Genomic DNA, 45,642 nt, shown 5'->3' with positions numbered 1-45,642 from the left:
TTTAAAGGAGAGGGTTTGGATTAGTTGGGTTGGTTAGGTTAATAATTAGTTTCTTTAGATTTATAGTTTAAAGAGTTATTTAGTTCTTTGGTTGGAGAGAGTAAAAAATCACAAGGAGGATTGGAGGATTTTAGGGTTTGCTTAAAAAGTATTAAGCGAAGGGATTATACAATCACTTGATTTTATGAGAGACAAACTTTGACATATTGTCTAAAATCTCTCCTCCCTTTCTAAAGCCTAACGCACAAGCCTCATAAGCATAAAAAACATTGGCTTGGTAAAAGCTATTATTATGAGTGTTTAAATCTACAAACTCTTGATAAATCTCTGGATAATTCCCATAATTTCCCTGCGTTGTTATTAAAGCATTCCCTGTGCCATCAAGGATACTCACGCTCTCCCCTTCCCTACCAAAAGCGTGTTTTTTAACCTGCTTTTTATTTATTAGAGGCTCAAAAGAAGTTTCTAACAAAAGCGGATGATTAGGAAATAAATCCCATAATATTTTTAACATTCTTTTGCTTTGAAACATCAAGGTATAGGCAGGGTTCAAAAAGATAGTATTTTTATTGCGTATCATTGAAGTTATTAAAGCTGCCATTTCTGGCTCATCAGTAGCAATACTCTCCCAAGGGATAAGCTTAAACCAAAACTCAAAATTCTCCCCTGCATAACTTAAACCTGAATTCTCATCCAAATGCGCCTCGTGTGCATAGCAAAAACTGCTTTTAAATCCTGCTTCTTTGGCGATAACTTCAAGCAATCTAACCGTATTTTCTTCTTCTTCACTCCCTTGTATGCTAGAAAAAAGTATCTTCCAACCCTCATAAACTTCATCAAAACTAGAAATATCATCACCTAAAGTAATCATTCGCTTAAAATTATTGCCTAAAGCCTCGTAAAGATTGTTAAACTGCAAAGATTCCTCAAATCCATTTTTCTTCAAAAGTGCCCATTGGATAATCGCACTCTCATACACCATTGTGGGAGTATCTGCATTAAATTCAAGTAGTTTAATAGGCTTCCCATCAATTCCACCTGCTAAATCAAAACGACCATACAAATGCCAATGCACTTCTTCTTCCCAACTCATCTCAATAGCTTCTGTTAGATTAAAGGGAATCCCAAGCTCAAAAAACAAGCGATTATCAATGACATATTGTCCCGCTTCAATATACATATCATAGAGTTCATTAGCTGCATCATAATAGCTTTGCGCTTCTTGTTCTGTAACCTCTATAATCTCATCGCTAATATAAGCGGTATTATCAGAATCCATATGCCAACTAAGCCCAAGATCTTGTAAATCTTGCTGGTTTAAAGGATTAACTTTTAAGATTTCCATAACTACCCTCCAAAACTACTTGAACCCGCTGAAGTGCCACCTGAAACATTATTCCTGTTTTGTCCTGTTGCGTTATTGGGAGAATAAAACCCGCTTCTTCCGGCATTTGTCCCTGATCTTGCCCCTGTCGTAGCTCCTTTATTAAACGAACTTTGCGAACGTTCATAAGCCTGTGGGGATTTATAAGAACCCCTTTGTTGGGATTGGAAGTTTTGATTATTAAAAAGTTTGCTACCTATCCAGCTACCCAAAATAGCTCCCGCAGCACTTGCTAAAATCGTCTCTCCTAAGGATAATCCACCACCTGTTGGATTAGTAAGCTCTGAAGTGCCAGAATCTATCTTTTTGGATTCTTCAGCAATGAGAGTATCAACTTCTTGTTGCGTTAATATCCTTTCATTTCCGTTAGCTTCTTTTAAAATGATCCTAGTCGTGCTACTTGGATATTCCTCCAATATCTTATAGCTTCCATCACCTTGCTGTTCTATCATTACGGTTGCACCATTTTTAACCGCATCCTCTACTTTTCCTCCAACATTTCCCCTCCCAACATTCTCATCAAGATTATTGCAACCCACCATAACAAGCACAGCAGCCAATCCTAAGCCACTTTTGCTAAAAATACCAACAACTTCTGGATCTGATATTTTTCTTAAATACTTTTTCATTACTATCTCCTAAAGAAAGCCAAACTAGTAAATTATTAAGGTTACAATTATACTCTCCTAACCTTTAAACTCTATCAAACCTTGCAAAATTTTGACCTGTAATAAATTTATTAATTTTTATTTAAGTTAAACTTACATATACTCCAAGCTATGGTTTTATTAACCAAACAAAACGCATTCATGCTATTAAGGAAATAAAATGAAATTTGTAAATCTTAGTTTAGCGACTTGTGTTGCACTCTCTGCTTTATCAAGTGTGAGTTTAGCTCAACCTTTAGAGGAAGCTATAAAAGGTATTGATGTTAGCGGTATGCTACGTTATCGTTACACAGATGATAGATATAAAGATGAGATTTATACTAGCAATGACAGGGGTAATGGAGGACAAAGAGGTAGTGCCAAACACGGATGGAAAGCAGAAGCACTCTTTAAAACTCCTGTTATGAATAATATCTCTATGAATCTTGGATTTTACTATAACACATCTAATAATGTAAATCACGGGAAAGGACTTGTTGATAACAATAATCAAACTACCAACTCGTTTGTAGGAACTGGTTTAGGTGCAGGCAGTGATGGACAATTTGGTGTTCGTGAATTTACTGCAGTCATTACTCCAGATACAACTTCCACAACATTCAAATTAGGTAAAATGCCTATATTAACTCCACTTAACGATTCAGATGACAGAGGAACAGGTGTATTTGCTACAAACTCTGATCTTAGTAACTGGAGTTTCGTAGCAGGAGCTTTTGATTCTTGGAGTTTAGATGATGGTGTGCCTAGTGGAAGTAATTCTATTGCTAAACCTCTCTATACACTTGCTGCTTTAAGCAACTACGAAACAAGCATTGGAAACTTTGGTACTCAATTATGGCTTTACTATGCTCAAGATATTGCAGATTTCATCGGGTTTGGTGAATTAACTTGGGATTATGCTATGTTCTCTTTGGCAGGGCAATATGCTTATAGCAAACTTGATAGCACAGGACCTCTTAACACTCCGACAACTACATTAGATACTATGTGGGGTTATAAACCTAAAGAAGCTAATGACCTTTATACACTTAGTGCAGGCTTAGACTTTAGTGAGTTCAATATTCCTGTTGCTCTTAATGTTGGATACTGGGGTAACACTCAAGATAGTTATGCGGTTTCTTTAGATAATGAGGGAGCTTTCAATAAAGCTGGAAATCTTTGGTTTGAAAATGCTGCCACAGGAGTAAATATCTCTATGTTTAATGTGGGTGGAAAAAATATGCCTAAAGGATATGAGAAAAACAAGCTTAGTGCATTTTATGCGAACATTAACTATGATGTTTTAGAAAACTTCAATGTTGGTATTGATTATGTCCAAGGAGCAAACAAACTTACAAGAGGATTAGGGGATAGTAAAGTATCTGGAAATGTCGATTTCTATGAAATTAGTCCAAATCTTACTTACCAATACTCTAAATCACTTCAATTCTCTTCTTATTATTCTTTCCTTACAACAAAGGCAGATAAGGTTGTAGTGCCTTTCATAACAGGAACTGGCGGATCGTTTAACGAATCTACACAAACAAATAAAGAAAAATTCAACGAATTTAGGGTTGAAGTTAAATATCTCTTCTAATCTCAAGCTAGAGTAATCTCTAGCTTTCTACACAAATTTAAAAAATATTTGTATTTTTCTCCATTCTTCACAAAAAGAAAAGCTAAAATTTATTTTTATTTTGCTACCTTTAGAAGCACTAAAAGTAATTAATATTAAGGAGAAAGTATGCGAACACAATGGGTTGAATCCCGTAAAAATGATAAAATAAAAACACAACTTCATTATGCTAAAAAAGGTATTATCACTCCAGAAATGGAATATGTAGCAAATATCGAACATTTAACCGCTAATATGGTTTTAAAAGAAATCGCCAAAGGAAGATTAATACTACCCTCTAATGTCAATCACACGAATTTAGAGCCTATGGGGATTGGAATCGCAACAAGAACTAAAATTAACTCTAATATTGGAAGCTCTGCACTTGCTAGTTCTATTGAAGAAGAGGTTGAAAAAACACTTGCTTCCATTAAATATGGTGCAGATACCATTATGGATTTAAGTACAGGGGGAGATTTAGATAGTATTCGTCAAGCTGTTATTCAAAACTCTAGTGTGCCTATTGGTACTGTCCCTATTTATCAGATTTTACACGATGTTAAAAACGATATTAATGCCCTAACCATTGATAAGATGCTAGAAGTTATGGAAAGACAAGCCAAACAGGGCGTGAGCTATTTTACTATCCATTGCGGATTTTTGCTAGAGCATATGCCTCGCCTTGCAAAGAGAAAAATGGGCATTGTAAGCCGAGGTGGAAGCCTTATGGCTGCTTGGATGATGCACTATCATAAACAAAATCCTTTCTATGAAGCCTTTGATGATATTTTAGAAATTTGTCAAAAATATGATGTTTCTTTAAGTCTTGGGGATTCTTTGCGTCCGGGTTGTTTGGCGGATTCTAGTGATGAGGCACAATTAGGAGAGCTTAAAGTCTTAGGAGAACTTACCCTAAGAGCTTGGGAAAAAGATGTGCAAGTAATGATTGAAGGTCCCGGACATGTGCCTATGAATGAAATAGAGAGAAATGTAGAGTTACAAAAAGAATTATGCCACGAAGCACCTTTTTATGTTTTAGGTCCTCTTGTAACAGATATTGCCGCAGGTTATGATCATATTGCCTCTGCTATTGGAGCTTCTATTGCCGCTTGGAAAGGAGTTGCTATGTTATGTTATGTAACGCCAAAAGAACATTTGGGATTACCTAATGTCAAAGATGTGCGAGAAGGGATTATCGCTTATAAAATCGCCGCACACGCTGCTGATATAGCTAGAGGTAGGATTCACGCTAGGGTTAAAGATGATGCTATGAGTAATGCAAGATATAGCTTTGATTGGAATAAACAATTTGAACTAGCCCTTGATCCAGAGAGAGCCAAAGAATATCACGATGAAAGCTTACCTCAAGAAGTTTTCAAAGAGGCAAAATTTTGCTCAATGTGCGGACCCAAATTTTGTAGCTATAAGATTTCACAAGATATTATCGAACAAGAAAAACAAGAAGTTTAATAAAATAAGGAAAAAAAATGAATCAAGAACAATTACTTAATTTACTTAAAGAAATTATTTATCCTAATTTTGACAAGAATATTGTTACCTTTGGGTTTGTCAAAGAAATGTTGATACAAGACAATGCTGTTTCTATCCGCTTAGAGATTCCCTCTGCTTCTGCAGATGTGGCTAATACATTGCGGGAAAACATTACGCAAAAGCTTAAAGATAGTGGCATTACAAAACTCAATTTAGATATTAAACAACCCTCCCCGCAAAACAACAATAAACCTCAAGGCACAAAGAATCTAGCACCACAAATTAAAAACTTTGTTATGGTTAGCAGTGGAAAAGGAGGGGTTGGCAAATCTACTACAAGCGTGAATCTAGCGATTGCCCTAGCCCAACAAGGCAAAAAAGTTGCGCTTTTAGACGCCGATATTTATGGTCCTAATGTGCCTAGAATGTTAGGGTTACAAAAAGATAAGCCTGAAGTTCATCCCGCTATGAAAAAACTAATCCCGCTTCAAGCCTATGGTGTGGAGATGATGTCTATGGGAGTGCTTTATGATGAGGGACAAAGCCTTATTTGGAGAGGACCTATGATTATTAGAGCGATTGAACAAATGCTTACAGATGTATTATGGGATAATTTAGATGTAATGATTATAGATATGCCTCCTGGCACAGGGGATGCACAGCTTACATTAGCACAAAGCGTTCCTGTAACTGCAGGAATAGCCGTTTCTACACCACAAAAAGTTGCTTTAGATGATGGTGCAAGGGCTTTGGATATGTTTTCTAAGCTCAAAATCCCTGTGGCTGGAATCATTGAAAATATGAGTGGATTTATCTGTCCTGATAGTGGTAAAGAATATGATATTTTTGGTAAAGGCACAACAAAGGAAGTTGCTAAAAGCTATGGAACAAAAACACTGGCACAAATCCCTATTGAACCTAGTGTGAGAGAAGGAGGAGATGATGGAAAGCCTATCGTTTATTTTCACCCAAATTCTAAATCCTCTCAAGAATACCTTAGGGCTGCTAAGGAATTATGGGATTTTATAGAAGAAGTTAATCAAAAGAAATTAGCCGATAATAGCTCTATTCAACCTGTGGATAATGGCAAATCCGCCTGTTCTTCTTAAATACTTACAAAGGATTCTTACCCCCTTTGTAAAACAAAATAACCCATATCAATTTTTGATTATTTATGTTAAAAAATTTTGCAATTTCTCTCTTTTTATAATTACAAGCTTATTGATGAAGTTTAATTTTAAGGCTAATAGCTATCCGTGCCAATTTTTCTTTATTAATTGATAAGAACCTCTTTTTGCTCTTGCAAACACAATAAGCTCATAGCGGTATTGGTTAGCCAATCTTTTAGCCTTTGATAGTTTGCGCGGGGAGAAAGCATAAAGCATTTGGTATTCTTCGGGGGAATAAAACCAATTTGATTGTTGGAGTAAAAATTTAAAACCTATTTTATTTATCTTAGCCAATCTTGATAATTCGATAAAGATTCCATCAGAAATATCCATTCCCGCCCTTGCAATAGCATTTAATGCTAAGATCATTTTAGGGTATAACAAAGGCATTGCAAAACGACTATCTTTAGGATAAGTGCCAAATAATAAAGCTCTTTTTAAATACGAAATGTTTTTTCCAAAAGCTTGTTTTTTGGAGGACTTTAACACACTTTTGGGGCTAAGATAGGCTAAATAATCCTTAGGCTTAATACCATAACGATACAACACCTTTTTGCGCTTTTGCCCTAAGAGTGTCAAAGAAAAGTGCAATTTTTCTCCTATAATCGTATCGCCTCCAATAATCTTAATGCCATATTTAAGAGCCATTGCAGAAAAGATTCTAGCAATATCTTTAGTGCTTTTCATATCTTTTGGGATACAAAGGGTTAGTAGCAAATATTTTGGGATTGCATTCATTGCATAAATATCCGAGAGATTTACTAAAAAGCATTTTTCAATAAGAATCTCTAAACTGCCCCACTCTCTTTTAAAATGGATTCCCTCAAAAAACGCATCCGTAGCAATAACAAAATCCCCTAAAACAACACCATCGTCGCCAATCCCATAAGTAGCACTTTCTTTTTTTAGGGTTTGAATAAATTGCTTTTCTCTATCTTGCATTAATCAATTTTCATACTCATATCTATCCATTTTGCTTGATGAATAATTGCCCCACACGAAATAGCATCAACACCACTTGAAGCGTATTCTTTAAGATTGTTTAAAGTAATGCCTCCACTAGCTTCTAAAAACACATAAGGAGCTAACTCATTACGCATTTTTACGATTTCTTTTATCATTGGTATCTCCATATTATCACACATTAAAATATCTATTCCTGCCTCTAAAGCTTCTCTTGCTTGTAGAGGATTTTCACATTCTACTTCAATCTTAGCTGTTATAGGGATTTTACAACGAACATCAGCAATAAACTTTTTTAAAGAAAGGATTCTTGATAAATGCGTATCTTTTAACATCAAGCAATCATCTAAACCCAAACGATGATTAATAGCCCCACCATTACGAGTAGAGTATTTTTCGAAATCTCTTAGCAAAGGACGCGTTTTTCGCGTATCAAGCAAAATACATTTCGATCCTTCTATTGCTTTTGCATACATATTCGTTAAAGTAGCAATGCCACTAGAATGCTCTAATAGGTTTAAAATCGTTCGTTCAGCACTTAAAATATCATTGATATTTCCGATAAATCTCACAAGCTTTTGCCCTATCTTAAACCCTCCTCCATCCTCTAAGCTGAATTCACTTTTAATATCTAATAATTCACATAATCTCTCTACATATATTTTGCCAGAGAATATCCCCTCTTCTTTGGCTACAATGTAACTTTCTACCACAGATTTATTGGCAATTCTCATATACAAATCACCCCTGCCAATATCCTCCCTTAAAATCTGTTTTAAAAAATCATCTAATAAAATCTTCTGCATTTTTCCCCCTATGAAAGCTCAAGCATCTTATCTAAAGCCCTCTTAGCTTTCATAGCAGTATCCTTAGGTAATAAGATTTCATTATAAGATTCTCCTTTATCGATATATTCTAAAGCCCTTAAAATATCTTCTAAGGTTGTTTCATTCATCGTAGGACACTCAGGCTTTGTAGAAGAGAGGACGAAAGTGTTTTGTATCCCATTGTAAGGTTTTCTTAGACGATTAACAAGATTAAACTCTGTCCCTACTACTACCTTTTGGGTTTCTTTTAAACCCCTCACATAAGCAATAATCTGGCTAGTAGAACCTACAAAATCCGCCTTTGCTACAACATTTGGTTTGCATTCTGGATGCACAGCTACTAAAATATCGGGATATTTTTCACGATAAAAATCAATATCTTCTGGAGTAAAAAGCTGATGCACGGAACAAAAACCATTATAGCAAATCACATCAGCCCCCTGCACTACTTCTTGAGAATCCTCTCCTAAAACCGCACTTTTAAGTCCATTTTGGATAGCTAAATTCTCCCCCAAACATCTATCGGGTAAAAAAAAGATTTTTTTACCTTGCTTTAGAGCATATTCCATAATTTTAGTGGCATTAGCACTTGTGCAGACCACACCCCCAAGCTCTGCAACCTTAGCTTTAACTTCGGCATTAGAATTAATATAAGTAACCGGAAAAACATTAGAGATTCCATAACTTTGGAGCAATGCAATAGAATTATCAAAATACGCATCACTAATCATTCTTGCCATAGAGCAACAAGCAATTTTTGGCATAAAGACTTGTTTGGTTGGTGCTAATATCTTCACACTCTGCCCCATAAACCCAACACCACAAAAAAGCACTCTGTTCTTTTCGCTTGCACTTGCTTTTCTAGCTAATTCTAGGCTATCACCTGTTAAATCTGCAATCTCTACAACTTCATCGCGTTGATAAAAATGTGCTACTAACAAAACATCATTTTTTTCTTTTAATTCTTTAATCTTTGCTTCCATATTTAATCTCCTCTATGAGTGCCTATAGATTCTCCAAAATATATCTTTTCTCCATTTTTAATAGAGTATTCCCAATTAGTAGATAAAGTAACAATAGTAGATCCCATTTCAAAACAACCAATTTCCTCTCCTTTTTTTAAAAGATAAGGTTTTTCCAATACAAAGTTTTTATTTTCTTTTAAATATATAAGTTCTGGGATAATATGTATTTGAATCCTTCCAACATTTAAAGCCCCTATTGCGATGAAATAAAAGGGGTTTCCAAAATCATCCACACATTCTAAAACTACCCTTTTATTTTTATTAAAAAGATTATCATTTGTTTGTAAGGATTTTTTATGCACAGGCAATAATATCCCATTAATGAAATTTACGCTTTTTACCTTTAAATTTATAGGAGCGTGGAATCTATGATAATCCTTAGGAGAGAGATAAAAATTTACATAAAAAAACCCATCTTCTAATTTTTTTGCCACAAAATCCTTAAGAGAATAACTCTTGCCCTTAATTTGCATAGCTAAGTTATTTTGGCATTCCCCAAATTCCATAATAAGGCTATCGCAAGGAGCAATCATAGTTGTGGCTGTTTTATCAAATTGCCTCTCTTTAACAAAAGAACGCGTGAAAAGTGCATTTAAAGTAGGATAACTCTCTAAAGTATCAAATTCCTCCATATTGATACCAAAAAACTTCACATAAGTGCGATTAATAAAAACTTGTATCTTCCTAGGAAAAGCATAATGCGCAATTTTTTCAAAAAGATGAGAAATAAAATTCGTATAATGCAAATCTATTCCTTTATCCAAATAGTTTCTTCATTCAAATGAGGACGATTGCTTAAAATTTCAAAAGGCTTGAATCTCTCTTTGTATCCCATAGAATGGTGATTTTTTATCCAATAACCCGGATATAGATACTTAATATTATACTCTTTTGCAATTTTAATTTGCTTAAGAATAGAATAAGTTCCAATAGAGAATTTCTCGAAATTATGGTCATAATAACAATAGACTGCAGAAATGCTAGTAGGCAAAATATCCACTAAGGCAACACCTACTAATTGCCCCTCATAATAATAGTCAAATTCATAGCCAAAGCTCTGACAACCTTGCACGAAAGTCTCATAATAAGCTTCTAAGGTAATATTTTGGTATTCCCAGCCTTTTTTGTCTTGCATTCTTTTATGGTATTTATCATAAAGATTTAGATGAGTTTGCGTTACTTGTGGGCGAGAGATTTTGAGTGTTAAGGGGTTCTTTAAAGTTCTTTTTTGGGATTTAGAAAATACAAAAGATTCACAATCTTGACGAATAGTAATGCAAGCATTACATTCTTTGCAGATAGGAACAAAAAAATAATTCCCAAATCTTCTCCAGCCTCTATCTAATAATTTATGATAAAAACTAGCGGTGCATTCTTGGATATAAAAATAACGAAAAGTTGCTTCACGATCAAGTAAATAGCTACATACTTTAGGTGCTTGTATTAATTCAAAAATTTCCATTATTGCAAACTAGCTATATTCTCTAAAGATGCCGTATTACCAGATGCACTTTGAAACTCTTTTTTAGCAGTTGTAACCTTTAAAAGATAATTTCTTGCTTCCTCATATTTTAAAGATGTCCTAAGTTTTCTATAAACCTCTGCAGAAGTCATTCTATTAATAACCTCTACGGCTTTTGTCCTATCGCTATGAAAAACCGATAAAACATTACCACTACCTGTATTATAAGCAGCAATAACAGCATATTCTTGTGAAAGAGAATTTTTAATTCCCTTTAAATAACGCGTAAAGAGAATATTTAAATAAGCCGAACCATATTGAATATTGATTTTTGGGGTAAAAAGCATTTCTTTTGTTGGAATGCCATCTCTATTGTTTAAGCTCTTATAAACATCTCTCCCTGCACTTCCGGGAACAACTTGCATTAATCCATAAGCGGGTATGCGACTAACCGCATAAGGATTAAAACTACTCTCTGTTTTAATAATAGCAAAGATTAAAGCTTGCTCAAGTTTGTATTCTTTAGAATAAAGTGCCACATATTCCCCATATTTATGCTCACTTTGAATCTCTCTATCCCCTACCATATCAAACTGGACATAATGCATCTTTTTTGTCGTGCCATCTTCTACAATATCTTTTGTTTGCAATTTATTTTCTACCAAATATTTAGCATAACGATTAGCTCTCCAAGGATAAAGAACAACAATTCCCTCATTATCTTTTACTAGATTTGCTAAATAGGGCTTTCCTTTATATTCAATATCCTTATCAGAATACAAATCAACTTCTTGGGGATCTTCTGGTGTCAATAAAGTCGTTACAATAGCTTTCTTTAAAGCTTCTTTAGGGTTTTTTGTATCCATAGTCGAAACAGATATTACACCTTTTGAGAAATCCACCTCTGCACGTGAGAGATAAGAATCTGTATATTTTACATAAACATCTTGAGAAGCAGTTGGCGTATTATCCTTCCCCCATTTTTTTGAGACTTGTTGCGTAAGCTGCGTGAGGGCTTTTTTGAAGTTAATGGGAATATTTTTAATATCTTCCTCTAGTTTTTTAGGATCAAACACATATTCGACAGCTTGTTCTGCCGCTTGTTTAATCATTGCTTCTTTAGAAATTGCTTGAGGATTATAAACCAAATCCCTATACCCCATTAAACAACCGGCTAACAAAATACTAGCTCCAAAACAAAAGGTTAAAATCTTCAAAGAGCCAACATTCCTTTTTTTATCTCTTGTGTTTTTTCTAATCCTACTAACTTTTCTGCCAATGCAAAAGCGAACTCTAAAGCCGTAGCAGGACCTCTTGAAGTGATAATATTTCCATCTTCCACAACATTAGATGTAGTTTGGTAATGATTATTGGTAATCATTTCTTCAATACCGGGATAGCAAGTAAATCGCTTATTTTCTAAAATTCCCATTTTAAATAAGGCTAAAGGTGCAGCACAAATAGCAGCAATGACCTTATCTTTACTATGGAGAATCTGTAAAATATGTTTTAAAGATTCTGAATTTGCTAGATTCTGCATACCTTCCCAACCTCCGGGAAAAACCACAGCATCTAAAAAATCTGCTTGTATCTCAAAAATACTTTTATCGGCTATAATCTTAACTTTTCCTTGCGAACATACCTCTAAAGATGCCTTCAAACTAGCAAGAATAACCTCGCAACCAACTCTTCTTAAAACATCAATAATAGAAATTGCTTCTAACTCTTCAAATCCATCTGCTAATGGAATTAAAACTCTTACTGCCATTTTATTCCCTATTTTACCTTATCTAAATATTCACCACTTTCTGTATTAATGCGGATAATATCGCCTTCTAAAATATGGTAAGGCACTTGCACAACTGCACCGGTTTCTAATGTAGCTGGTTTCTTACCTGCACTTGTGGTATCTCCTTTAAAATTAGGGGGAGTTTCGGCTACTTTCAATTCTACACTTTGTGGGACACTTACAGTAATGGCTTTACCATTATGGAATAAAATACTAATACTCATTCCATCAACAATCCATTTTGCACTATCTCCAACTTGCGCTTCATTTAAGCCAATTTGTTCATAAGTCTCATTATCCATAAACTGAAAAGCATCCCCATCGTGGTATAAAAACTGCATAGAACGTTCTTGTAAATTAGGCTCTTCGCATTTATCCCCTGCGTGAAAAGTTTTCTCTAACACCCTGCCATCTAAAAAGGATTTCATCTTCACGCGGACAAATGCCGCTCCTTTTCCGGGTTTTACATGTTGATATTCTACGATTCTATAAGGGATACCTTCTAGTTCAATTTTTAAACCCTTTTTTAAATCTCCCATTGAATATGCCATTATTTTCCCTTTTTTTAGATTTTGTTAGAACTTCCTAAAATATCCATTCTTTCGCTAATTACCTTTACCATAAACTCCTTTGCAGGAGCAAAAAACTTCCGCAAATCAAACTGCGTTTTATCTTCATTAGCTACTCTACGAACTTCGGATATATAGGCTATTCGTAAGTCTGTATCAGTATTAATTTTGTTAATTCCACCCCTAATAGCCTCTTTTAAAAATTCAAAAGGAACACCTTTGCTACCCTTTAAATCACCACCATTTTGCAAAAATGCGTCTCGCACATTTTGTGGAATTGCACTTGCTCCGTGTAACACCAAAGGTATCTTTGTTCGCCTTTTAACTTCTATAAGACGTTCAAAGTCAAGAATAGGCTCTCCTTTAAACTTAAACGCACCGTGACTTGTTCCAATGGCGGGTGCTAAAAAATCCACCTTACTTTCTTTAACAAATTCTTCTGCTTCTTGAGGATTAACTAAACACGCTTCTTTTTCATCAACAGAAATATTATCTTCAATCCCCATTAATCGACCAAGCTCCGCTTCAACACTAACCCCAGCAGGATGCGCAACTTCAACCACCCTTTTAGTTTCTTTTAGGTTTTCTTCAAAAGCGTGATGACTAGCATCAATCATTACAGAGGTAAAACCAGCTCGTATTGCTTTTACACACGATTCAAAACTTGTTCCGTGGTCTAAATGCAGAGCAACAGGAATATGAGGATAACTTTGGGAGAGTATTTTTACCATTCCTACTGCCATATCAATACCCATATATTTAATAGCACCCTCACTTGCTTGGACAATAATAGGAGAATTTTTAAGATTTGCCGCTTCAAAAATCGCACTTAGCATTTCATAATTTACAAAATTAAATGCCCCTACGCCATAGTTTTCCTTGTTTGCTTTATCTAAGATAATATTCCCACTAACTAGCATAAAAATCCTTATTTAGAAATTTCAATTTTTGCTTTTTGGCGCAATTCCTCACCTTCTTTTTTGATATTCTCTTGAAATTTTTTGATTTTAAGATTCTGCTCAATTTGTGTTTCTACATCTTTTAAGGCTAATGTAGCCGATGGTTTTTTATCATCTACATAAATTATATGATAACCAAATTGACTTTTTACAGGAGTTTTAGTGTAATCTCCTTTTTTAAGCTTAAAAGCTGCTTCTGAAAACTCTGGAACAACCTGTCCTTTATCAAACCAACCTAAATCCCCACCATTTTGTGCAGAACCATCTTTTGATTTAATTTTAGCCAATTCTTCAAATTTACTTAAAACATTAGCTCCTGATTTTTTTAAATCTGCAATGATTCCCTTAGCATCTTCTTCAGAGCTTACTAGAATATGTCTTGCTTTCACAAGATCTGGTTGAATAAATCCTTCTTTATTTTGGTCATAGAAATTTTTAATTTCAGCACTAGAAACTTTAATTGTATCTATCTTTTGACGCATCCAAACTTCAAGCATTAAATCATCTTGCACATTCGCTATGGCTTCTTTATATTCCTTAGTATTTTGTATCTTATCTCTTTTGCTCTGCTCAATTAAAAGCTTTCTTTCAACAGCTTGATTAACAACTTGTTCTTTTGCTTCTTGGGGTAATTGCTCAAAAGATACTCCCGGCATTGCACGCATTACAAGCGCAATATCTTTATCTGTAACCTCTTCCCCATTTACTTTTGCAAAAGTTTTTGCAAGACTTACTCCTTGCAACAATGCCAATGCAGTCAATGAGCTTAAAACAACTCTTTTCATTTCCTTACCTTTACTACTTTGATTGATTGATAATAATGGAATTTTACCTTGAAATATTTAAGAAAGTATTAATATTTATAAATAGGGCAAGAATTCTCCCCAAATGCTTGAAAGTGATATTATACAAATACCACAAAAGGCTATAATCTAGCCTTATCTATAAAGGCTCTTAGTTTAAACCTTTGTCTATCAATATCTTTTTTAGTTTTTAGGCTTATACCGAAAAATTGGTAACCCCAAATGGTAGCGGACAGCAAGTAACCGAGCAACAAAGCCAACCAATAAAGAAAAAATGACGATAAAATTCTCACTTAAATCAAAGTAATAAGTATTGATAAAATTTAACATCACATATAAACTACCCGTCAATAAAGCAATACTAGCATAAAGCTCTTTTTGGAATACAAGCGGAATCCTTGCGCAAAAAATATCACGCAAAATACCTCCAAAAACCCCTGTAATTACTGCACCAGCTACCGCCATAGCACCACTAGAATGCAAATCCATACCAACCCTTGCTCCAATAACGCTAAATACAACTAAGCCCAAAGCATCAAGCACTAAAAAAGCTTTTTCAAATCGTTCCACAAAATAAGGAATTTTTGTAGTAATTAATGCCGCAAAGCAAATAATTATAAGATATTCAGGATGAGCTACCCAAGTGAGTGGATAATGCCCAAATAAAACATCACGAATAGAGCCACCACCAATAGCGGTTACACAAGCTATAAATATCACTCCAAACCAATCCATATTATGCTTTCCAGCGGCTAATGCGCCTGTCATTCCCTCTGCAGTAATTCCAATAATATATAAACTTGTTAAAAGCATATTAACTCTTAAACTCTCTAAATAAATAACCCAAATCTATCCCATTAATTGCTTTATCATTGTATTGGTATTCTAAATTTTTTGCACCCTCTTGTAAGTCTTTACTAGAAATTCCGTGTCCTATTGAGATTTTTGCTTCCAAAAAAGCACTCAAATGATCGCAATATTTTAAAAACTCTCCAAAAACAGGGGAATAAGAATCTTCATTAAAATCCCTTAAAATCTCCTCACCTTTAGGTAGAATCATTATTTTTCCATCTTTTTTATAGCGATTACTAAATTCTTCTTTTGTAAAATAAACAATGTCCTCTTGAATAGGCTTTGGGACTTTTGTAAGGATTTTTTCTTTAACCTCCTCTTCTTCAATCTGCTTAATAAAACTATCTAATCCTTTTACACTTCGTTTGATAGGAGAGATAATATCTCTTGTTAAAATCTCGGGCAAATCGTGAAATAATCCACACAAAAAATGATTAATTTGCATTTGTTTGCAACATTTTAAATCATAACCCAACAATAAGGCGCAAAGTGCCACAACCAAAGTATGCCCTAAAACAGAAGTAGCTGGAACTCTAGGTGTTTGACTCCAACGCTTTTGGAATCTAAGCTGTCCAAACATACCAATAATCTCCCGTATTTCTTGATAAAGCACAATTTCAACGATTCCTGCTAAATGGTAATGCTCTTCAACTTGCTTATCAATGATATTTTTGATATTTTGGACATCAAACATATTGGGATTAAAATGATAAATAATATCAAACTCCCATTTAGAAGCATAATAATGAGAAGCTTTTAAAATCTGTTTTTCTATATTATTAACTTCTCCATAGAGATAACTCCGCATATTTTCAAAAAAGGGAAAATTCTTTAAATCCTCTTGCAACTCTAAACATACAAAATCTACAAGCTCTTTATTATGATTTTTAACAAGCTTATGAAAGACTGGAGGCTTAATATCAGTAAGGATAATCCGCTCAAAAAACTCATAACAAAATTGCAAAATCAAAAGTTCCCAATCAATCTTTTGCTTATTTTTTATTTCTTCAAAATGCGCCAAAAAGTAAGCAATAACAAATTTATGTGCTTGTTTATCAAGCTCTAAAAACTCCACAGGCGTAGCCTGATCATTCCATCTACGAATACTTGCTGCGACAAAGATTTTATGCAATAAAGAAAAAGATAATTGAGGTTTTTTCAATGATTTCCCTTTAAAGATATTTTTAAGCTATCATTATACAACTTTATTATTATTTTATTGATGAAAGATTATAATTCCAAGGTTTGAGATTATAGAAGGTGAATTAATGCCAAATCATTTATTGGATACAAGAGATTTCAACAAACAAGAAATACAAAATATTTTAGAACTAGCAGAGCAATTTTTAGATGGAAAGCCAAGCAATAGCTTAAAAGGACATATCATTGTTACGATTTTTTTTGAAAACTCTACACGCACACTCTCTAGTTTCGAATTTGCTACTAAGAAGCTTGGAGGTAAAGTTGTCCGATTAGAAGTTTCAAGAAGCTCCACCAACAAAGGCGAAACACTCTTTGATACAGCCGCTAATCTTAATGCAATGAATCCTAGTGCCATTATCGTGCGGCATAAAAACGCTGGAGTGCCAAATATCCTCTCCAAATATGTCTCATGCTCTATCATAAATGGTGGAGATGGTGCTCACGCACACCCTACACAAGCACTTTTAGACTTACTCACACTCAAAAAATATTTAGGGCATTTAGAAGGCAAAAAAATAGCCATTGTAGGAGACATAAGAAATTCTCGTGTAGCTAATAGCAATATTGAACTCTTAAGTCGTTTTGGAATGGAAATTATTTTAGTAGGACCGCCACATTTCATACCAGAGACTTCACTAAGGCATAGTGTTTTTTTAAAAAACATTATCAATGAAGTTGATGCAGTAATGAGTTTAAGAACACAAACAGAAAGACATAATTCTCCTATTTATTCTAGCCTCCAAGATTATGCGAGTGATTACTGCATAACCAAAGAGCTTTTTGGGGAGAGAGATATTATTTTACTCCACCCAGGACCCGTTATTCGCAATATTGATATTAGTGATGAAATGCTTGAAGATGAACGTTGCAAAGTGCTAGAGCAAGTTACCAATGGAGTTGCTATTAGAATGGCTGTTTTAGAGACCCTTATTGCCAGAAAGCCTCCTAAATCCCCTAAAAATTTCCCTTATTTTTGACCTATGGAACTTTTAGGACTCTTCTTATTAGGCTTTGTTGCAGCATTAACTCCGGGACCAGATATTTTATTTGTCCTTAGAAACACTCTTAGCTTTGGTAGCAAACAAGGATTCTTGGCATTTTTGGGAATTTTTAGTGGTTGGATTATTTTTCTAAGCCTTATTTATTTTGGACTTTCACATTTTTTTGATAATATCTTGCTACAAGCCTCCCTCAATCTTATAGGAGGAATCTATCTCTTTTATATCGCCTATATGCTTTTTAAAAAATCCAAAAACCATATTAATCTCCACCAAAAAATCGAAAAAAACTTCTTTATTTATTTTAAAGGCTTATTTATTAACCTCTCCAACCCTAAGGCAATTTTATTTTTTACTATTATAATCTCACCCTTTATAAACAATAACCTTGAAATTAGTTTAATAATTTTACTTTGTGGATTATCTTTAGCCTTTTTATTTATTATCTTTTTAAGTGCTTTTAGTAGAAACTTTATTAACAATGCTTTCTTTGATAAAATTGATAAAATTTGTGGAATCCTTTTTTTAGTCTTTGGTGTTTTATTGCTATTCCAAGCGTATAAACTTTTTTTAATGCCCCAAAGCTTCTAAAAAAGACTGCATACTTCCCAAAGGAGCTGTAATTTCAAGCAAAACGCCCTCTGATTGAAAGCTTCTTTTTATAACTTCAATTTCCATTTTTTTCATTAGATACTCTGCTTGTGATAAGTAGCTAAAAGAAATAAAGACTTCTTGCTTAGTTTTTGGTATATAAGGGATTAGAGTATTAAGATTTTGTGCTTTTAAAATCGCTTCTTTTGCACTTTGTGTATAAGCTCTCACTAAGCCGCCACTCCCAAGCAATACACCACCAAAATAACGAACAATCACTAACCCACATTCAATAAGCTCATAGCCTCTTAAAACCTTTAAAGTAGGCATTCCCGAAGTCCCCTTTGGTTCTCCGTCATCACTAAAGGATTCTACAATTTGTCCTTGCGTATTAAACCATCTACTTGCATTGACAAAATGAACAGCCTTAGGATGCTCTATGCGCATTTTAGCAATAAACCCAATAAAGCTCTCTTTAGGCACTAAAAAGGCAAAAAATTGAGAACCTTTTATCTCATAGAATGCTTCAACAACTTGTAAAGGGTAACACATTTATCCCCCCCCCCCGCACAGACTTAACTAATCCTCCCTCAGAAAATTTAACAATCTTTGAAGGAATATTATCTAAACTCACCACTTCTGTAACTGCACCCCTGCTAATAGCCTGTTTTGGCATACCAAAGACTACACAACTCGCTTCATCTTGTGCGATAGTATAAGCTCCATTTTTATGAAGTTCTTTTATGCCAATACTTCCATCATCCCCCATTCCTGTTAAAATAATTGCTAAGGCATTTCTACCAGCAATATTATTCAAACCGCGAAACATAATATCAACACTTGGTTTATGTCGGCTAATTCTTTCACCCTCCAATGGTTCAGCACTATACTCACTACCGCTACGTTTTAATAACAAATGTGTGCCACCTGCTGCGAGATAAGCACAAGAAGATTTAAGAATCATTTTTTTATTTACCTCATAAACCTCAATGGTAGATACCTCATTTAATCGCTCCGCAAAAGAAGCAGAAAACCCAGCAGGTATATGCTGTGTAATAACAATGGGCGGGAGATTTGCAGGTAAATTTTGCAAAATTTTCACAATCGCATCAATTCCACCTGTGCTTGCACCAATGCCTATAACTTTTTTACTTTCTCCCTTATATGGAGAGGATTTCAACAGCAAATCTGGATGATGTTTTTCATAATTTTCCAAAACCTAGTCCATCACTTTTATAAAAATATTTTGTCCAAGTTTTTCAACTTTATTCTGTATTCCCAAAGGGCTTTCTGAATGTCCTAAATATAGTGTTCCACCGACCTTCAAGTAAGAAAAGATTTTCTTTAATACTTTTTCTTGATCTTCTATTTTAAAATAAATAATTTGATTACGGCAAAAAATGATATCAAATTCATTATAACCAAAAGGATAAGTAGATAATTGCAAGTTAAGTTGCTTAAAGGTAATAAGATTCTTCAAAGTAGATTTTATCTTGATAGATACATCTCTTTCGCTCTTAGGAATAATCTCAAAAGAATTCTCCAAATCCAACCATTCAGGCAATGGGGTAATACAAGTATCTACGACATATTCACCTGTTTTAGCAGTCTCTAAAACAGAGGTATCAATATCTGTAGCTAGAATGCTACAGGGAGTATTAGAGCCATAAATATCTTTGGCATAAGACAAAGTTGCTGCTATGGAATAAGGCTCTTCTCCCATAGAAGCTGCGGAACACCATACTTTTAAAGGCTCTGTCTTTTTTAAACGATGGGGTAATATTCTATCTAACATATCCACAAAATGAAAATCTTCCCGAAAAAAATCGGTTTTATTATTGGTAAAGGTATTAATAAATTCTTGCTTAAATTTCCCATTTTTTAATTGTGAAAAGAAAATATCAAAATTTTGAATATTACAGCTTTTAATTAGCCTATTAAGACGATTCTTAATTGCCAAATCTTTATCATTAGATAAATATATCCCAGCTAATTCATAAATCATCTCTTTAGCTCTATTAATTTCTGTATCACTAACAACTACGCTCATTGTGCTTCCTTATGTAATTTCTTGTCCATATTTGCGGGGTTATTGAATCTACCCTCTGCCCTATTTCTTGGTACATCTTATAATAATCTTCAACAAATGCCAAAACTTCTGTTTTTATGGGTTTGAAAACACCTTTTTTATCTTTTTTCATATATCGCATTAAAAACTCCTTAGCGTCCATTTTTTCTAAATAGATAATAATTAATTGTTTATAAGTTTCTAAATACAAATCCCTAAGAGCCTTTACCTTTCCATAATCAATACTCAAAGCAATATTTTCAAAATCTCCACGATAAGATAGGATTTGACTACTAAATAAAACATCCAAATGAATAAGCCCCTCACAATAATAAGGTAAGACTTCATTTTCTCTTTGCCAAGCAATCAAAGACACTGCACGGGCAATAGTATTAAAAACTAGCTCTTTTAATAAGGTTAGATCCCCTTTTAAAAAATAATAAGCTAAACCACCCATTGTTGCTTTAAATTCTTCAATATTTTTAAATTCTCCACTCTTGTTCATTTGCAATTCACTATCAAAGCTTACCCATAAAATATGTCCAAACTCGTGTCCAATAGTAGAAATTTCATAAACTTTATACCAATCTTCTTTTCTAAAATACAATAATTCCCGATTAAAATCTAAAAAATCTTGCGAAAAAGTTTTAGAACTTAGAAGCATAAAAGGTTTTGCACAAGATAACTCCCTTACTCTATCAGGAAAATAAAAAATCTTCTTACCATATTTTGCACTCACACTTTCATCATTAGGCACAACTTGCGCACTAAAAAGCCCATTTAACTCTGCTCCATAGAACAACAAAGGCATTCCACCATAGCTTTGAACTTTCTTTAAAGATTCTTCTACACATTTATCTACTTCAGGCTTAAAAGGAGTATCTGGCATTCCTAAAGTTAATTCTTGATAGAATCCTAAAAAAGATTCTTTATTAATACTAAAACTAGAAGCATTTGTGGATAAATCTCTTCCCTCATAGATTCTAGCAATTCTTAAATCCCACTCTGGAGCAACAGCTCTCCTAAAATGATCTTCATAATACTCCAAAGGATGCCCAATTTGCAAAGGTGAAGTAATTTGCATCCAGCACCTATCCACTTCACGCCAAGATTCTAAGAGTTCTCTTGTATCATTTTGCAATAAAGCCTGTTGCAAGGCTTTAAGATATTTCAAATAGGCTTCTTTTTGTTCTAATTTTGGACAAATTTCTTGGATAGATTCTAAGATTGGCAAAGACTCTTCAAAAATCTTTTTAAAAGTTAAAAACTCTTCTTGAAAAAAATCTACATAAGCCACTGCTTGATAAGTGTCTCGCAAAACAGGGATAGAATAACTCCTATCACTCACTTCTCCATCTCTAGTAACCTCTAAACTCGTTTGTAAAGCTCCCAAAATGGCAGACAAATCATTATGGTATTTCTCTTTTAATTCCCTATTAATGCCTAAAATTAATGCTTTTTGCCAATTCCTAAAAAATTTATTGAAACACAAACCAATCTTATGAACAACCCCTATAAGCTCTCTTAAAAATGGGGTTAGAATTTGATTAGATTGGATAAAATTAAGGAGGTTTTGATGCTTTTGTGTATAAAACTTTTCAGTCAATAAAAGCATTAAATCTTTTATTTCTAGTATTTTTTCTTCAGAATAATCAAATTTTTTTAAAATATTTTCTAAAGAAGCCTCTTTTAGGCTTAATACTCTATCTAAAAGCGCCAAAAGTATTTCTTCATTCTGTGGCAAAGAAGCAAAGATTTCTTCTAAAAAGCTAGGAACATTTTGAATGCTAAGATTCTCATATAAAGCATTGATTGCTTTATTCTCATCTTCTAAGAATCGATAAATCCTAACAATATCAGAAAATATCTTATCTTCCATTTTGTTCTTTCTTAAAAGCTTTAATGCTTTCATAGGCGGCATTAATTTCTTGAATCTTTGCCGTAGATGTTTCAATAATGGATTTATCGAGTCCTTTATGGTGCAAAATATCAGGATGATATTCTCTTACTAGTTTTTTATAAGCCTTTTTAATCTCTTCTAAGCTATCTTCTTTATTAACCCCTAAAATCCTACAAGATTCTTCGATATTAGAGGAATTCTTATTCTCTGCATAAAAAGTAGCAAATGCCTCATATAAAGTGTTAAAATCTGCATTTTCAATCTCTAAATAAGCGGCAACATCCAAGACAATTTCTCGCTCTTTTTCACCTAAAATGCCATCAGCATAAGCAAGAGCTAATAAATACTCAACCATTTTAAGACGCGCTTTATATTGCCCTTTAGTGAGTGTTGCATATTTTTGCGTTAATTCTTCAACTTCTTCTTGGGTATTGGCAAAAATTGTTTGGAGGATTTGCAGGATTTCCTCTTTTTGATTCATAGCACTTTGCAAAACAATCTGTTCAGCAATATCTTCTAAAGTATTAGCAATCATTTCTTCTTCTAGCTCACACACTTTGCCATCACTTTTTGCAAGCTTTGACATAAGCCCTATCATTAAACCATATGCGCTATTTCTAATTTTATCTTCTTTACTAGGTGTAGTATAAATATCTTGATAATTTTTAAAATCTTCAACTTCACCTTCTGGATATTGTATTTTTGGACGCTTATGAGGATTAGAGAGATAATCTTTAAAATTCATAATTGCAAGAGCAATAATAACTATGGTAATAAGTAAAAGAATTTCCATATTAATGATTCCTTAAATATAGTTAATTCGTAAAAAAATTCTTTATTTTTCCCATAACGCCTTCAGAGGGTAAAAAACCTAATACTTGGAGTTCATCTTTAATTTCTTTTAATTGCTCTTCATTGGCATTAACTTCCACAACTTGTTGAGAAATATCTACTGCTAAGTCTGGGTATTTCTGCCCTAAAGATTCTTTGATTTTATTAACACAACCTTGACATTTAATATTTATACATTGGATTTTCATAAAATATTCCTAAAAGAAACAAAGTGGTGGGTCCTATAGGACTTGAACCTATGACCAATCGGTTATGAGCCGAGTGCTCTAACCAGCTGAGCTAAGGACCCTGATTTGAAAAAGAGCTGTGATTATACACAAATTTATACTTAAAAGCAAGAATGTTCTCTAAAATGGCAAACAAAATCATAAAGGTAATAAAGCTAGTACCTCCATAGCTAAAAAATGGTAAAGGTATCCCAACCACAGGAGCTAATCCAATAGTCATTGCGATATTAACACCCGAATAAATAAAAATCAATAATCCTACACAATAAGAAACTACTTTTAAAAAATCATCCTTTTCGTCTTCTCTACTAAGGCTAAAAATATGAAAAATAAGCATTCCATAAAGAATAAAAAGTCCAACAACTCCAATAAACCCGAATCTCTCTGCAAAATAAGGAAAAATAAAATCACTTGTTGCAATAGGCAAAAACTGATACATAGCCTGTGTCGCTTCTTGCTTATCTTTACCTGAAATTCCTCCAGAACCTATAGCAATAATGGATTGTTGAACTTGATAATCAGGCTCTTTAGAGATAAAATCTACAATGCGTTTTTTTTGATAATCGTGTAGATTTGTATATAAAATCGGTGATAAAAAGCCAATAGCTACTAAAAGAATCAACCAAATCTTATAATTAACCCCTATAAGGAATAACACTCCATAACTCATTAATAATAACACCAAAGATGTCCCCAAATCCGGCTGCTTTAAAACTAAAATAAAAGGCAATAAAATAAAAAAAGAAAATTTCAAAAATTGCAAAACACCATAACCATTTTTCTTAGGGGGATTTTTGCTAATGAGATAAGCCAACATCAATATAAGGGCTATTTTTATTGTTTCAGAGGGTTGGAAGGTAAAATACACAAAAGGGATTTCAAGCCACCTTTTAGCTCCAAGTCTGGTGCTTCCAAAAAACTCCACAGCTACCAATAAAAGGATATTTAACCAATAAAAAGAAATGATTAGCCACGGCATTTGCTGTATAGGGATAAGAAATACCACAACAAATACCAAAAAACCAATAAACATATAAACCAACACCTTATCGCCCAAAAAGCTATTGTTTTCGTTGATAAGATGCCAAGACAATAAAATAATGGGGATTGTTAGCAAAAGCAGTGCAAAATCAAAATATGCTAGAATCTTTTTATTAAACCCAAACAAAATCAATGCCTTATTTTATGTTGATTAAAAGGCTAGGATTTTAACACAACTTTTTAGAATAAAGAATAAAAACTTATGAAAAAACCCTCTATCACTTTAAAAGCTTTTGATAATGAAATTGGAATGCGACTAGATAAATTTCTATCTTTTAGACTTAACCTCTCGCGCAATCAAGTAGAAAAACTTATTAAAAACCAACAAATCCTGCTTAATAACGAAGTATTAGACAAGAAAGGAATCCTTATAAAAAATGGAGATATTCTTGATATTAAAGAACAAATATCCCCACAAAAAACCTTGGAAATAGACTTTTGTATTCCTATTTTGTATGAAGATGAAGAGGTATTAGTTATCAACAAGCCTATCAATCTTTTAACACACAGAGTTAATGATTTAGACAAAGAGCCAACACTAGTTGATTACCTAATAGAAAAAAATTTTTCATTATCAAATCTTGGAGATTCCCACCGCTTAGGAATTATTCACAGGTTAGATAAAGGCACAAGTGGTGCTATGATAATTGCTAAAAATAATACAGCACACGAAAACTTAAGCCTCCAAATTCAATCCAAAACAATGGGGAGATATTATCTTTGTGTGATTGATAAACCCCTCAAAGAACATAAAATTATAGAACTTCCTCTCATACGAAGCCCAAAAAACCGATTAAAGCAGATTACTACAACTTCAGATAATCCTTTAGCTAAAAGTGCCAAGAGTGCTTTTTTTAAAATCATCGCCAACCCAAAAACAGAACTCATAGGCGCAAAACTCTTTAGCGGAAGAACCCATCAAATAAGGGCGCATTTAGCAGCAATTAATCGGCATATTTTAGGGGATAACTTTTATGGCTATAAAGACCATTACCAAAAAAGGATTCTTCTGCATTCTCACCTTCTTTATTTTATTCACCCAAAAACACAAAAATTGATAAAAATCTATGCCCCACTTTATGAAGATATGAAAGAATATTTAGAAAAATCCTATTACCAACAACCCTTGAATAAGGATTTTTATATACCCCTTGATGAGATGTATTGCCATTTTTTTGGTAAATAACATTTTTAGAAATTCTATGCTATTATTCGGGGTTCAACAAAACAAGATTTGTCAAACGATAATGAAATTGCCATATAATCATAAAACCTTAAGGAATCTCTATGAAACAACCTAATACTCATATTTCAAGGTTATTTTGTTATGCTTTTTTATTTCTCATATCCTATGGTTGTAGCAACACACTAAATAATCCTTTATTGAATAATCCTTTATCAAACTTTAACCTAAACACTTCCCAAACCCTTAACATTAACCTCACACCCCCTGATGATATTAGAATCCTAACAGATATTAATACCATTGCTTTTGAATGGCAGATTGTGCCTGATTCTAATATAGTAGGCTATCAAGTCTATCGCAAAAAGCCCAATGAACAAAACTTCCAAAAAGTAGCCACTTTAGATTCAAGGTTTGTAACACATTATGCAGATACTAAGTTAGCACCAAATACTGATTATCTCTACCAATTCGCCTCCTTTGATGCCAACAAAAATGTCTCATCTTATTCACCAACAATTGAAGCAAAGACCCAAATTTTAGCACCCGTAAGTTATATAAAAGCCATTAGCAATTATCCGCGCATTATTAAAATACTTTGGAATCCCCATCCAGACCCTCGAGTAACGGGTTATCTTATAGAAAAGAAAAATAAAAATGGTGATTGGAAAGAGCTTACAAAAGTCCCTAATCGTTTTTTAGTAGAATATCTTGATAGAAATTTAGAGGATAATGCAACAAATGAGTATAGAATCTATGCTTATAATGTTAATCAATCTCTATCAGAACCCTCCGAAGTTGCAACGGCTACCACTAAACCAAAACCAATCCCCGTTACAAATCTACAAGCTACTAATAATCTTCCAAAAAAAATTTCACTACAATGGGATAAACACCCAAATCCAGAAATCACCCATTACACTCTCTTTCGCTCTTCCCTATTAAACTTTTCCAAATTACAGACTTTAGATTCTTCTATAACCAACTACACAGATATTATAGATAAAGATGGACAAAGCTATCAATATAAGATTATTGCCACAGATAAAGATGGAATCCCAAGCATTGAAAGCTCCCCTGTAACAGGTAGCACACTACAAGTTCCAGCAACGCCTCTTGTAACTTATGCACAAATTGAAAATAATGCAGTTGTCTTGCGTTGGAATCCTCAAGATGATAGAGCTACTGAATACATTGTTTATAAAAAATCAAGCTTCTTTAGCGAAATTTTGCGTTACAACAAAGTCTTAACTCCAGAATTCATAGATAGAGAGATAGCACCCGGACAAAAATATCATTATAGCGTTAGTGCTATTGATAGCAATGGCTTAGAATCCAAACAAACCCAAGAAATAACACTTTTGTTATCTAATTAACCCTATGCCACATTTCAAATCTCACACTTTTACACTTCCCACACTCCCCTTTGAAACTACCACCAAAGAAGGAAGTTTTTATTTTTTACAACATTATGTTTCGGCTTATTTTAAAAACCACTCCTTACTCCACACAAGATATACTCCATACAATCTCCCCCCTAAAGACTTCTTCCTTGCGATTAAAAACTCTCCTAAGCAAAATCAATATCTGATAAAATGCGATAAATCTTCTAAAATAGTTCCCATAGAGATTGCAAAAACTGCGCTTTTGTTTCTAGCCAATCAACAAAACTCCCTTATAAACCACAATCTAACACCAAAAAACATTACACCAAGTTTTAAACTTCCTTTTATTAAAGAGATTGCAGATATTAAAGAATTGTTAGATTCCTCCATCTTTCAAACCCTATGGCTAGAAATCGGCTTTGGGAGTGGTAGGCATTTACTCCATAATGCAAAAAACAATCCTGATATTTTGCATATAGGCTTAGAGATTCATCACCCCTCCTTAGAGCAAGTCGCTAGGCAAATTGGTCTTTGCAAACTCACAAATATCCTTATTATCAATTATGATGCAAAAATCTTCTTAGAATTATTACCAACCCATACTTTAGAGAGAATATTTGTCCATTTTCCAGTGCCTTGGGATAAAAAGCCTCATCGTAGAGTTTTTAGCCAATCTTTCTTAGCACAAGCTCATAAGGTTTTAAAAGAACAAGGAACTTTAGAATTACGGACTGATAGCAAAGAATATTTTGAATATGTCCAAACTCTAACAAAAGAATCTCCATTTTTTACCTCTGAAGTGATGATTAATAAACAAAACGAAATAACAAGCAAATATGAAGCGCGTTGGAGAAAACAACAAAAAGATATTTATGATTTGGTATTAACTGCTAAAAATACTCAAAAAAACACAAGAAAAACTTATGACTTCACCTTTCCACCCACAGATACGATAAAGCAACCAATCTTTAAAGAATTTACTCCTTATAAAATTCTCAAAAAAGATTATTTTTTAAGCCTTGAAGATTTACTTATAGAATCAAATTCTACACAAAAGCCTCAAAAAATCCTAAAAATTTCTTTTGGGGAATTCCATTCTCCACAAAACAGGTATATAATTATTGGCGATAAAATCCAATATTTCAAGGAAGAGCCACTGCCAACAGGGGCAAACTATCAATCCCATAGATTGCTTTGCACTTTATTATTCAAAGGATAAAAACAATGGATGCGATTATTAAAGCAGAGAATATGCACTTAGGATATAACAATGAAATGATTATTAAAAACGCAACTTTTAGTATATTCCCTCAAGAATTCGTTTTTATTAGCGGTCCTAGCGGGAGTGGCAAAAGCACTTTAATGCGTTCTATTTATGGAGATTTAACTTTAAAAAGTGGCTCTTTAGAGGTTTGTGGGGTAGAGATGTTTAAAGCGAGTAAAAAAAACATAGAAACACTTCGTCGCCATTTGGGGATTATCTTTCAAGATTATAAACTCATTAAAGATTTCAATGTCGAAAAAAATGTAATGCTACCTATGATTATCGGGGGCTTCACCAAAGAATCTTGCCAATCCCAAACAGACAGACTCCTAGCCCACATTAAACTTTCGCATAAAGGCAATAAATATCCCTTAGAATTAAGCGGGGGGGAACAACAAAGGGTGGCAATGGCTAGAGCGCTCTCCCATAACCCTCTAATTATTTTAGCCGATGAACCCACAGGGAATCTTGATGATTATTCTAGTGAAGTAATATGGAGTCTCTTAAAAGGCGTTAATGAGCAATTAGGCATTACAATATTGGTTGTAACACATAGAATCCCAGAAGCTCTTAACCTCCATTATCGACATTTACATATTGAAGAAGGAGTGATTTATGAACTCTCTTAAAAATCATTTAGCACTTATTATCCCCCTTGTTGCGCTACTTTTTGCCCTAGAGAGTATTTTGCTTATGCACCGCACACTCAATGATTATGAGAGCAAATTAGGCAATAATTATGCCATTATCCTTGCAGCTTCTAAAGAATTAACCTTAGAAGAAATTAAAAATAAAATTCCAGAATCTAAATCACTTAACACCATAGATTCAAAAATTATTTTAGACAATTTAGAAAAAAACATCAGCCCAGCAAATCTAGCATTATTAAAAAATTCTCTCCCATTTTTCTATTCCTTAAATCTTAATTCCTATCCAAGTTCTTCGCGTTTAGAGGCAATCAATGAAACCTTACAATCTCTTGATAATATTCTGCGCATAGAAACTTTCACAAAAAGCCATAGCCAAATTTACCAATTACTTTTGATTATCAATGGGAGTATTCTTATTTTCTCAAGCCTTATCGCACTTATTAGTATTCTCTTAATGTTTAAACAAATAGAAATTTGGAAATTCCAACATTTAGAAAGAATGGAGATTATGACTTTACTTGGCGCACCCCTTTGGATGCGCTCTCAAATATTATTTCGCCTTGCTTGTTTAGATACCCTTATGGCAGTGATTATCGTAGGAGCTGGGTTATGGTATGTTACCCAAAATCCAACCTTTTTAATCTTTATGCAAGAATTAAATCTTAACCCAAAGATATTCTCACCCATTACAGATTGTATTATTCTCTTATTTGTAGGTTTAGCTATCTCCTTAGTTTCTGTTTGGATTGTTAGCTTACAAGCAAAGGATTAAAATGTTGCGTAGAATATCCCTTATTCTTTTTTGTATGATTCTTCTAAACGCCAATGAAAAAGACATCAGTCAAAAAATTACCCAAAATAAAAATGCACTTGAAAGCAAAAAGAAAAAAGAAGCACAAATTAATCAAAAACTTCAAGAATTAGGTAATGAAGCCAATAGACAAAAGGAAGAAGCAAAAGCCTTGCAAAAGGTTATAGAAGAGAGTGAAGCCAATATTGCCAAAAACCAACAAGAATACCTCCAAAAACAAGAATCTATCAATACTCTCTCCCAAACGCAAAAAGATCTTTTCCAGAAGCGTAAAGATATAGAGTTAGAAATCATTGATTTAATGACTAAAGAAGTTTCATTCTCCATTTTACTCAATAACTACCAACCAGAATCTATTCAAGATTTACTAACAGAAGAAAGCTTTAAAGTGTTAAACCAAAACACTAAACAACACATTATAGATTTAAGCGAAGAACAAAACAAAATTGTTGCTAACCTCCAAAACTTACAAGAAGAAATTAAAATACTTAAAACATTCCTCCAATCCGAAAACAAAAAAAGAGAAACTTTAAAAAATCTCCAGAAAAAACAACAAAAACTACTAGCAAATTACCAAGAAGAGATTGAAAAATATAATAAAGAATTAAAGAAAATCGTCCAAGAAAGAGATAGCCTCCAAGATATACTTGTTAAGCTTAATATTCTAAAAAGCCAAGAAGAAGAAAAGCGAAAAAAACTTGAAGAGTTAGCCAAAAGCGAAAAGCTACAACCTGAAAATCCTGCACCCGCTAAACAAAACTCCCAAAAAGTAGCCACCAATGACTTTGATGTTCGTCAAGTGGCAAGCTCTTATCATAATATTAGCACCACGAAATACAAAGGGGACAAAACAATACCCCCCCTTGATAACTTCACAATAGAAAAACGTTTTGGTCCTTATTATGATCCTGTCTATAAAATGAAAGTTTTTAATGAATCCATAACCCTTATGCCAAAAGGGGATGATAAAGTCAAAAGTGTGCTAGATGGCAAAGTCGTCTTTGCCAAAGATACACCGATTTTAAAACGCGTTGTAATTATTGAACATAAAAATAATATGCACACCATTTATGCGCAACTTGATAAAATAGCCCCTACTATCAAGCCCGGAAGCACGGTCAAAAAAGGATACACCATAGGACGAGTAGAAAATGCTTTGAAATTTGAAGTAACCCTTAAAGATAAGCATATTGACCCACTAGAACTTATTGCAGCCCAAAACATTTAATCTCTTACATAAGCCCCCACCAGAGGCTGTATAAAACCTTATAGTTATTTAATCCCAATCTCAACACATTCAAAAAGATTTCTAATTTTTATTAAACCCTAAGGTATTTACATATCCAAAGTTTATGATAAATGCCCTATTTGTTTTTATGCATTGGTATTATTCCTTAGTAAATTTATAAATGCAATTTTGCTAAATTTTTAGAAGATTTTTAAAATTTTTTCTTTCCACTTCACTTTTTTTATAAATATCCGATATACTTCAAAGAAAAATCATATTTAAGAAGGGGATAACAATGAACACAATTGAAAATGGAATAAAAATTGCTGATAGTCAAATAAATACCCATCAAGGAAATAGAGTTAGGGATAGTAACCCCTCTATCTCCTCATCTGTGCCAACACAACAAGCACAAGAAATGAAAAGTATTGAAGAGTTCCAAAAGAATCAAGACAAAGAGGATAAAAGACAACAACTCAATGAGTTAGCCCAACAACTCAATAAAGAGTTAAATCCTCTTAATACGAGTATTTCTTTTGGTTTTAATGAAGATATTAATGGAATGTATGTCTCTGTTACTGAAACAAGCACCAATCGCTTAATCCGAAAGATTCCAAGTGATGAGGCGATGGAGCTTATGGCGAAGATGAAAGAAATCGTAGGCATAATTTTCAACAAAGAGGCATAATCTCAAAAACAAGGAGTTTATTATGGCACTAGGAGCAACTTCGTCATTAGGGATTGGTAGCGGGATTTTAAGCTGGGATAATATTAACGAATTTAAAAACAATGATGTTAAAAATCTTATCAATCCTATAACAAAAAAAATAGAAAATAATGTCGAACGACAAACAGAACTTGCCAAACTCATCACAAATATGACTTCTTTAAACACCCAAGCGAAAAATCTATCGGATTTAAGCACTTACCAAAAACGTTCAACAACCATTGAAGGATCTGGAGTAAAGGCGACTGCAGGAAGCGGTCTAGCGGTGCAAGATATTAAAATCAATGTTTCTCAACTCGCCCAAAATGATGTGAATCAAGTAGGATTAAAATTTGAGTCTAGGGATAGTGTCTTTAGCAATAAAAATACAAGCTTAAATTTCTATCACGATGGCACAAACTATAACATCAACATTAAGGCAAATATGACTCTTGCTGAAGTTGGACAAGCCATTACCGATGCCACAGATGGAAAAGTCTTAGGAATCATTATGAAAACAGGGGGAGATAATCCCTACCAATTAATGATTCAATCTAAAGATAGTGGAGCAGATAAGAAAATCTATTTTGGTAGCACCCTTGTAGGTTCAGCATTACCCGGAGGTAAAATAGACAATAATACAAATGGAACTTTTGAAGTTGATATTGCTGGTCAAAAACTAACCATTCAAGCAAAAGATATTCAAACCAATTTTGGAAACACTGCCGAACAAAACGCACAAGCATTCCTAAATGCTATCAATCAAAAACTTCAAGAACCAACCAATAGCATACTAAAAGGATTAGTAGATAGCGGACAAGTAACCATAGGGCTTAATAAAGATGGCAAAGGATTAATGCTAAATGATTCTAAAGGTGGAAAAATATCTGTTGAAGTCAAAGATATGAAATTCCAAGCAGCGCAAGGAACTACTTCTACGGACACTGATTTGGGCTTCTCTACTAAGACAACACAAACCCTTAATCAAGTTACAGCCGCTAGAGGAGTTAGCAACACAGCAACCCTAAGCGGAACTTTCTCCATCAATGGAACATCTTTTGATTTAGCTAATGTTAGCTCGCAAACAGGGAATACTAATGCAGAAAAAGTTGCCGCTCTCATCAACACACAAACAGCTACTACAAATGTATCTGCAAAGGTAGAAAATGGTAGGCTTATCTTAAATCATCAAAAAGACGAAGATATTACCTTATCTTCTAATAATAATGTGCTAGATTCCATAGGATTAAATGCAGGAGTTTATACAACCAGCAAGAATTTCTTAGATGATATGAAAATTACCAATATCCAACAAGCGCAAAATGCAAAACTCACTTACAATGGGATTAATATCGAAAGAGATAAAAACACCATTGATGATATTGTCTCTGGACTTAGTTTAGAGCTTACAAATGTTACTAAACCCAATGAAGAGGTTACAGTAAGAATAGCAAGAGATAATAGCGGTATTTCCGATGAAGTCAAAAAATTTGTAGAAAGCTATAATGAAATGTTTAACAAGCTCACAGAGCTTACCAAATATGACCAAGATACGAAAGTAGCAGGAGTCTTTAATGGTAATAGCGATATTACAGGCATTGTGCGTAGGCTAAACTCTATCATCACATCCATAGATACTAATGGAAATAACCTAATAAAATTTGGTGTTTTTCTTAATGATGATGGCACTTTAAAATTTGAAAAAGAAAAATTCGATACAGAGTTCAAAAAAGATCCTGATGCTGCTATTGCATTTTTTAGAAGTAGCACTACTAGCATCAATGGAGAAAACAGAGAAACCGATGGAGTTTTTACAAAAATTAGAAAAACTATTGATGGTCTTATTACCAATGAAAAGGTAAATGGAAGAGAAAAAAAGGGAACCTTAAAACTCCTAGAAACTTCTCTTAATGATGATAAAAAAAGACTAGAAACAGAAAAAACAAATACCCAAAAACGAATTGATGAGAGATACGAAACAATGGCACAAAGATGGTCGCTTTATGATCAAATGATAGCTAAGCTCAATCAACAACAACAACAAATATCTCAAATTATTGCTATGGCAACTAAAGGTTAAAGATGAAACCTAATGCAGCTTATAACTCCTATCAACAAAACTCTGTGGCAGTAGAATCTCCCGCAAGATTGATTGAAATGCTTTATGAGGGTATCTTGCGTTTCTCCTCTATGGCAAAACGTTGTATTGATTCACAAGATATTGAAAAAAAGATTTATTACATTAATCGCACAACTGATATTTTTGTAGAATTATTAAATTCTTTAGATTATGAAAAAGGTGGGCAAGTCGCACATTATCTAACAGGATTATACACCCACCAAATCAAACTTTTAACCCAAGCAAATATGGAAAATAGTAAAGACAAAATTGATATTGTCATTAAAGTAACCAAAGGCTTATTAGAAGCGTGGAAGGAGGTCAATCAAAATGAACTGGATTAATGAATTAAAGGTTGCTTACCTTAATAAAAACGATGATAAAATTAACGAATTGTTGGATAATTTACCCACTCTTACAACAAGAGATGAGATGTTTGAAACCTTAGCCATAATGGAACAAATTACCCAATACGCTAAAGCACAAAAAAACCAATTAAGTCAAGAAATGAGGAAACTTAAACAAACAAAACAATTTCTATCTCAAGACCAAAACATCCAAAGAATTAACCTAACTTTATAATTCTTACTATACAATTACACTTTTAAAATAAGGAAATTGTATGCACTATAAGCCTATTAGTATAGAAGATAAAGCAATCATTGAGGATTTTTTAAAATCTCAAAACACTTTAGTATCTGATTTAACTTTTAGCAATCTTTATCTATGGCATTACTCAAGAGAGATTAGTTATTGTATTTACAATGATTGCCTTGTTATACAAACCCAATACCCCAACCAAAAACCTTTTATTTTCTACCCTATCCACAAAAACCAACATAAAGAATCCAAAAAGCAAACCACCCTAGCAGTTATGGAATCCTACAAAACACAAGGTTTAGAATTTTCTATCCATTCTTTAAGTCAAATAGATAAAGAAGAATTAGAATCTTTACTGCCCCATACTTTTGATTATATTTATCGCGAAGATAGGAGTGATTATATCTATTCTATCCCTGAACTCATTGCGCTAAAGGGCAAAAAATACCATAAGAAAAAAACCCACCTCAATCGCTTTTTAGAACGTTATGACTTTAGCTATGAATCCTTAGATTCTTCTAATTGTCAAGAACTTATAAAAACCTATGAAGAGTGGTTTGCGGATAATACATCCAATGAGGGCTTAAAAAATGAGTATATAGGCATCATAGAATGCCTAAAGGCTTTTTCTCTTTTAAGCTTTAAAGGTGGGATTATTAGAGTAAATGGCAAAATTATCGCCTTTAGTTTTGGGGAACCCCTCAATGAAGATACGATTGTTATTCATATCGAAAAGGCTGATATTCAATACCAAGGGGCTTACCAAGTTATCAATAGAGAGTTTTTAGCAAGAGAGTGGCAATCTTACACCTATGTCAATCGTGAAGAAGACTTAGGGATTGAAGGATTGAGAAAAGCAAAGCAATCCTATCAACCGCTCTTTTTACAAAAAAAATTTGATGCTATTTTAAAACCCACAAACTAAACTACCAAATCTTGGAGTCTTAATAGAATATGAAAACCTTTATCTTATGTGTCCTTTTCTTTTCTTACCCAATCTTAGCAAACCCTACCCTCATTGTTGCACAACCCATTAAAAATGGAGCTTTTACGCAAAATCATTCTTATATTGGTTCTTTGTATTTTAGCGAACGTTCTTTTTTAGCCTCTGAAATCTCCGGCGTTATCGAAGAAATGTTTGTTAAAGAAGGGGATAAAATCAAAAAAGATCAACCCCTAGCACAGCTTAATAGTGATTTACTAGATAAAGAAATCGCTACTAAAAAAGCACTTCTACAACAAGCACAAGCTATTTTAAAAAAAAGCACAAAAGACTTTCAACGTTATGAGAGTCTTTATAAGAGCAATTCTATTGCTTATAAAGAATATGAGGATGCCCTTTTTGACTTACAAGCTCAAGAGGGGAATAAAAACGCTATTGCCTCACAATTACAGCTACTCCAAACACAACTACAAAAAAAGACGATAAAAGCCCCCTATGATGCTGTGATTTTAGAAAAAACCCTCAAAATTGGCGAATGGGTAAGTGCTGGAGCAAGTGTTTTTAAAATCGCTAAACTCACTCCTTTAGAAGCGACTATTGAAGTCCCCTTTACAATCTTACGCTCTTTAAAAGTAGGAGACAGCATAGAAACCTCCATTGCTGGTAAAGACTATCCATCTAAAATTATCGCAATTATTCCGCTAGGGGATTCTAAAGCTAGAACCTTTCCTATTAAACTCTCTATCGAAGATAAAAAAGGGGAGCTTATTGAGGGCTTAGAGGTTAAAGCCCACCTTCATATACAAAAAGAAAAAGACAGCTTACTCGTCCCTAGAGAGAGCATTGTTCCCACACAAAATGGCTATGCTATTTTTGTCATAAAAGACAACAAAGCTAAACAAGTAATGGTGAATATCAATGGTTATGAGGGATTTAATGCCTCCATTAAACCACTTAACATAACCCTAAGCACAGAAGATAGAGTTATCACAGAGGGCAATGAACGACTAAGGGACGGAGAGGCTATTAGAGAATAATGGAATCCTTATGATAAAAACACTCATTAAACGACCTATTGTCATCATTGTTTTAATGATTTTAATCGCACTCTTTGGTATCTTAAGCCTTAAATCTTTGCCCTACCAATTAACGCCAAAAGTTATGCGCCCCATTATTTCTATCCAGACAACTTGGAGTGGTGCAACACCTTATGAGATAGAAAGAGAAATCACCCAAAGGCAAGAACAAGCCCTTAAAGGGATTGATAATTTAGTAAGTCTATATTCCCAATCCCGCAATGGCAGAGCCTCTATTGCCTTAGAATTTAGCATTGGGACAAATTTAACACAAGCCCTCCTAGAGGTTGGCAACAAACTCAATGAAATCAAGGGATACCCTGATAATATAGATAAACCCATCATACGCGCCACAGGAGAGGATACCTCACCGATAGTGCGTATGATGTTAATTAGTTTAGATAGCAATAAAAATATCCGCCAATACCGAACCTTTTTTAATGAGCAAATCATTCAACACTTCGAGAGAATAGAGGGTGTCGCAGAAGTATTCTTCCCTAGTGGAGACAATAGAGAAATGCACATCATCTTAGATTATCAAAAATTAGCTGCTTATAAGTTAAGCATTGATTCTATTATCAATACTTTAGAGAGAGAAAATGTCAATATCTCCGCTGGAATAATGAATTATGGGAGAAAGTCTTATAGAATCCGCACAAACGCCGAATACAAAACCCCAGAAATGATTGCTGAAACCATTCTTTGGAGTGATGGCTTAAAACGTATAAAAATCAAAGATATTGCAGAGATTAAAGAGGGTTATAGCACAAAAACTACCGCATCGCTTTATAATGGCAAGGAAGCTTTAAGCATCTTTATCAAACCAACAGCTGATGCCAATGTGCTAGATTTAACAAATCGCATAGAAAAAGTGTTTTTCAATCTCAATGCAGGAATCTTAGCCAAAGAACATCTAAAATTAGAATGGATGTATGACCAAAGGGGCTATATCCAACAAGCAATTGATTTAGTGCAACAAAACATTTTCATAGGAGCCTTTCTAGCTTGTGGAATCCTCCTTATATTCCTGCGCTCACTCACCTCTACCTTTATTATCGCACTCTCCATACCACTAAGCATTTTTGGGACTTTTATCATTATGGCAGCCCTTGATAGAACCCTAAATGTCGTCTCTTTAGCGGGAATCTCTTTTGCCGTAGGTATGCTCGTAGATTCTTCTATTGTCGTATTAGAAAGCATTGATAGACACACCAAAATGGGCAAACCCCTTTTTAAAGCTATCAACGATGGCACACTAGAGGTTATTGGGGGATTAATCGCATCTGTGCTTACCACTATTGCTATCTTTATCCCTATTATTAGAATACAAGAAGAAGCTGGACAACTCTTTAGAGATATTGCCCTTGCTGCAAGCAGTGCTGTTGCTTTCTCTCTTTTTGTATCTATAATTGTGATTCCAACCTTATGCTACCAAATACACAAAATAAGCCCAAAGCTAAAAATAATCTCTCTTAAACCCTTAAGAAATATCTCCGCATTTTTCCAAGACTTTGGCAATAAATGTGCAGTTATTATTATGTTTTTTGTGAAAAAATCCCTTCAAAACACTAAAAGCAAAGTTTTTACAATCCTTAGCCTAACCTCCCTACCCCTTGTTTTTAGTTATTTTTTATTCCCCAAAATGGAATACCTCCCACAAGGTAACCAAAACTTCATCCTAAGCACTCTAAACCCACCTCCGGGGCTTTCTTATAATGAGCGTCAAAGGATTGGCGAAATGATTTTTGCGTGTATGCAGCCTTATTTGAAAGAAGAGGGATTTCAAGGGAATGAAACAATGCCCCCTATTCATAATATATTCTACTTAGGCAGTGAATCTAATATGCTCTTTGGAATGCGTTCAACAGAGACTACAAGAGCCACAGAACTTATCCCCTTAGCAAAAGATTGTATTGCAACAATCCCGGGTATCACAGGCAATACTTCACAAATAGGTATTTTTGAAAGAAGAGCAGGAGCAGGAAGAAGTATTGATGTAAATATCAGCGGAAACAATTTAGAATCCCTCATAACAACCGCCCTAGAATTACAAAAAATTATTTTTGAAACCTTTGGAACACAGACACAAACAAGACCCTTTCCAAGTTTAGAGCTACTTTATCCCGAATTTAATCTCTACCCCAATAATGATAGATTAAAAGCCGTAGGCTTAGACGCAAGAAGTTTTGGTATCGCATTAGATGTTTTAATGGATGGCAGAAAAATCTCTGAATACAAAGAAGAAGGTAGAGAAAACATAGATTTAATCTTAAAAACCCAACAATCTCAAATAACCTCTCCAGAAGAACTTTATCGTGCTTTTATCTATACACCAGATGGAGGGATATTGCCACTCTCTTCACTTGCCTTACAGAAGCTTGAATATGGCATTAATACCATTAGGCATTTAGAAACAAACCGAACCATAACCCTGCAAGTCAATCCACCAAAAGACATCACACTTGAAGAAGCCATAGACAAAATAGAAAATGAGATTTTAACAAAGCTCAAAAACAATGGCTCTTTAGGTGAAAACCAACTAACACTTGGTGGGAATGCCAACCAGCTCACAAAAATAAGCAGAGCTTTAGAGGGTGGATTCATCCTTGCTATTTTTATTATTTATCTTTTAATGGCAGCCTTATATGAGGACTTTATTTATCCTTTTATCATACTCTTTAGTATCCCTTTAGCACTAAGTGGAGGAGTTTTAGGATTGTGGTTTGTTGATACCTTTTTAATAGAGCAAAACTTAGATGTTCTTACAATGCTTGGTTTTATTATTTTAGTGGGGATTGTTGTCAATAATGCTATTTTAATCGTCTATCAATCGTTATATAATATTAGGCTTTATGGAATGGATTATCAAACAGCTATTATTGAGGCTACAAGAGTAAGAATTCGACCTATTTATATGAGTTCCCTTACTTCAATTTTTGGTATGCTTCCCTTAGTTCTAGCTCCCGGAGCCGGAAGTGAAATCTATCGGGGACTTGGAGCGGTAATTTTAGGAGGATTAGCATTATCTACCTTTTTAACTATTTTCCTTATCCCCTGCCTTTTATCTTTTTTTATCACAAAAGAGAAAAAATATGTTTCATAAAATACTCTTGCCCCTTATCAGTCTTTTGCAGCTTAGTTACGCATTAACACTACAAGAAGCCATAGAATTAACCCTAAATGCCAATCACAGCATTAAAGAACAAGAATATCTTTTAAAAGAAATGCAATATAGCTACCAAAAAAACCAAAGCCCTTTTTATCCCTCTATTAATGTAAATTACACCACAAATCAAAGTAATCACCTAAACCAAAGAGGCAAAAAGTCCTCTGGAAGCTTTGGGAGTGATATTCAATACAATCTTTTTAATGGATTAAGTGATATTTTCACCCTCTCTAGCAGTTATACTCTCTATCAAGCGCAAGAACACCAATTACAATCCATCAAAGAAGATATTATTTTACAGGTTAAAACAGCTTATATTAATGTTTTACGTCAAAGCCAAAATGTCCTCATAGCAGAGCAATCTAAAGCACTCCTAGAAGAACAAAGAAGAGAAAATGCAGAGTTTTATAAGGTAGGATTAATCCCCAAAAATGATTTATTAAAGGTAGAAGTAGAGCTAAAAAACGCCACACAAACACTCTTAAGCGCAAAGAGTGATTTAGCATATTTTACAAAAACACTGGAACATTACACAAGGATAAATATCAACCCAAAAGAGCTTATAGAGCTAAAGCTCCATAAACCAAAGTTTAATCCTAACGCACTACAAAACCTTATGTATCAAAAGCGTTCGGAATTGCTCTATTTAGATAAGGTTATCCAAAGCAAAGATTATCTTATCAAAAGCAATAAAGGGAATTTCTTACCCGATATTGACCTTATAGGAAAATATACCAATTATGGGGATAATTACCGACTAATAGGAAAAAACGGCACTTACAAAGAAGAAACTTCCTTAGAATTACAAGTCAATCTTAACCTTTTTAACGGCTTTAAGGATAAATATCTCTTAGAATCCTCTAAAATCAACAAACTAGCCTTTCAATCTCAAAGAATTACACTCATAGAAAATTTGGATTTACAGCTTTTTAAGAGCCTAGAAGTTTATAATCTTGCTCTAAACGCTTATGAAATCTCTCTTGTAGCACTCCAACAAGCTGAAGAAAATTATAGAATCTCACAAAATCGTTACAAAGCAAGGATTGAAAGCACGAGTAACTTTTTAGATGCAGAATTGCTCCTAACCAAAGCTAGAAGCAATGTAATCTTAAACCGATATGGCATCATACAAGCCATTGCAGAAATAGAAAGAATCACACAAACACCACAAGTGCAAGAATAACCCTAAGTGCAAGAATAACTTTTAGGTATCGATAAACTTATCGCGTTTTTCTTAACAACACTTAGGATTGCCCTTAGAGCCATATTTATTATCCATAGCCTCTTTAAAAAACTCTTCTTGTGTTTTAATAGTTTCATTAGGACGATGTCTAGACATATACTCTTTATACTTATCATAACTTGGTAGCCCAACGAGTAAATACAAAAATCTATCGGATTTTTGATAGATTTTTTTTATAAAGCTTATAGCCTTTAATAACCCATTCATTAAATAGCCCCCTCATAATCACTTGCCTTTTTATAAGGATATTCTGCTAATGGAATAGTTTTTTGCCTATTACAACACTGCCAACAAATCCTTATTGTCTGCACCAAAACAAGCAAGGTTACAAACATAAAAAACACACAAAGAATAGCATTTAAAAGATTATTATTGGCAATCTTTGAAAGTCTTTGCGCTTCTTTTGTAAGTTTAGTAGCTAAGGCTTCATCAGTTTGCGCCATTGCTTCAAGCATTTTTGCCTCTGCTTTTGCGCTATTGTTTTGCCAAATTGCGATATGGCTAACAGAATCGTGAATCCTCTCTCCATTAGCAGGAAGTAGTTTTAATGTCCCTGCATATAAAGTGCTTACCAAAACCCAAGTTACAGGCACAATCACAACCCAAGATTGCTTAATTTTATCCATTTTAAAAAGCACAACCACCACCGCAAGGAGAGCCATTCCAGCAAGCATTTGGTTAGACACCCCAAAGAGCGTCCAAAGGGATTTAATCCCACCTTGTGGGTCTGTTACTCCTTGATAAAGAATATAACCCCAAAGAACCACGCAAATAAAAGTCGCAACAATCCCATAAAACATTGATTGAATATTCCCAAAAGGCTTATAGATATTCCCCAATATATCTTGCACCATAAACCTTGCAGCCCTTGTCCCTGCATCCACAGCGGTTAAAATAAAAAGTGCTTCAAACAAAATAGCAAAATGATACCAAAACGCCATAGAACCTTGACTAAAAAGCGGAACTTGCGAAATAATAGTAGCCAAACCAACAGCAAAAGTTGGCGCGCCTCCTGTTTTGCTTAAAATACTTATTTCACCAATTTCTTCTGCGGTGTTTAAAATCTCTTGCGGAGTAATCACAAATCCCCAGCTACTAATGGTTTGCGCCGCTACCTGTGCCGCAAGAGCAGCATCTTTTAAGACTCCACCCTCATAAAAACCCGCTGTCCCAAGTGTCGCTGGAGCAACATTAAGAGAAAAATACAATCCCGGAGTTAAAATCACCGCTGCTATCAATGCCATTACCGCTACGGCAGATTCCATAATCATTGCCCCATAACCAACAGCTCTAGCGTGTGATTCCCTCTCAAGCATTTTTGGTGTTGTTCCACTTGAAATAAGTGCGTGGAATCCACTAATAGCCCCACAAGCAATAGTAATAAACAAAAAAGGGAACAATTCGCCGCTAAAAACAGGACCGCTTCCATCAACAAATTTCGTTATGCTTTTAAACTGAACCTCTGGAGCAACCACCAAAATCCCAGCAGCCATAAGCACAATCACACCGATTTTTAAAAAGGTGCTTAAATAATCACGAGGAGCAAGCAAAAACCATACAGGTAAAATAGCAGCAACAAAGCCATAAACAATAATCACATAGGTTAAAGTAACAGGACTTAGAGTAAAAAACTGGCTTAAAGTAGGACTTGCTGCGACTTCTCTCCCATAAATAAGGGCTAAGATGAGTAATACAAAGCCTATAATACTTGCTTCTCCAATTTTTCCCGGACGCAAAAATCGCATATGAATCCCCATATAAATCGCAATAGGAATAGTCATAGCAATCGTAAATAGTCCCCAAGGTGATTCAGCTAAGGCATTCACGACAACAAGAGATAAAATCGCAATAATAAGCATCATAATGCCTAAAATCCCAATCATAGCAATGCTCCCTACTCCATTACCAAGCTCTAGCTTAATGATTTCTCCTAAAGATTTACCATTCCTACGCATAGAGATAAAAAGCACGGTAAAATCATGCACTGCCCCAGCTAATACAACACCTACAACAATCCAAATCATACTAGGTAAATACCCCATTTGTGCAGCAAGGATTGGACCTACAAGAGGACCAGCTCCCGCAATAGCAGCGAAATGATGCCCAAAAAGCACCACTTTATTGGTAGGGACAAAATCTCTTCCATCATTATTCACCACCGCTGGTGTAGCACGATTATCATCTAGCTCCAAAACCTTATAAGCAATATATTTAGAATAAAATCTATACCCAATCACATAAATACACACCGCAGCTACCACTAGCCAAACCGCCGAAATACTCTCTCCGCTATGAAGTGCCAACACTCCAAAGCTATAAGCTCCTATAATGGCTATAACAGCCCACAAAATCATACTTAAACCTTTAGTCATTAAGCTTCCTTTTTAAAGTTAATTTCTGTCATATAAAAACAAGCATTAAAACTTATTTTGTTTATAAAGTCAATTTTTCTAGCAATATTTAAAGAATCTACAAAGCTTTATAAAGAATATGTTAATTTTCTACTCATCGCCTTATTAATATTGACAAGAATAAAGTTTTAGATTAAAATTCCGCTTTATTGTAACATCTGCAAAACTACTAGCAAGGGAAACTTCAAACTTAAACAGCTAATCTTAAATGGTTCTCTCAAAACTCTTTAACAAGCCAAGATTTTTTGTCATCTCTTTAAAGGAATTTTGCAATTTTAAAAAGGTTTTATATGAGCGATAATCAACACAAAAAAGAACAAAAACGGACACATACACCCGTTGAAGGCTATACGATAGAAGATTTACGAGCAAAACCCATTGACAAACTTGCTGATATTGCAAAATCCTTAGGTATCGAAAACCCCCAAGAGCTTCTGCGCCAAGACTTGATTTTTGAAATCCTAAAAACCCAAGTGAGCAAAGGAGGCTTTATCCTTTTTACAGGGATTTTAGAAATCACTTCTGAAGGATATGGTTTCTTGCGCGCTATTGATGAAAACTTCTCTGGCTCTCAAAATGATGCCTATGTAAGTAGCACCCAAATCCGCAGATTCGCTCTAAGAAATGGGGATATAGTAACAGGACAAGTCCGCTCCCCAAAAGACCAAGAACGATATTACGCACTCCTAAAGATAGAAGCTATCAATTACCAATCCCACGATGAGATGAAAAATCGTCCGCTTTTTGACAACTTAACCCCCCTTTTCCCAACAGAACAAATCCATTTAGAATACAATAGCCTCAAAATCACAGGAAGAATGCTAGACTTATTTGCCCCCATTGGTAAAGGACAAAGAGCGCTTATTGTAGCACCCCCAAGGACAGGAAAAACAGAGCTTATGAAAGAATTAGCCTATGGAATTACCCATAATCATCCAGAAATCGAACTCATTGTTTTACTTGTCGATGAGCGTCCAGAGGAAGTAACAGATATGGAAAGAAGCGTAAAAGGAGAGGTTTATAGCTCTACCTTTGATATGCCCGCAAACAACCATACACGCGTTGCAGAGCTTGTGATAGAAAAGGCTAAAAGAATGGTAGAGTTAGGCAAAGATGTAGTCATCTTATTAGATTCTATTACCAGACTTGCAAGGGCTTATAATACCGCAACCCCAAGTAGTGGTAAAGTCCTAAGCGGAGGTGTAGATGCTAATGCACTTCACAAACCAAAGCGATTTTTTGGTGCAGCAAGGAATATCGAACAAGGAGGCTCTTTAACCATCATCGCAACCGCCCTTATTGAAACAGGATCTCGTATGGATGAAGTAATTTTTGAAGAATTTAAAGGCACAGGAAATAGCGAGATTGTCTTAGCAAGACATATTTCAGAACGTAGAATCTACCCCGCAATGGATATTTTAAAAAGTGGCACAAGAAAAGAAGAGTTGCTTTTAGGACACGACAAACTCCAAAAGGTATGGGTATTACGCAATGCTATCCACCAAATGAATAACGAAATTGACGCCCTAACTTTTCTTTATTCTCAAATGCAAAAGTCTAAAGACAATGAAGAATTTTTAAATATGATGAACGATAGTGCAAAAGATTAAAACAACCCCCAAAAGAATTGGCGTTTTTGATAGCGGAGCAGGAGGCTTAAGTGTCTTAAAAAGCCTTATAGATTCTCAAAGTTTTGAAGAAATTATTTATTATGGCGATACCGCTAGAGTCCCCTATGGAAATCGTAGTCAAAAGGTAATTGTCCAATACTCCCTAGAAGCTTTAGAGTTTTTTAAGACAGAGCATATTGATTTACTCATTGTTGCTTGCAATACCGTAAGTGCCTATGGATTAGAGGCTATGCAAAAAGTCTCTTCTTGCCCTGTTATTGGAGTGATAAAACCGGGAATCTTAGCCCTAGAAAATGCTATCAAAGATAAAGATTCTAAAATCCTAATCTTAGGAACAAAGGCAACCATAAAAAGCAATCTCTACCAAACACTTCTACAAAAACAAGGCTATCATAATCTATCCGCACTCGCTACTAGTCTCTTTGTCCCACTAGTAGAAGAAGGGATTTTTGAAGGAGAAATATTAGATATTACTATGCACTATTACTTTAAGGATTACCCAAATAATCCCGATGCGATTATTTTAGGTTGCACACATTTTCCGCTTATCGCCAAATCCATTGCAAAATATTTTAACAACAAACCCCTCCTAATCCATTCAGGAGATTGCATTATGCAGTATTTACAAAAAGAATACCCCCTAAAGCCTATCCCAAACCCTACAAAAATAACCTTTTTTGCGAGTGATGATCTAAAGAGATTAAAAGAAACCGCCAAACTATGGCTAAACCAACCCTAATTATTTGGAATTACAGCTTTTTTAAAGCCACATTTTATATTTATTTAAGTAA

44 protein-coding genes and 1 tRNA gene are annotated in these 45,642 nt (G+C 34.3%); 21 read left to right on the top strand and 24 right to left on the bottom strand.

All coding sequences use genetic code 11. From position 1 onward, the window contains the following. Window positions 1-172: 172 nt before the first annotated feature. Window positions 173-1,345, bottom strand: coding sequence for a glutathionylspermidine synthase family protein (locus tag C6H18_RS05560; RefSeq protein WP_104722119.1), 1,173 nt, complete (start codon window positions 1,343-1,345; stop codon window positions 173-175). Window positions 1,346-1,347: 2 nt separating this feature from the next. Beyond that, the gene (locus tag C6H18_RS05555) at window positions 1,348-2,013 is read right to left on the bottom strand and encodes a UPF0323 family lipoprotein (RefSeq protein ID WP_104722118.1); all 666 of its coding nucleotides are present in this window, start codon (window positions 2,011-2,013) and stop codon (window positions 1,348-1,350) included. 199 nt (window positions 2,014-2,212) lie between these two features. Here C6H18_RS05555 and C6H18_RS05550 point away from each other — a divergent pair, with 199 nt between their 5' ends. The 3 genes from C6H18_RS05550 to C6H18_RS05540 all read left to right on the top strand — a co-directional run bounded on the left by C6H18_RS05550 (window position 2,213) and on the right by C6H18_RS05540 (window position 6,246). After that, window positions 2,213-3,628 carry a major outer membrane protein gene (locus tag C6H18_RS05550; RefSeq protein ID WP_104722117.1) on the top strand — a complete coding sequence of 472 codons (1,416 nt, stop codon included), beginning with the start codon at window positions 2,213-2,215 and terminating at the stop codon, window positions 3,626-3,628. Between the two features lie 147 nt (window positions 3,629-3,775). Then, complete coding sequence (gene thiC / locus C6H18_RS05545) at window positions 3,776-5,116, top strand: phosphomethylpyrimidine synthase ThiC (RefSeq protein WP_104722116.1); 1,341 nt, start codon at window positions 3,776-3,778, stop codon at window positions 5,114-5,116. A 17-nt stretch (window positions 5,117-5,133) separates the two neighbouring features. After that, on the top strand, window positions 5,134-6,246 hold the full coding sequence (locus tag C6H18_RS05540; protein ID WP_104722115.1) for an Mrp/NBP35 family ATP-binding protein: 1,113 nt from the start codon (window positions 5,134-5,136) through the stop codon (window positions 6,244-6,246). Between the two features lie 141 nt (window positions 6,247-6,387). On the opposite strand, the gene C6H18_RS05535 is transcribed toward C6H18_RS05540, so the two are convergent. From C6H18_RS05535 to C6H18_RS05480, 12 genes are all read right to left on the bottom strand, one after another. Beyond that, window positions 6,388-7,248 (bottom strand): thiamine-phosphate kinase, encoded by an 861-nt coding sequence (locus C6H18_RS05535; protein ID WP_104722114.1) that lies wholly within the window; start codon window positions 7,246-7,248, stop codon window positions 6,388-6,390. Next, a complete protein-coding gene (gene nadC / locus C6H18_RS05530) occupies window positions 7,248-8,075 on the bottom strand; it encodes a carboxylating nicotinate-nucleotide diphosphorylase (RefSeq protein ID WP_104722113.1) in 828 nt (275 codons plus the stop codon). The genes C6H18_RS05535 and nadC overlap by 1 nt, the downstream gene beginning before the upstream one ends. A gap of 8 nt (window positions 8,076-8,083) precedes the next feature. Beyond that, window positions 8,084-9,079: a quinolinate synthase NadA gene (nadA, locus tag C6H18_RS05525; RefSeq protein ID WP_104722112.1), complete on the bottom strand. Its 996-nt coding sequence runs from the start codon at window positions 9,077-9,079 to the stop codon at window positions 8,084-8,086. Between the two features lie 2 nt (window positions 9,080-9,081). Continuing rightward, on the bottom strand, window positions 9,082-9,867 hold the full coding sequence (locus C6H18_RS05520; RefSeq protein WP_104722111.1) for a phosphatidylserine decarboxylase: 786 nt from the start codon (window positions 9,865-9,867) through the stop codon (window positions 9,082-9,084). A gap of 2 nt (window positions 9,868-9,869) precedes the next feature. Next, on the bottom strand, window positions 9,870-10,583 hold the full coding sequence (locus tag C6H18_RS05515; RefSeq protein WP_104722110.1) for an arginyltransferase: 714 nt from the start codon (window positions 10,581-10,583) through the stop codon (window positions 9,870-9,872). Further along, window positions 10,583-11,800, bottom strand: coding sequence for a murein transglycosylase domain-containing protein (locus C6H18_RS05510; protein WP_233704076.1), 1,218 nt, complete (start codon window positions 11,798-11,800; stop codon window positions 10,583-10,585). Before C6H18_RS05510 ends, C6H18_RS05515 begins: the two co-directional genes overlap by 1 nt. Beyond that, window positions 11,797-12,351 carry a DJ-1 family glyoxalase III gene (locus C6H18_RS05505; RefSeq protein WP_104722109.1) on the bottom strand — a complete coding sequence of 185 codons (555 nt, stop codon included), beginning with the start codon at window positions 12,349-12,351 and terminating at the stop codon, window positions 11,797-11,799. The genes C6H18_RS05510 and C6H18_RS05505 overlap by 4 nt, the downstream gene beginning before the upstream one ends. A gap of 8 nt (window positions 12,352-12,359) precedes the next feature. Next, entirely contained in the window at window positions 12,360-12,923 is a 564-nt protein-coding gene (efp, locus tag C6H18_RS05500; protein ID WP_104722108.1) for an elongation factor P, read from the bottom strand. Window positions 12,924-12,937: 14 nt separating this feature from the next. Beyond that, window positions 12,938-13,861 carry a class II fructose-bisphosphate aldolase gene (locus tag C6H18_RS05495; RefSeq protein ID WP_104722107.1) on the bottom strand — a complete coding sequence of 308 codons (924 nt, stop codon included), beginning with the start codon at window positions 13,859-13,861 and terminating at the stop codon, window positions 12,938-12,940. A gap of 8 nt (window positions 13,862-13,869) precedes the next feature. Further along, complete coding sequence (locus C6H18_RS05490; protein ID WP_104722106.1) at window positions 13,870-14,685, bottom strand: peptidylprolyl isomerase; 816 nt, start codon at window positions 14,683-14,685, stop codon at window positions 13,870-13,872. A gap of 201 nt (window positions 14,686-14,886) precedes the next feature. Beyond that, entirely contained in the window at window positions 14,887-15,516 is a 630-nt protein-coding gene (locus C6H18_RS05485) for a trimeric intracellular cation channel family protein (RefSeq protein WP_104722105.1), read from the bottom strand. Window position 15,517: 1 nt separating this feature from the next. After that, complete coding sequence (locus C6H18_RS05480) at window positions 15,518-16,735, bottom strand: HD domain-containing protein (RefSeq protein WP_233704077.1); 1,218 nt, start codon at window positions 16,733-16,735, stop codon at window positions 15,518-15,520. Between the two features lie 88 nt (window positions 16,736-16,823). Between C6H18_RS05480 and C6H18_RS05475 the strand changes: the two genes are divergently transcribed. Then, window positions 16,824-17,735 carry an aspartate carbamoyltransferase catalytic subunit gene (locus tag C6H18_RS05475; protein ID WP_104722103.1) on the top strand — a complete coding sequence of 304 codons (912 nt, stop codon included), beginning with the start codon at window positions 16,824-16,826 and terminating at the stop codon, window positions 17,733-17,735. 3 nt (window positions 17,736-17,738) lie between these two features. Further along, window positions 17,739-18,347, top strand: a complete 609-nt coding sequence (locus C6H18_RS05470; protein WP_104722102.1) for a LysE family translocator — start codon at window positions 17,739-17,741, stop codon at window positions 18,345-18,347. Here the strand turns inward: C6H18_RS05470 and C6H18_RS05465 are convergent. The 8 genes from C6H18_RS05465 to C6H18_RS05430 form a co-directional block, all read right to left on the bottom strand. After that, entirely contained in the window at window positions 18,327-18,899 is a 573-nt protein-coding gene (locus tag C6H18_RS05465) for a YigZ family protein (RefSeq protein ID WP_104722101.1), read from the bottom strand. The two genes, C6H18_RS05470 and C6H18_RS05465, sit on opposite strands and share 21 nt — an antisense overlap. Beyond that, entirely contained in the window at window positions 18,874-19,563 is a 690-nt protein-coding gene (locus tag C6H18_RS05460) for a CheB methylesterase domain-containing protein (RefSeq protein ID WP_104722100.1), read from the bottom strand. The genes C6H18_RS05465 and C6H18_RS05460 overlap by 26 nt, the downstream gene beginning before the upstream one ends. Before the next feature lie 3 nt (window positions 19,564-19,566). Next, the gene (locus C6H18_RS05455; RefSeq protein ID WP_104722099.1) at window positions 19,567-20,397 is read right to left on the bottom strand and encodes a CheR family methyltransferase; all 831 of its coding nucleotides are present in this window, start codon (window positions 20,395-20,397) and stop codon (window positions 19,567-19,569) included. Further along, window positions 20,381-22,294 carry an invasion protein CiaB gene (gene ciaB, locus C6H18_RS05450; RefSeq protein WP_104722098.1) on the bottom strand — a complete coding sequence of 638 codons (1,914 nt, stop codon included), beginning with the start codon at window positions 22,292-22,294 and terminating at the stop codon, window positions 20,381-20,383. Before ciaB ends, C6H18_RS05455 begins: the two co-directional genes overlap by 17 nt. Further along, a complete protein-coding gene (locus C6H18_RS05445) occupies window positions 22,284-23,108 on the bottom strand; it encodes a TerB family tellurite resistance protein (RefSeq protein ID WP_104722097.1) in 825 nt (274 codons plus the stop codon). Before C6H18_RS05445 ends, ciaB begins: the two co-directional genes overlap by 11 nt. 22 nt (window positions 23,109-23,130) lie before the next feature. Further along, window positions 23,131-23,355 (bottom strand): hypothetical protein, encoded by a 225-nt coding sequence (locus C6H18_RS05440; protein WP_104722096.1) that lies wholly within the window; start codon window positions 23,353-23,355, stop codon window positions 23,131-23,133. A gap of 24 nt (window positions 23,356-23,379) precedes the next feature. Continuing rightward, window positions 23,380-23,456, bottom strand: a tRNA-Ile gene (locus tag C6H18_RS05435). After that, entirely contained in the window at window positions 23,447-24,562 is a 1,116-nt protein-coding gene (locus C6H18_RS05430; protein WP_104722095.1) for an FtsW/RodA/SpoVE family cell cycle protein, read from the bottom strand. Before C6H18_RS05430 ends, C6H18_RS05435 begins: the two co-directional genes overlap by 10 nt. A 75-nt stretch (window positions 24,563-24,637) precedes the next feature. Between C6H18_RS05430 and C6H18_RS05425 the strand changes: the two genes are divergently transcribed. The 14 genes from C6H18_RS05425 to C6H18_RS05360 all read left to right on the top strand — a co-directional run bounded on the left by C6H18_RS05425 (window position 24,638) and on the right by C6H18_RS05360 (window position 40,749). Further along, entirely contained in the window at window positions 24,638-25,621 is a 984-nt protein-coding gene (locus tag C6H18_RS05425) for an RluA family pseudouridine synthase (RefSeq protein ID WP_233704075.1), read from the top strand. A 101-nt stretch (window positions 25,622-25,722) separates the two neighbouring features. Further along, window positions 25,723-26,994, top strand: a complete 1,272-nt coding sequence (locus C6H18_RS05420; protein ID WP_104722094.1) for a fibronectin type III domain-containing protein — start codon at window positions 25,723-25,725, stop codon at window positions 26,992-26,994. A gap of 4 nt (window positions 26,995-26,998) precedes the next feature. After that, entirely contained in the window at window positions 26,999-28,222 is a 1,224-nt protein-coding gene (gene trmB, locus C6H18_RS05415; protein WP_104722093.1) for a tRNA (guanosine(46)-N7)-methyltransferase TrmB, read from the top strand. A 5-nt stretch (window positions 28,223-28,227) separates the two neighbouring features. Continuing rightward, window positions 28,228-28,896, top strand: a complete 669-nt coding sequence (locus tag C6H18_RS05410; RefSeq protein WP_104722092.1) for a cell division ATP-binding protein FtsE — start codon at window positions 28,228-28,230, stop codon at window positions 28,894-28,896. Then, on the top strand, window positions 28,883-29,689 hold the full coding sequence (locus C6H18_RS05405) for an FtsX-like permease family protein (RefSeq protein WP_104722091.1): 807 nt from the start codon (window positions 28,883-28,885) through the stop codon (window positions 29,687-29,689). The genes C6H18_RS05410 and C6H18_RS05405 overlap by 14 nt, the downstream gene beginning before the upstream one ends. A 1-nt stretch (window position 29,690) precedes the next feature. Next, window positions 29,691-30,956 carry a murein hydrolase activator EnvC family protein gene (locus tag C6H18_RS05400; RefSeq protein ID WP_233704074.1) on the top strand — a complete coding sequence of 422 codons (1,266 nt, stop codon included), beginning with the start codon at window positions 29,691-29,693 and terminating at the stop codon, window positions 30,954-30,956. A gap of 295 nt (window positions 30,957-31,251) precedes the next feature. Next, window positions 31,252-31,644, top strand: a complete 393-nt coding sequence (locus C6H18_RS05395; protein WP_104722090.1) for a FlaG family protein — start codon at window positions 31,252-31,254, stop codon at window positions 31,642-31,644. Between the two features lie 22 nt (window positions 31,645-31,666). Further along, window positions 31,667-33,742, top strand: coding sequence for a flagellar filament capping protein FliD (gene fliD / locus C6H18_RS05390; RefSeq protein WP_104722089.1), 2,076 nt, complete (start codon window positions 31,667-31,669; stop codon window positions 33,740-33,742). A gap of 2 nt (window positions 33,743-33,744) precedes the next feature. Continuing rightward, a complete protein-coding gene (fliS, locus tag C6H18_RS05385) occupies window positions 33,745-34,125 on the top strand; it encodes a flagellar export chaperone FliS (RefSeq protein ID WP_104722088.1) in 381 nt (126 codons plus the stop codon). Continuing rightward, window positions 34,112-34,363, top strand: coding sequence for a hypothetical protein (locus tag C6H18_RS05380; RefSeq protein WP_104722087.1), 252 nt, complete (start codon window positions 34,112-34,114; stop codon window positions 34,361-34,363). Before fliS ends, C6H18_RS05380 begins: the two co-directional genes overlap by 14 nt. 40 nt (window positions 34,364-34,403) lie before the next feature. After that, window positions 34,404-35,306, top strand: a complete 903-nt coding sequence (locus tag C6H18_RS05375) for a DUF2156 domain-containing protein (protein WP_104722086.1) — start codon at window positions 34,404-34,406, stop codon at window positions 35,304-35,306. A 29-nt stretch (window positions 35,307-35,335) separates the two neighbouring features. Continuing rightward, on the top strand, window positions 35,336-36,361 hold the full coding sequence (locus C6H18_RS05370) for an efflux RND transporter periplasmic adaptor subunit (protein WP_104722085.1): 1,026 nt from the start codon (window positions 35,336-35,338) through the stop codon (window positions 36,359-36,361). Between the two features lie 10 nt (window positions 36,362-36,371). Then, window positions 36,372-39,503, top strand: a complete 3,132-nt coding sequence (locus tag C6H18_RS05365) for an efflux RND transporter permease subunit (protein ID WP_104722084.1) — start codon at window positions 36,372-36,374, stop codon at window positions 39,501-39,503. After that, on the top strand, window positions 39,493-40,749 hold the full coding sequence (locus tag C6H18_RS05360; protein WP_104722083.1) for a TolC family protein: 1,257 nt from the start codon (window positions 39,493-39,495) through the stop codon (window positions 40,747-40,749). Before C6H18_RS05365 ends, C6H18_RS05360 begins: the two co-directional genes overlap by 11 nt. A 51-nt stretch (window positions 40,750-40,800) precedes the next feature. Here the strand turns inward: C6H18_RS05360 and kcuS are convergent, their stop codons facing one another. Together kcuS and C6H18_RS05350 are read right to left on the bottom strand one after the other, a co-directional pair. Then, entirely contained in the window at window positions 40,801-41,016 is a 216-nt protein-coding gene (gene kcuS / locus C6H18_RS05355; protein ID WP_104722082.1) for a KCU-star family selenoprotein, read from the bottom strand. Next, window positions 41,016-43,181 carry a carbon starvation CstA family protein gene (locus tag C6H18_RS05350; RefSeq protein ID WP_104722081.1) on the bottom strand — a complete coding sequence of 722 codons (2,166 nt, stop codon included), beginning with the start codon at window positions 43,179-43,181 and terminating at the stop codon, window positions 41,016-41,018. Before C6H18_RS05350 ends, kcuS begins: the two co-directional genes overlap by 1 nt. A 329-nt stretch (window positions 43,182-43,510) precedes the next feature. Between C6H18_RS05350 and rho the strand changes: the two genes are divergently transcribed. Both rho and murI read left to right on the top strand, forming a co-directional pair. Continuing rightward, window positions 43,511-44,830: a transcription termination factor Rho gene (rho, locus tag C6H18_RS05345; protein WP_104722080.1), complete on the top strand. Its 1,320-nt coding sequence runs from the start codon at window positions 43,511-43,513 to the stop codon at window positions 44,828-44,830. Beyond that, window positions 44,817-45,590 (top strand): glutamate racemase, encoded by a 774-nt coding sequence (gene murI, locus C6H18_RS05340; protein WP_233704073.1) that lies wholly within the window; start codon window positions 44,817-44,819, stop codon window positions 45,588-45,590. The genes rho and murI overlap by 14 nt, the downstream gene beginning before the upstream one ends. Window positions 45,591-45,642 lie beyond the last annotated feature (52 nt).

The organism is Helicobacter mesocricetorum (assembly GCF_900198605.1).
Taxonomy (GTDB): Bacteria; Campylobacterota; Campylobacteria; order Campylobacterales; family Helicobacteraceae; genus Helicobacter_D; species Helicobacter_D mesocricetorum.
Note: the sequence above shows the minus strand (reverse complement) of the source record. Positions and strands in the feature narration are given on the sequence as shown.

Coding starts and splice junctions, on each gene's coding strand:
- C6H18_RS05560 (WP_104722119.1), bottom strand. CDS start 1,345: ATGGAAATCTTAAAAGTTAATCCTTTAAACCAGCAAGATTTACAAGAT.
- C6H18_RS05555 (WP_104722118.1), bottom strand. CDS start 2,013: ATGAAAAAGTATTTAAGAAAAATATCAGATCCAGAAGTTGTTGGTATT.
- C6H18_RS05550 (WP_104722117.1), top strand. CDS start 2,213: ATGAAATTTGTAAATCTTAGTTTAGCGACTTGTGTTGCACTCTCTGCT.
- thiC (WP_104722116.1), top strand. CDS start 3,776: ATGCGAACACAATGGGTTGAATCCCGTAAAAATGATAAAATAAAAACA.
- C6H18_RS05540 (WP_104722115.1), top strand. CDS start 5,134: ATGAATCAAGAACAATTACTTAATTTACTTAAAGAAATTATTTATCCT.
- C6H18_RS05535 (WP_104722114.1), bottom strand. CDS start 7,248: ATGCAAGATAGAGAAAAGCAATTTATTCAAACCCTAAAAAAAGAAAGT.
- nadC (WP_104722113.1), bottom strand. CDS start 8,075: ATGCAGAAGATTTTATTAGATGATTTTTTAAAACAGATTTTAAGGGAG.
- nadA (WP_104722112.1), bottom strand. CDS start 9,079: ATGGAAGCAAAGATTAAAGAATTAAAAGAAAAAAATGATGTTTTGTTA.
- C6H18_RS05515 (WP_104722110.1), bottom strand. CDS start 10,583: ATGGAAATTTTTGAATTAATACAAGCACCTAAAGTATGTAGCTATTTA.
- C6H18_RS05505 (WP_104722109.1), bottom strand. CDS start 12,351: ATGGCAGTAAGAGTTTTAATTCCATTAGCAGATGGATTTGAAGAGTTA.
- efp (WP_104722108.1), bottom strand. CDS start 12,923: ATGGCATATTCAATGGGAGATTTAAAAAAGGGTTTAAAAATTGAACTA.
- C6H18_RS05495 (WP_104722107.1), bottom strand. CDS start 13,861: ATGCTAGTTAGTGGGAATATTATCTTAGATAAAGCAAACAAGGAAAAC.
- C6H18_RS05490 (WP_104722106.1), bottom strand. CDS start 14,685: ATGAAAAGAGTTGTTTTAAGCTCATTGACTGCATTGGCATTGTTGCAA.
- C6H18_RS05485 (WP_104722105.1), bottom strand. CDS start 15,516: ATGCTTTTAACAAGTTTATATATTATTGGAATTACTGCAGAGGGAATG.
- C6H18_RS05475 (WP_104722103.1), top strand. CDS start 16,824: ATGCCAAATCATTTATTGGATACAAGAGATTTCAACAAACAAGAAATA.
- C6H18_RS05470 (WP_104722102.1), top strand. CDS start 17,739: ATGGAACTTTTAGGACTCTTCTTATTAGGCTTTGTTGCAGCATTAACT.
- C6H18_RS05465 (WP_104722101.1), bottom strand. CDS start 18,899: ATGTGTTACCCTTTACAAGTTGTTGAAGCATTCTATGAGATAAAAGGT.
- C6H18_RS05455 (WP_104722099.1), bottom strand. CDS start 20,397: ATGAGCGTAGTTGTTAGTGATACAGAAATTAATAGAGCTAAAGAGATG.
- ciaB (WP_104722098.1), bottom strand. CDS start 22,294: ATGGAAGATAAGATATTTTCTGATATTGTTAGGATTTATCGATTCTTA.
- C6H18_RS05445 (WP_104722097.1), bottom strand. CDS start 23,108: ATGGAAATTCTTTTACTTATTACCATAGTTATTATTGCTCTTGCAATT.
- C6H18_RS05440 (WP_104722096.1), bottom strand. CDS start 23,355: ATGAAAATCCAATGTATAAATATTAAATGTCAAGGTTGTGTTAATAAA.
- C6H18_RS05425 (WP_233704075.1), top strand. CDS start 24,638: ATGAAAAAACCCTCTATCACTTTAAAAGCTTTTGATAATGAAATTGGA.
- C6H18_RS05420 (WP_104722094.1), top strand. CDS start 25,723: ATGAAACAACCTAATACTCATATTTCAAGGTTATTTTGTTATGCTTTT.
- trmB (WP_104722093.1), top strand. CDS start 26,999: ATGCCACATTTCAAATCTCACACTTTTACACTTCCCACACTCCCCTTT.
- C6H18_RS05410 (WP_104722092.1), top strand. CDS start 28,228: ATGGATGCGATTATTAAAGCAGAGAATATGCACTTAGGATATAACAAT.
- C6H18_RS05405 (WP_104722091.1), top strand. CDS start 28,883: ATGAACTCTCTTAAAAATCATTTAGCACTTATTATCCCCCTTGTTGCG.
- C6H18_RS05400 (WP_233704074.1), top strand. CDS start 29,691: ATGTTGCGTAGAATATCCCTTATTCTTTTTTGTATGATTCTTCTAAAC.
- C6H18_RS05395 (WP_104722090.1), top strand. CDS start 31,252: ATGAACACAATTGAAAATGGAATAAAAATTGCTGATAGTCAAATAAAT.
- fliD (WP_104722089.1), top strand. CDS start 31,667: ATGGCACTAGGAGCAACTTCGTCATTAGGGATTGGTAGCGGGATTTTA.
- fliS (WP_104722088.1), top strand. CDS start 33,745: ATGAAACCTAATGCAGCTTATAACTCCTATCAACAAAACTCTGTGGCA.
- C6H18_RS05380 (WP_104722087.1), top strand. CDS start 34,112: ATGAACTGGATTAATGAATTAAAGGTTGCTTACCTTAATAAAAACGAT.
- C6H18_RS05375 (WP_104722086.1), top strand. CDS start 34,404: ATGCACTATAAGCCTATTAGTATAGAAGATAAAGCAATCATTGAGGAT.
- C6H18_RS05370 (WP_104722085.1), top strand. CDS start 35,336: ATGAAAACCTTTATCTTATGTGTCCTTTTCTTTTCTTACCCAATCTTA.
- C6H18_RS05365 (WP_104722084.1), top strand. CDS start 36,372: ATGATAAAAACACTCATTAAACGACCTATTGTCATCATTGTTTTAATG.
- C6H18_RS05360 (WP_104722083.1), top strand. CDS start 39,493: ATGTTTCATAAAATACTCTTGCCCCTTATCAGTCTTTTGCAGCTTAGT.
- kcuS (WP_104722082.1), bottom strand. CDS start 41,016: ATGAATGGGTTATTAAAGGCTATAAGCTTTATAAAAAAAATCTATCAA.
- C6H18_RS05350 (WP_104722081.1), bottom strand. CDS start 43,181: ATGACTAAAGGTTTAAGTATGATTTTGTGGGCTGTTATAGCCATTATA.
- rho (WP_104722080.1), top strand. CDS start 43,511: ATGAGCGATAATCAACACAAAAAAGAACAAAAACGGACACATACACCC.